Source organism: Neobacillus rhizosphaerae (assembly GCF_937468385.1).
Lineage (GTDB): Bacteria > Bacillota > Bacilli > Bacillales > Cytobacillaceae > Neobacillus > Neobacillus rhizosphaerae.
Window position 1 is genome coordinate 1 of sequence record NZ_CALBWS010000030.1, and the last position, 55730, is coordinate 55730.

At 40.7% G+C, this 55730-nt stretch carries 72 protein-coding genes, 1 rRNA gene and 2 other annotated features (1 of these 75 running past the window's edge); of the genes, 7 read left to right on the forward strand and 66 right to left on the reverse strand.

Translation table 11 applies throughout. From position 1 onward, the window contains the following. Both M5A78_RS18975 and M5A78_RS18980 read right to left on the reverse strand, forming a co-directional pair. Positions 1–318, reverse strand: a 16S ribosomal RNA gene (locus M5A78_RS18975); the annotation flags it as partial. Positions 319–593: 275 nt separating this feature from the next. Continuing rightward, on the reverse strand, positions 594–824 hold the full coding sequence (locus M5A78_RS18980) for a hypothetical protein (protein WP_248736857.1): 231 nt from the start codon (positions 822–824) through the stop codon (positions 594–596). A 140-nt stretch (positions 825–964) separates the two neighbouring features. Between M5A78_RS18980 and pdaB the strand changes: the two genes are divergently transcribed. Beyond that, complete coding sequence (gene pdaB, locus M5A78_RS18985; protein WP_248736858.1) at positions 965–1717, forward strand: polysaccharide deacetylase family sporulation protein PdaB; 753 nt, start codon at positions 965–967, stop codon at positions 1715–1717. A gap of 28 nt (positions 1718–1745) precedes the next feature. On the opposite strand, the gene M5A78_RS18990 is transcribed toward pdaB, so the two are convergent. After that, a complete protein-coding gene (locus M5A78_RS18990; RefSeq protein WP_248736859.1) occupies positions 1746–2426 on the reverse strand; it encodes a KinB-signaling pathway activation protein in 681 nt (226 codons plus the stop codon). Between the two features lie 148 nt (positions 2427–2574). Here M5A78_RS18990 and gerD point away from each other — a divergent pair, with 148 nt between their 5' ends. Further along, the gene (gene gerD, locus M5A78_RS18995) at positions 2575–3186 is read left to right on the forward strand and encodes a spore germination lipoprotein GerD (protein ID WP_248736860.1); all 612 of its coding nucleotides are present in this window, start codon (positions 2575–2577) and stop codon (positions 3184–3186) included. Between the two features lie 53 nt (positions 3187–3239). Here the strand turns inward: gerD and M5A78_RS19000 are convergent, their stop codons facing one another. From M5A78_RS19000 to M5A78_RS19010, 3 genes are all read right to left on the reverse strand, one after another. After that, positions 3240–4295 (reverse strand): Mrp/NBP35 family ATP-binding protein, encoded by a 1056-nt coding sequence (locus M5A78_RS19000; RefSeq protein WP_248736861.1) that lies wholly within the window; start codon positions 4293–4295, stop codon positions 3240–3242. Positions 4296–4444: 149 nt separating this feature from the next. Next, positions 4445–5167 (reverse strand): N-acetylmuramoyl-L-alanine amidase CwlD, encoded by a 723-nt coding sequence (gene cwlD / locus M5A78_RS19005; protein WP_248736862.1) that lies wholly within the window; start codon positions 5165–5167, stop codon positions 4445–4447. Between the two features lie 85 nt (positions 5168–5252). Further along, entirely contained in the window at positions 5253–5696 is a 444-nt protein-coding gene (locus tag M5A78_RS19010) for a YbaK family protein (protein ID WP_248736863.1), read from the reverse strand. A gap of 223 nt (positions 5697–5919) precedes the next feature. Between M5A78_RS19010 and M5A78_RS19015 the strand changes: the two genes are divergently transcribed. The 5 genes from M5A78_RS19015 (at position 5920) to M5A78_RS19035 (ending at position 9955) form a co-directional block, all read left to right on the forward strand. Beyond that, positions 5920–6633, forward strand: coding sequence for an SDR family NAD(P)-dependent oxidoreductase (locus M5A78_RS19015; RefSeq protein WP_248736864.1), 714 nt, complete (start codon positions 5920–5922; stop codon positions 6631–6633). Between the two features lie 2 nt (positions 6634–6635). Further along, positions 6636–7664 (forward strand): S-adenosylmethionine:tRNA ribosyltransferase-isomerase, encoded by a 1029-nt coding sequence (locus M5A78_RS19020; protein WP_248736865.1) that lies wholly within the window; start codon positions 6636–6638, stop codon positions 7662–7664. A gap of 14 nt (positions 7665–7678) precedes the next feature. Next, positions 7679–8032, forward strand: a complete 354-nt coding sequence (locus tag M5A78_RS19025; protein ID WP_248736866.1) for a VOC family protein — start codon at positions 7679–7681, stop codon at positions 8030–8032. Positions 8033–8182: 150 nt separating this feature from the next. After that, on the forward strand, positions 8183–9301 hold the full coding sequence (locus M5A78_RS19030; protein WP_248736867.1) for a GAF domain-containing sensor histidine kinase: 1119 nt from the start codon (positions 8183–8185) through the stop codon (positions 9299–9301). A gap of 12 nt (positions 9302–9313) precedes the next feature. Then, a complete protein-coding gene (locus tag M5A78_RS19035; RefSeq protein ID WP_248736868.1) occupies positions 9314–9955 on the forward strand; it encodes a response regulator in 642 nt (213 codons plus the stop codon). A 430-nt stretch (positions 9956–10385) separates the two neighbouring features. Here the strand turns inward: M5A78_RS19035 and rpsI are convergent, their stop codons facing one another. From rpsI to ispD, 60 genes are all read right to left on the reverse strand, one after another. Beyond that, positions 10386–10778: a 30S ribosomal protein S9 gene (gene rpsI, locus M5A78_RS19040; protein WP_248736869.1), complete on the reverse strand. Its 393-nt coding sequence runs from the start codon at positions 10776–10778 to the stop codon at positions 10386–10388. Positions 10779–10798: 20 nt separating this feature from the next. Next, the gene (gene rplM, locus M5A78_RS19045) at positions 10799–11236 is read right to left on the reverse strand and encodes a 50S ribosomal protein L13 (protein WP_248736870.1); all 438 of its coding nucleotides are present in this window, start codon (positions 11234–11236) and stop codon (positions 10799–10801) included. 423 nt (positions 11237–11659) lie between these two features. Beyond that, the gene (truA, locus tag M5A78_RS19050; protein ID WP_248736871.1) at positions 11660–12400 is read right to left on the reverse strand and encodes a tRNA pseudouridine(38-40) synthase TruA; all 741 of its coding nucleotides are present in this window, start codon (positions 12398–12400) and stop codon (positions 11660–11662) included. A gap of 12 nt (positions 12401–12412) precedes the next feature. Further along, a complete protein-coding gene (locus M5A78_RS19055; RefSeq protein ID WP_248736872.1) occupies positions 12413–13210 on the reverse strand; it encodes an energy-coupling factor transporter transmembrane component T family protein in 798 nt (265 codons plus the stop codon). After that, positions 13207–14076 (reverse strand): energy-coupling factor ABC transporter ATP-binding protein, encoded by an 870-nt coding sequence (locus M5A78_RS19060; protein ID WP_248736873.1) that lies wholly within the window; start codon positions 14074–14076, stop codon positions 13207–13209. Before M5A78_RS19060 ends, M5A78_RS19055 begins: the two co-directional genes overlap by 4 nt. Beyond that, positions 14052–14891: an energy-coupling factor ABC transporter ATP-binding protein gene (locus M5A78_RS19065; RefSeq protein ID WP_248736874.1), complete on the reverse strand. Its 840-nt coding sequence runs from the start codon at positions 14889–14891 to the stop codon at positions 14052–14054. The genes M5A78_RS19060 and M5A78_RS19065 overlap by 25 nt, the downstream gene beginning before the upstream one ends. Before the next feature lie 344 nt (positions 14892–15235). Next, positions 15236–15598: a 50S ribosomal protein L17 gene (gene rplQ, locus M5A78_RS19070; protein WP_248736875.1), complete on the reverse strand. Its 363-nt coding sequence runs from the start codon at positions 15596–15598 to the stop codon at positions 15236–15238. A 66-nt stretch (positions 15599–15664) separates the two neighbouring features. Next, positions 15665–16609, reverse strand: coding sequence for a DNA-directed RNA polymerase subunit alpha (locus M5A78_RS19075; protein ID WP_248736876.1), 945 nt, complete (start codon positions 16607–16609; stop codon positions 15665–15667). A gap of 177 nt (positions 16610–16786) precedes the next feature. Next, a complete protein-coding gene (gene rpsK / locus M5A78_RS19080) occupies positions 16787–17176 on the reverse strand; it encodes a 30S ribosomal protein S11 (RefSeq protein ID WP_026574109.1) in 390 nt (129 codons plus the stop codon). Positions 17177–17197: 21 nt separating this feature from the next. Continuing rightward, positions 17198–17563 (reverse strand): 30S ribosomal protein S13, encoded by a 366-nt coding sequence (gene rpsM / locus M5A78_RS19085; protein WP_248736877.1) that lies wholly within the window; start codon positions 17561–17563, stop codon positions 17198–17200. Positions 17564–17587: 24 nt separating this feature from the next. Further along, positions 17588–17701 carry a 50S ribosomal protein L36 gene (gene rpmJ, locus M5A78_RS19090; RefSeq protein WP_000868344.1) on the reverse strand — a complete coding sequence of 38 codons (114 nt, stop codon included), beginning with the start codon at positions 17699–17701 and terminating at the stop codon, positions 17588–17590. A 37-nt stretch (positions 17702–17738) separates the two neighbouring features. Then, positions 17739–17957, reverse strand: coding sequence for a translation initiation factor IF-1 (gene infA / locus M5A78_RS19095; protein WP_007085268.1), 219 nt, complete (start codon positions 17955–17957; stop codon positions 17739–17741). A 184-nt stretch (positions 17958–18141) separates the two neighbouring features. Next, complete coding sequence (map, locus tag M5A78_RS19100; protein WP_248736878.1) at positions 18142–18888, reverse strand: type I methionyl aminopeptidase; 747 nt, start codon at positions 18886–18888, stop codon at positions 18142–18144. After that, a complete protein-coding gene (locus M5A78_RS19105) occupies positions 18888–19538 on the reverse strand; it encodes an adenylate kinase (RefSeq protein ID WP_248736879.1) in 651 nt (216 codons plus the stop codon). The genes map and M5A78_RS19105 overlap by 1 nt, the downstream gene beginning before the upstream one ends. A 59-nt stretch (positions 19539–19597) precedes the next feature. Continuing rightward, the gene (secY, locus tag M5A78_RS19110; protein ID WP_248736880.1) at positions 19598–20893 is read right to left on the reverse strand and encodes a preprotein translocase subunit SecY; all 1296 of its coding nucleotides are present in this window, start codon (positions 20891–20893) and stop codon (positions 19598–19600) included. After that, a complete protein-coding gene (rplO, locus tag M5A78_RS19115) occupies positions 20893–21333 on the reverse strand; it encodes a 50S ribosomal protein L15 (protein WP_248736881.1) in 441 nt (146 codons plus the stop codon). Before rplO ends, secY begins: the two co-directional genes overlap by 1 nt. Before the next feature lie 32 nt (positions 21334–21365). Beyond that, positions 21366–21545: a 50S ribosomal protein L30 gene (gene rpmD, locus M5A78_RS19120; RefSeq protein WP_098533198.1), complete on the reverse strand. Its 180-nt coding sequence runs from the start codon at positions 21543–21545 to the stop codon at positions 21366–21368. A gap of 13 nt (positions 21546–21558) precedes the next feature. Then, complete coding sequence (gene rpsE, locus M5A78_RS19125; protein ID WP_248736922.1) at positions 21559–22059, reverse strand: 30S ribosomal protein S5; 501 nt, start codon at positions 22057–22059, stop codon at positions 21559–21561. 24 nt (positions 22060–22083) lie between these two features. Next, complete coding sequence (gene rplR, locus M5A78_RS19130) at positions 22084–22446, reverse strand: 50S ribosomal protein L18 (protein ID WP_248736882.1); 363 nt, start codon at positions 22444–22446, stop codon at positions 22084–22086. 32 nt (positions 22447–22478) lie between these two features. After that, positions 22479–23015 (reverse strand): 50S ribosomal protein L6, encoded by a 537-nt coding sequence (rplF, locus tag M5A78_RS19135; RefSeq protein ID WP_248736883.1) that lies wholly within the window; start codon positions 23013–23015, stop codon positions 22479–22481. Positions 23016–23047: 32 nt separating this feature from the next. Beyond that, complete coding sequence (gene rpsH / locus M5A78_RS19140) at positions 23048–23446, reverse strand: 30S ribosomal protein S8 (protein ID WP_248736884.1); 399 nt, start codon at positions 23444–23446, stop codon at positions 23048–23050. Between the two features lie 30 nt (positions 23447–23476). Then, positions 23477–23662 (reverse strand): 30S ribosomal protein S14, encoded by a 186-nt coding sequence (rpsN, locus tag M5A78_RS19145; protein WP_007085277.1) that lies wholly within the window; start codon positions 23660–23662, stop codon positions 23477–23479. A gap of 24 nt (positions 23663–23686) precedes the next feature. Continuing rightward, positions 23687–24226: a 50S ribosomal protein L5 gene (gene rplE, locus M5A78_RS19150; RefSeq protein WP_248736885.1), complete on the reverse strand. Its 540-nt coding sequence runs from the start codon at positions 24224–24226 to the stop codon at positions 23687–23689. 26 nt (positions 24227–24252) lie between these two features. Further along, positions 24253–24561 carry a 50S ribosomal protein L24 gene (rplX, locus tag M5A78_RS19155; RefSeq protein ID WP_248736923.1) on the reverse strand — a complete coding sequence of 103 codons (309 nt, stop codon included), beginning with the start codon at positions 24559–24561 and terminating at the stop codon, positions 24253–24255. Positions 24562–24596: 35 nt separating this feature from the next. Beyond that, complete coding sequence (rplN, locus tag M5A78_RS19160) at positions 24597–24965, reverse strand: 50S ribosomal protein L14 (RefSeq protein ID WP_034676100.1); 369 nt, start codon at positions 24963–24965, stop codon at positions 24597–24599. A gap of 40 nt (positions 24966–25005) precedes the next feature. Then, positions 25006–25269, reverse strand: a complete 264-nt coding sequence (gene rpsQ, locus M5A78_RS19165; protein ID WP_007085281.1) for a 30S ribosomal protein S17 — start codon at positions 25267–25269, stop codon at positions 25006–25008. Positions 25270–25292: 23 nt separating this feature from the next. Next, on the reverse strand, positions 25293–25493 hold the full coding sequence (gene rpmC / locus M5A78_RS19170) for a 50S ribosomal protein L29 (protein ID WP_248736924.1): 201 nt from the start codon (positions 25491–25493) through the stop codon (positions 25293–25295). Beyond that, a complete protein-coding gene (rplP, locus tag M5A78_RS19175; RefSeq protein WP_248736886.1) occupies positions 25483–25917 on the reverse strand; it encodes a 50S ribosomal protein L16 in 435 nt (144 codons plus the stop codon). Before rplP ends, rpmC begins: the two co-directional genes overlap by 11 nt. 2 nt (positions 25918–25919) lie before the next feature. After that, positions 25920–26576, reverse strand: coding sequence for a 30S ribosomal protein S3 (gene rpsC, locus M5A78_RS19180; protein ID WP_248736887.1), 657 nt, complete (start codon positions 26574–26576; stop codon positions 25920–25922). 3 nt (positions 26577–26579) lie between these two features. After that, entirely contained in the window at positions 26580–26921 is a 342-nt protein-coding gene (gene rplV, locus M5A78_RS19185) for a 50S ribosomal protein L22 (protein ID WP_024027902.1), read from the reverse strand. Positions 26922–26938: 17 nt separating this feature from the next. Further along, complete coding sequence (gene rpsS, locus M5A78_RS19190; protein ID WP_026574091.1) at positions 26939–27217, reverse strand: 30S ribosomal protein S19; 279 nt, start codon at positions 27215–27217, stop codon at positions 26939–26941. A 60-nt stretch (positions 27218–27277) separates the two neighbouring features. Beyond that, positions 27278–28108 carry a 50S ribosomal protein L2 gene (rplB, locus tag M5A78_RS19195; protein WP_248736888.1) on the reverse strand — a complete coding sequence of 277 codons (831 nt, stop codon included), beginning with the start codon at positions 28106–28108 and terminating at the stop codon, positions 27278–27280. A 29-nt stretch (positions 28109–28137) separates the two neighbouring features. Then, the gene (rplW, locus tag M5A78_RS19200; RefSeq protein ID WP_248736889.1) at positions 28138–28422 is read right to left on the reverse strand and encodes a 50S ribosomal protein L23; all 285 of its coding nucleotides are present in this window, start codon (positions 28420–28422) and stop codon (positions 28138–28140) included. Continuing rightward, on the reverse strand, positions 28422–29045 hold the full coding sequence (rplD, locus tag M5A78_RS19205; protein ID WP_248736890.1) for a 50S ribosomal protein L4: 624 nt from the start codon (positions 29043–29045) through the stop codon (positions 28422–28424). The genes rplW and rplD overlap by 1 nt, the downstream gene beginning before the upstream one ends. Before the next feature lie 28 nt (positions 29046–29073). Then, positions 29074–29700, reverse strand: coding sequence for a 50S ribosomal protein L3 (rplC, locus tag M5A78_RS19210; protein ID WP_248736891.1), 627 nt, complete (start codon positions 29698–29700; stop codon positions 29074–29076). Between the two features lie 39 nt (positions 29701–29739). Beyond that, on the reverse strand, positions 29740–30048 hold the full coding sequence (gene rpsJ, locus M5A78_RS19215) for a 30S ribosomal protein S10 (protein ID WP_007085291.1): 309 nt from the start codon (positions 30046–30048) through the stop codon (positions 29740–29742). Between the two features lie 850 nt (positions 30049–30898). Further along, positions 30899–32086, reverse strand: a complete 1188-nt coding sequence (tuf, locus tag M5A78_RS19220; RefSeq protein ID WP_248736892.1) for an elongation factor Tu — start codon at positions 32084–32086, stop codon at positions 30899–30901. A 129-nt stretch (positions 32087–32215) separates the two neighbouring features. Continuing rightward, complete coding sequence (gene fusA, locus M5A78_RS19225) at positions 32216–34297, reverse strand: elongation factor G (protein WP_248736893.1); 2082 nt, start codon at positions 34295–34297, stop codon at positions 32216–32218. 50 nt (positions 34298–34347) lie between these two features. Then, complete coding sequence (gene rpsG, locus M5A78_RS19230) at positions 34348–34818, reverse strand: 30S ribosomal protein S7 (RefSeq protein WP_248736894.1); 471 nt, start codon at positions 34816–34818, stop codon at positions 34348–34350. A 39-nt stretch (positions 34819–34857) separates the two neighbouring features. After that, on the reverse strand, positions 34858–35280 hold the full coding sequence (rpsL, locus tag M5A78_RS19235) for a 30S ribosomal protein S12 (protein ID WP_248736895.1): 423 nt from the start codon (positions 35278–35280) through the stop codon (positions 34858–34860). Positions 35281–35384: 104 nt separating this feature from the next. Further along, complete coding sequence (locus M5A78_RS19240) at positions 35385–35633, reverse strand: 50S ribosomal protein L7ae-like protein (protein ID WP_248736896.1); 249 nt, start codon at positions 35631–35633, stop codon at positions 35385–35387. A gap of 172 nt (positions 35634–35805) precedes the next feature. Further along, positions 35806–39405, reverse strand: a complete 3600-nt coding sequence (rpoC, locus tag M5A78_RS19245; protein WP_248736897.1) for a DNA-directed RNA polymerase subunit beta' — start codon at positions 39403–39405, stop codon at positions 35806–35808. Positions 39406–39677: 272 nt separating this feature from the next. Further along, a complete protein-coding gene (gene rpoB, locus M5A78_RS19250; protein WP_248736898.1) occupies positions 39678–43238 on the reverse strand; it encodes a DNA-directed RNA polymerase subunit beta in 3561 nt (1186 codons plus the stop codon). A gap of 258 nt (positions 43239–43496) precedes the next feature. Continuing rightward, the gene (locus M5A78_RS19255; protein ID WP_248736899.1) at positions 43497–44096 is read right to left on the reverse strand and encodes a class I SAM-dependent methyltransferase; all 600 of its coding nucleotides are present in this window, start codon (positions 44094–44096) and stop codon (positions 43497–43499) included. Between the two features lie 218 nt (positions 44097–44314). Then, positions 44315–44677, reverse strand: a complete 363-nt coding sequence (gene rplL, locus M5A78_RS19260; protein WP_248736900.1) for a 50S ribosomal protein L7/L12 — start codon at positions 44675–44677, stop codon at positions 44315–44317. Positions 44678–44741: 64 nt separating this feature from the next. After that, complete coding sequence (gene rplJ, locus M5A78_RS19265; protein WP_248736901.1) at positions 44742–45242, reverse strand: 50S ribosomal protein L10; 501 nt, start codon at positions 45240–45242, stop codon at positions 44742–44744. Between the two features lie 116 nt (positions 45243–45358). After that, positions 45359–45506, reverse strand: a sequence feature (ribosomal protein L10 leader region). Positions 45507–45560: 54 nt separating this feature from the next. Next, positions 45561–46259 (reverse strand): 50S ribosomal protein L1, encoded by a 699-nt coding sequence (rplA, locus tag M5A78_RS19270; protein ID WP_248736902.1) that lies wholly within the window; start codon positions 46257–46259, stop codon positions 45561–45563. A 118-nt stretch (positions 46260–46377) separates the two neighbouring features. Further along, positions 46378–46803 (reverse strand): 50S ribosomal protein L11, encoded by a 426-nt coding sequence (rplK, locus tag M5A78_RS19275; protein ID WP_007085303.1) that lies wholly within the window; start codon positions 46801–46803, stop codon positions 46378–46380. Positions 46804–46976: 173 nt separating this feature from the next. Continuing rightward, positions 46977–47513 carry a transcription termination/antitermination protein NusG gene (gene nusG, locus M5A78_RS19280; RefSeq protein WP_248736903.1) on the reverse strand — a complete coding sequence of 179 codons (537 nt, stop codon included), beginning with the start codon at positions 47511–47513 and terminating at the stop codon, positions 46977–46979. Between the two features lie 140 nt (positions 47514–47653). Next, positions 47654–47836, reverse strand: coding sequence for a preprotein translocase subunit SecE (gene secE, locus M5A78_RS19285; protein ID WP_248736904.1), 183 nt, complete (start codon positions 47834–47836; stop codon positions 47654–47656). A gap of 52 nt (positions 47837–47888) precedes the next feature. Then, positions 47889–48035 (reverse strand): 50S ribosomal protein L33, encoded by a 147-nt coding sequence (gene rpmG / locus M5A78_RS19290; RefSeq protein ID WP_248736905.1) that lies wholly within the window; start codon positions 48033–48035, stop codon positions 47889–47891. A 210-nt stretch (positions 48036–48245) separates the two neighbouring features. Next, positions 48246–48896, reverse strand: coding sequence for an RNA polymerase sporulation sigma factor SigH (gene sigH / locus M5A78_RS19295; RefSeq protein ID WP_248736906.1), 651 nt, complete (start codon positions 48894–48896; stop codon positions 48246–48248). Between the two features lie 70 nt (positions 48897–48966). Then, positions 48967–49476 carry an NYN domain-containing protein gene (locus tag M5A78_RS19300; RefSeq protein ID WP_248736907.1) on the reverse strand — a complete coding sequence of 170 codons (510 nt, stop codon included), beginning with the start codon at positions 49474–49476 and terminating at the stop codon, positions 48967–48969. 3 nt (positions 49477–49479) lie between these two features. Further along, positions 49480–50223, reverse strand: a complete 744-nt coding sequence (rlmB, locus tag M5A78_RS19305; protein WP_248736908.1) for a 23S rRNA (guanosine(2251)-2'-O)-methyltransferase RlmB — start codon at positions 50221–50223, stop codon at positions 49480–49482. Beyond that, the gene (locus M5A78_RS19310) at positions 50220–50645 is read right to left on the reverse strand and encodes a Mini-ribonuclease 3 (protein WP_248736909.1); all 426 of its coding nucleotides are present in this window, start codon (positions 50643–50645) and stop codon (positions 50220–50222) included. Before M5A78_RS19310 ends, rlmB begins: the two co-directional genes overlap by 4 nt. 3 nt (positions 50646–50648) lie before the next feature. Further along, positions 50649–52046 (reverse strand): cysteine--tRNA ligase, encoded by a 1398-nt coding sequence (cysS, locus tag M5A78_RS19315; protein ID WP_248736910.1) that lies wholly within the window; start codon positions 52044–52046, stop codon positions 50649–50651. Continuing rightward, complete coding sequence (gene cysE / locus M5A78_RS19320) at positions 52027–52695, reverse strand: serine O-acetyltransferase (protein ID WP_248736911.1); 669 nt, start codon at positions 52693–52695, stop codon at positions 52027–52029. The genes cysS and cysE overlap by 20 nt, the downstream gene beginning before the upstream one ends. A 49-nt stretch (positions 52696–52744) precedes the next feature. After that, positions 52745–53013: a binding site (T-box leader), on the reverse strand. A 128-nt stretch (positions 53014–53141) separates the two neighbouring features. Continuing rightward, positions 53142–54599: a glutamate--tRNA ligase gene (gene gltX, locus M5A78_RS19325; protein ID WP_248736912.1), complete on the reverse strand. Its 1458-nt coding sequence runs from the start codon at positions 54597–54599 to the stop codon at positions 53142–53144. A 74-nt stretch (positions 54600–54673) separates the two neighbouring features. Further along, positions 54674–55156 carry a 2-C-methyl-D-erythritol 2,4-cyclodiphosphate synthase gene (gene ispF / locus M5A78_RS19330; protein ID WP_248736913.1) on the reverse strand — a complete coding sequence of 161 codons (483 nt, stop codon included), beginning with the start codon at positions 55154–55156 and terminating at the stop codon, positions 54674–54676. 238 nt (positions 55157–55394) lie between these two features. Continuing rightward, positions 55395–55730: the final stretch of a 2-C-methyl-D-erythritol 4-phosphate cytidylyltransferase gene (ispD, locus tag M5A78_RS19335; RefSeq protein WP_248736914.1), read on the reverse strand. 354 nt of this gene lie beyond the right edge of the window; 336 of the gene's 690 nt are visible here — the last part of the coding sequence; its start codon lies beyond the right edge, outside the window — the gene reads right to left on this strand; its stop codon occupies positions 55395–55397.

The window sequence follows — 55730 nt, forward strand, 5'->3', positions numbered from 1 at the left end:
GGCCGATCACCCTCTCAGGTCGGCTACGCATCGTCGCCTTGGTGAGCCGTTACCTCACCAACTAGCTAATGCGCCGCGGGCCCATCTGTAAGTGACAGCCGAAACCGTCTTTCAGCTTCCCAACATGTGTTGGAAAGGATTATCCGGTATTAGCTCCGGTTTCCCGAAGTTATCCCAGTCTTACAGGCAGGTTGCCCACGTGTTACTCACCCGTCCGCCGCTAACCAACAGGAGCAAGCTCCTATTGATTCGCTCGACTTGCATGTATTAGGCACGCCGCCAGCGTTCGTCCTGAGCCAGGATCAAACTCTCCAAGAAAGTTGATTAGCTCATAAAAGTTACGTTGGCTTAGTTTCAATTGAAACTAATAATTTTTTGTTTGTTGACGTTTTTGTTTGTTTAGTTTTCAAAGATCAATCTTCTCTGTCGCTCAAAAGCAACTTTATTAATATATCATCTGCAGTTTATCATGTCAACAACTTTTTTAACAAGTGTTTTTAATGTCAGCAGCGACGTTTATTAATATAACAAGAAAATAAATATATGTCAACCGAAATTCCAAAAAATATCTGAACGAGGATTCTACCGTTTATTTATCCTTTTTTTCTGTCCTTTCTGCCTCTTCTCATATATTTTAAACATTCACTAGGAGAAGCAACCCTTCTAAATAATGTAAACAAAACTTTATATCTCTCCTCCATTGCTCTTTTTATAATATGATCAATCCGTTCATCCTTTAAATCAAATAATATTTCATCCATTTCTCTTTTAATAAGGTATTCCATTTCTTTTACTTCTTTTTCATTAATTAGAAGTCCAAACATTGAATAACCTCCATTGAAATATCTAGTTATAGTAGTCTTTTCCAATTATTGAAATTTTATAATACAATTTTTTCTTCATATTTCTAAAAATACAAGCATAGGTATGAGACAAGGATGGTATTGGACGAGGTGAAACCCAGATGAATTTCTTTTTTGTATTAAACGGAAAGGCTTTAAAAAACGTAATTCTTATTTTAATCGCCGCTTTTTTTACCGCTTGGTTTCTCTATATGGAGAACCTTGCACAAATACCCGTCTTTTCAACCAAAGATGGTCCAAAAGCAGTTTATCGCGGTGAAAAGGATCTTGCGCTTACTTTTAATATTGGCTGGGGGGATGTGAAAGCAGAACCGATTTTAGATACACTAAAAAAAGAGAATGTTAAGTCCGCCACCTTCTTCTTAGGAGGGTCATGGGCCGAACAACATCCTGACATCGTCAGTCGGATTGTGAAAGAGGGATATGAAATTGGTATGCTTGGGTACGACTATGTAGACTACATGGATATTGAGGATGGAAAAATTAGTAAGGATATATCAAAAGCACAGGAGGTCTTTAAAAAGTTAAATGTAAAGGATATAAAGCTTCTACGTGCACCAACTGGGCATTTCGATAAGCGCACCTTAAATATCGCTCACAGATATGGGTATACGGTTGTCCATTGGCGTATCGATTCAAAGGATTGGAAAAATCCCGGAATTAATAAAATCGTTGAAAATGTAAAAACGGCTCAAAAAGGTGATATTATTCTTCTCCATGCCTCAGATTCAGCCAAACAAACGGCTAAAGCACTCCCGCTGATTTTGGAGAATATTCGTCAAAAAGGACTAAAACTCGTATCAGTTTCTGAAATGATTGCAAACGGGGAAGCTCATTCCAAGGAAATTAAATAGAAATAGGCAAAAAAAACCGACCATTTGATTAAACGGACGGTTTTTTGTTTATTTTCTTATTATTTTTAACTTTGCTACCTGTTTGATTTTTACGCTGTTGCCTTTCCTGTTCAGATTTCATATTTAGTTTATGAAGGATTAATAATTGGTAAGCATTACAGGCCATTAAGGCAAACATCATCAAATAAAACCAATTTTGTGAATTTATCCTTAGAACTGGAACCCATTCCACTAACGTTACAACGATCATAAAGAAAAAAGCGGGAATAAACGCCTCTCGATTTGTTTGTTTACTTTTCACCCAAGCAACAATCAAACCAACAATAAGAAGAAGAAGTGCGGGAACAAAATAAAGCAGAATAGAATCTCCAGGCTTGGCGAAGTTTACATATCGTAAATAAACTAGATCAAATAATCCAAATAAAACGAGGACGACTTGGATAGAATTCCAAAGGGAAACAGATTTAAAAATCCCTAAACCGAACCGATGAATTGTTAAATAGGAAAAAAAGCCCATTTGACTGATAACACTAATGAGAAACCCCATACCAATTAGAAAAATGATCGCAGATAAAATATCCATTATTTTAAATTCAGTAAAATAGGACTGAAATTCATTCCAGCGCACTATAAATCCCACAATAGCCGCCGTGACCCCGCCAACTAATAATGTGGTCATAAACAGTCTTACCCAATTACGGCTTGTCACACTATAAACCCCCATAAAAAAAAATAAATTCCATACTGATTGTACCAAGCAATATTTGAAAAATCCATAATTTGCGTTACTTACGAATAATCTAGGCGGATTTTCTTCATTATAAAATTAAGGATTCTTATGTGAAAGGAGCTTGAAAATGAAAGTAAAAAGAATTTTGCTCCTCCTGCCCATCATGGTGTTTTTAACGAGCTGTTCATCCAGTGATACAAGCAGCGGAGGGCAAATAGATTACGATCAGACCAAGAAAATGGTTGTTGATATCCTAAAAACAGATGATGGGAAAAAAGCAATTCAAGATGTAATGTCCGATGATAAAATGAAGGAAAAGCTGGTTATGGACCAAAAGGTTGTCTCCGATACCATACAACAAACTTTAACATCAGATAAAGCAACCGAATTTTGGAAAAAAACCTTTAATGACCCAAAATTTACTCAAAACGTAGCTAAAAATATGAGATCTGAAAACGAAAAATTATTAAAGGAACTAATGAATGACCCAGAATATAGAGGAATGATGATTGAGGTTTTTAAAGAACCTGAAATTCAAAAAGAGCTGGCAGATGCCCTAAAAAGCAAAGAATACCGCGAGCATCTTCAGAAAGTTATTACAGAAACGGTTGATAGCCCGCTATTTAAGGTTAAGATTCAAGAGCTGCTTTTAAAGGCAGCGGAGGATATGAAAACGAAGGAAAGCAGTAAAAGCAACCAAGGAAAAAGTTCCAGCGATCAAAGTAGCAGCGGTTCATAGGTCACATTAACTAAAATTAAACCTCTTCCAGGGGTATGGAAGAGGTTTTTGAGTTATTTTTTTAGCAAGCCTACCATTTTTTCAGCTATTTCTAAATATATTTTTCCAATTTGATGATCTTCTTGGTACACAGATGGAGCAAAATCATCGTCGTTCCAGTCTGGCTGGTTAAGCGGCAGGCGGCCAAGTACCTCTGAATTTAATTCTTCAGCCAATTTATCTCCGCCGCCTTGGCCAAATACATATTCTTTCTCGCCTGTTATTTTGCTTTCAAAATAAGCCATATTTTCAATAACACCAAGCACCTCATGATCTGTACGAATTGCCATTGCACCAGCACGGGCCGCAACAAACGCTGCCGTTGGATGTGGGGTGGTGACGATAATTTCCTTACATGCAGGTAGCATGGTGTGAACATCTAAAGCAACATCCCCGGTTCCTGGCGGTAGATCTAATAGTAAATAATCAATTTCTCCCCACTCTACTTCATTGAAGAAGCTGTTTAACATTTTACCAAGCATCGGTCCGCGCCAAATAATCGGGGCATTATCTTCAACAAAGAAGCCCATCGAAATAACTTGAACGCCAAATCGTTCCACAGGGATAATCTTTTCTCCGCGAACAACTGGCCGTTTCGTAATTCCCATCATATCTGGAACACTGAAACCATAGATATCGGCATCAATGAGACCGACTTTTTTTCCAAGGCGCGCAAGGGCAACGGCAAGGTTAACAGATACCGTTGATTTTCCAACTCCACCTTTTCCGCTCGCAATCGCAATGAAGGTTGTATTATCGGAATTGAGCAGGTTTTTATCTTTATTTTCTGGCTCAGCATGTCGGTGGGCAGCTAAGATTTCTTCAGGCAGCTCGCTGAAACGGATGCCCACTGTGGCCGCTCCTTCTTCTTTTAATAGGTTAACAATTTGCGTTTGCAGCTGTAATTGTTCGCTCGTTCCCGTTCTTGCGATTCCTATCTTTACACTGACATGATTCTTTTCCTCTTTAATCTTAACTTCCTCGATTGCATTTAATTCAGCTAATGTTTTATGTAAAAATGGTTCTTTAAGGCCGCCAACAACTTCACGGACTCTCACTTCTGTTAACATAAAAAACACCTCACCTTTTGAATTCGTTACCATACCTCAGTATACCATAAACAAGCAAAGAAGCAGTTAAATCAATCACACTGTTATTCCTATTAATATATATTAAACCTTCATGAACAACAAAAATGGAAGACGGGGGTCCCACCTTCCTAATCTGTTTCTTTTAATTCCTTTTCATTTGTAAAATAACGCATAATTCCATTATTTATCGATGCGGCTACTTTTTTCTGGTAGGGCTCTGTTTTTAACAATTCCTTTTCCGTAGGATTAGAAAGGAAGCCAACCTCTACCAATATTCCTGGCTTTTTAGCATGCGTTAATATAAAAACATTATTTATCGGCTTCGCTTTTCGCGTTGTATTCTCCAAGTTCTTGCGCAGCTCTTCCTGAATAAATTTCGCTGCTCGGGCATTTTCCTTATGATGTGGAGCATAGAAGGTTTGTGCGCCGCTCCATCTTGCTGACGGAATCGCATTTAAATGGATACTGACAAATAAATCATTATCCGAGCTATTAATCATTTTTAATCTCTTTTTCAGGTCCTCAACTTTTCTTCTGCTATAGCCCCTTGTATCAGGATCAGCAAGATCTTTATCTGTTTCCCGCGTCATTATAACAAGGGCCCCTTGCTCTTGGAGATAATCCCTGACTTTAAGGCTAATTTCTAAGGCAATATCCTTTTCCAGCGTTTTTCCGGTTCCAGCTCCGCCATCAGGGCCGCCATGTCCGGCATCAAGCAAAATAATTTTGCCCGATAGCGGAAGATTCCATGACTTCCATGAATTATTCTCGGAAAAATCATGCTGTAAAATCAGAAATAAAACCAGTAACCCCGCAATAAAGCTGATAATTTTGATTCTGCGCTTTAACAACCCCAATCATTCCTTCCCGCTCGTACCTGTTCAATAAAATATATGGGACAAGGAGAGGATTTAGAACAGGAAGAAATGATGGGTATTAATGGAGACGGAGTTTGTGGCGCCTTTGGCCTTTTTCATAGCCCTCTCTCCACCAAACATGAATATATTGCTCACACAAATAATAAAGCGATTCACTCATAGTACCTTCTTCACCGTTCCCCCAATAGAGCAAAAAGTTGTAAAGTGTATCAATCAGGTGTTTTTCTTCTTTAAAGCAGCGCAAGCGCACCTCTTCAAGGTCTTCTCCATAATAGCCAAACTTGCTGAATTTTGCCCCTAATAAGAAGGCTTCCAAGGCAACATCATAGCACGCTTCCTCTATCCCCGTATTCATCACAAAGCTTGAGGCAATTTTTGTGGAGCCAAAGTAGTGGCGTACTCTTTCCTTCAATGTATTTAGTGATAAGTCCCGTAGTACGGAACGCTCATATTTAATTTGTTTTTCGCGACGTTTTTCTTTAAAGGTTGTAATAACAGTCACTTCAATTTCACCTCTTAGAACTATTCTTTATCCCTCGTTCATAAGAAATGCAAAGAGGGAGCAGTTTTCAATTGCCAATTTTTTATCGAAAACTCAAGATTGTTTACTCAGTTCCCTTTTTTCAGTCAAAAGTTGTAGATAAAGTTCAAGCTTTTTTCTGAGGGAAGATTTGTCAGAAATCGGTATGCTTATGACATCAAGTAATCAAAGGGAGATAACTGATATGAATAACAAAGTAGTGATGATCACAGGGGCGTCTAAAGGTTTGGGTAAAGCATTAACATTGGCATTTGCAAAGGAAGGTGCCCGGTTGGCGATATGCGCTAGGTCTGCGGAAAACCTGCTAAGGGTAAAGGAAGAAGCGGAGAGCTTAGGTGCTGAAGTGCTCGCGGTTACCGCTGATATTTCCAAGTCAAGAGATGTTGAACGGTTCGTTGCGATGACAGAGAACGCATTTGGCCATATTGATGTCCTGATTAATAATGCATCTATCTTAGGTCCAAGTCCAATGCCCTTACTTCTCGATTACCCTGAAGAAGAATTTGCTGAGGTACTCCGGGTGAATGTGATTTCGCCATTTTTCGTAACGAGAAGAGTGATTCCGGGGATGCTTGAGCGTAATGAAGGCTCTATTATCAATGTAACATCTGAAGCCGGTCATACAGGCTATGCAGGATGGGGGGCATACGGGATTTCAAAATTTGCCGTTGAGGGCCTCACCCAAACGTGGGCAGATGAATTAAGCCAAACCAATGTCCGGGTAAACATGGTCGATCCGGGAGAAATGGACACAGAAATGCATCAATTAGCCGTTCCCAATTGCGATTACCCATTGGCAAAGCCGGAGGATGTTGTTGACGTATTTTTGTACCTAGCATCGCAGAAGTCTGCTGGAATTAATGGCCAGCGGTTTGAAGCCCAGCCAGAGGGGGTCTAAAGATGGCGACAAAAGCCTTGGATTTTTATCTTCCTAATGAATTGAATGCTTCCCACCCTCCTGAAAAACGAGGCTTAAGAAGAGATCATGTCAGGATGATGGTTCTGGACCGAACTACAGGCGAAATTAGGCATGACCGCTTCTTCTACTTAACAAATTATCTCCAACCTGGGGATTTGGTTATTTTAAATAATAGTCGAACCATACCTGCGGTTTTACCTGCTACATGGTTAAGAAACAACGTTCGAATCGCACCAAAAGTGGAAGTCCGGTTAGCAAGGCTCCGTCACGATGATACTTGGGATGCCTTGGTTGTTGCAAACCCTATAAAAACAGGCGATACTTTGCAATTTTCACCTGAATTGTCTGCAACGGTAATCGGCGAAAAGGAAAATTCCCCACTAAAGATCATTCAATTTACTAAAAAAGGATCGGATCTATTCAATATCATCTATTCTCTCGGTGAGCCGATACGCTATGAGTATATAGGATATCCATGGGACTTGGATTACTATCAAACCGTTTTTGCCAGCCATCCTGGTTCAGTGGAGATGCCCTCGGCTGGCAGAGCCTTTAGCTGGGAGCTGCTATTTAAATTGAAACACAAAGACATCCAGGTTGATTTTCTCCAATTGCATACAGGATTAAGCTATTTGCTTGATGATCAATGGGAACAGTCACCCGAAGAGAATGAAGAGGAGTATCAAATCTCTGACCGTACAATGGAAAAGATTCTCCAAACAAAAGCATCCGGCAATAGGGTCATTGCGGTTGGTACAACGGTGGTCAGGGCTCTTGAGAGTGCAGCCAGAAACGGGGCACTTTCAGGAGTGACGAATCTATATATCGATCAACAATATCCTTTAAAAATAGCTGATGGAATCATTACCGGTTTTCATGAACCGAAGGCTAGCCACCTCGATATGCTGTCGGCCTTTGTTTCCGAACACCATTTACTTCAAGCATATGATCAAGCAATCGAAGCCTGCTATTTATGGCATGAGTTTGGGGATATGAATTTAATTATATGATTGGAGGCACTGATATGCGGTTTCATCATTATGCCATAGAAGTAAATAATTTAGAGGAGTCGATCGCTTTCTACAAATACTTGGGTTTTCAGACAGAAAGTCGATTTTTCTTCATGGGTGAAGAGATTGTGTTTCTCGCTTCAAACGATTTTAGGCTTGAGTTGATATCCAATCAACAGGAAAAAAGTATCGCTAAAACGGTACATTTCTGTTTTGAGGTAAGCGATCTCCTTGAAGTGATGAACCGGTTTGATGACATTAGAAAAATAGAAGGTCCTTACAAGCTTCAGAATGGCTGGGAGACCGTATTTTTTGAAGGACCCGATCAAGAAATTATCGAGTTTTTGCAGGTTAGACCTGTTTCGTGAAACTAAAAAAACAAAGCTGTCTGCTCTATTTTTAAGAGAGACAGCTTTTTAACATCTTATCTAAGACATATTTACAACCTAAATTTAGCGTCTGAAAATTAAAAATAAGCTATAATGACAGTAGATACGGGACGGTGGAGGGAGAATGGAATGTCTGAAGGGGCTAGATATGAAGAAATCAGCATTTTAAAGGAAATTGCTGAGCTTTTAAATGAAGGGACAGACACAAAGGACGTGTTGTCTGGAGTTTTGAAAAGACTTCTCCATGTAACTGGATTACAAACAGGTTGGATTTTTTTACTCGAAGAAAATGGTGTCCATCAGCTTGCAGCCCATGAAGCCCTGCCGCCTGCTTTGGCAAATGACGATAATCGGAGGATGTGCCAGGGTGAGTGCTGGTGCGTGAATAAATACAATAATCGAAAACTGAATAAAGCATCTAATATTATGGAATGCAAACGGATTGAAGATGCTCTTGAAGAGAAGGCTGGGGAAACTTGTGGCCTGACCCATCATGCGACCGTCCCGCTCCGAGCTGGAGAGGAACGGTTCGGAATATTAAATGTTGGTTCGCCAAACAAAACGCATTTCCAGAAAAATGAACTGGCTTTACTTGAAGCGGTTGCCTATCAAATAGGAACAGCATTAAAACGAATCAAATTGACTCAGCTGGAACAAGAGACAGCGCTTGTAGCTGAGCGGAACCGGCTTGCGAGGGATCTTCACGATTCCGTTAATCAGCTTTTATTTTCCCTCAGCCTTACAGCACGGGCAGGAGTGGAAATGACACAAAATAATGAAGTAAAACAAACGTTTAGCTATATTCAGGATTTAGCGCAGGAAGCTCTTGGGGAAATGCGAGCATTAATTTGGCAGTTGAAACCGCATGGACTGGAAAATGGAATGGTAAGTGCCTTAAGAAGTTATGCTGATATGCTTGGCCTGTCCATTGAAACAAATGTGACAGGAGTGGCCAGCATTCCGGGAAAGGTGGAGGAATCTTTGTGGCGTATCGGACAAGAGGCTCTAGCCAATTGTAAAAAGCATTCCCAGACCATAGAGGTGCTTTTATTGTTTCATGCTGCCAGTGATGGAGTGGAGATGACAATCAAGGATGTCGGCTGTGGCTTCCATTATGAAGAAAATCTTGAAATCCCCTCATTTGGATTAAAAAATATGAAAACTCGGACAGAAGCGTTAAATGGTACCTTTCAATTAAATAGCAAACCGGGAAGCGGGACAGAAATAAAGATCCATATTCCGTTCTAGGGGGAGAATTCGGTGAATATACGCGTATTAATAGCAGACGACCACCATGTCGTCAGAAGAGGTCTAGTCTTTTTTCTTCGTACCCAAAAGGGTCTTGATATTATCGGGGAAGCCGCAAATGGGAAGGAAGCCGTTGAACTGGCAAAATTGCTAAAGCCGGATATTATTCTAATGGATTTGGTTATGCCTGAAATGGACGGAATCCAGGCAACAAGGATTATTAAAAGTGAACAACCTGAAATTAAAATTATGATGTTGACCAGCTTCTCAGAACAAGATCATGTTATCCCCGCGCTTGAAGCAGGTGCATCCGGATTCCAGCTAAAAGATATCCAGCCTGATGAACTTGTCACATCGATAAAAAAAATCATGAGCGGAGAAAACCACCTTCATCCGAGAGCTACTTCGCATTTACTGGCCAATTTGTCTAATAAAAGCAAAGTGGAAAAAAATTTAATCGAGGAATTAACCAAAAGAGAGTTGGATGTTTTAAAGGAAATTGCCAAGGGAAAAAGTAATAAAGAAATCGCCTCCTCTTTATTCATCACCGAAAAAACCGTTAAAACCCATGTATCAAACCTTTTGGCAAAGCTTGAACTAGCAGACCGGACACAGGCTGCACTTTATGCGGTGAAGAATCAATTAGGAGACTAAACAGATTATTATGGCTGTTTTGTTAGAGAAGAACGATTTTTATTTATTAAGGATCGTTTATCTTTCAGACGCCAAAAACAAAGAATCCAAGTGATTAATCACTTGGATTCTACATTTATATAAAAGTACAAAAGCAAAAAACTGCCAGGTTCCAAAGGCCGTGAGCTGTAAGTTGTGTCAAAAGGATTTTTAAGCATAAAAAACTATCATGAGCCTCAACTCCCAACCTTACCATGGAAAATAATTTAGAGAACAAACCGTAGTCACCTAATAAAGGCGGTGAGAGCAGAGCTAGACTTCACATCTTTCGTCTAGTGAAATGGGTATTTCACTTTAACTGGTTAAAGTGATTCATTTTTGCGGCGCTCCGCCCCTTTTCCACAGAAAAAGACCCCCAACCAAATGGTTGAGGGTCTTTGAACGCCAAAAATTAACGTTTTGAGAACTGAGGTGCACGACGAGCGCCTTTAAGACCGTATTTTTTACGTTCTTTCATACGTGCATCACGAGTTAATAATCCTGCGCGTTTTAATGTTGGACGGAATTCTGGATCAGCTTGAAGTAATGCGCGAGCAATACCGTGGCGAATTGCGCCAGCTTGACCAGTGTATCCACCACCGCTTACGTTTACAAGAACATCATAGCTGCCAACAGTTTCAGTAGCTACTAATGGTTGTCTTACAACAACACGTAAAGCTTCAAATGGGATATACTCTTCGATTTCACGACCATTAACTATAATTTTTCCTGTGCCTGGAACTAAGCGCACGCGTGCGACAGAGCTCTTACGACGACCAGTACCGATATATTGAACTTGTGCCAAGTTATTTCCCTCCCTCTTAATTAACCGCGAAGTTCGTAAACTTCAGGTTTTTGTGCTTGGTGCGGATGTTCGCTGCCAGCATATACGTGTAATTTTTTGAACATTTGACGGCCAAGAGAATTCTTTGGAAGCATGCCTTTAACAGCAAGCTCGATCATTTTCTCAGCATAGTTAGTACGCATTTCCAAAGCAGTTCTTGTTTTTAAACCACCTGGGTGCATAGTGTGACGGTAGTAAATCTTGTCAGTTAATTTCTTACCAGTTAGTTCTACTTTAGAAGCGTTAAGAATGATTACATTATCACCAGTATCAACATGTGGTGTAAAAGTAGGTTTGTTTTTACCACGTAAGATTGATGCTACTTCAGAAGCAAGACGACCAAGAGTTTTGCCCTCAGCATCAATCACGTACCATTTACGCTCGATATTGTTGGCATTTGCCATAAACGTTGTACGCATGAGTTTCCCTCCTAATTAAATCCATTAAAGATTATTTTTTCGCACTATTATTAAGCAATCAGCGATTCGATTCTGTTCCGGGAATGAACGTTAAATGCCCTTGTGCGCTTAAGTTTTCTATTCATATATTTTCAATCACGATGAAGACTTTCCGGGGCTTTATCGTGGGATTAAAAACACACACATATAATATAATAAATTCTTCAAGTCCATATGTCAAGGGAATGTTACACCAGGTCGGGTTGTTTTAAGAAATAATCACTAATTATTAACTAAATCAATTGAAAAAGCTTTCTTATTGACCGTGAAGGGTTCTTTTTCCTCTCTTCAGGCTTTATGAACCCCTCTTATCGACCATGAAGAGCATTTTTTCCTCTTTTCGGGCTTTATGAACCAATTAAGGTTCTGTTCACTTAATAGAGCCTAATTATAAAACACTTCCCAGAGGTATAATCCTTGAGCTGGAGCAGTTTTCCCAGCAAGACGGCGGTCTCTATTAGCTAAGACATCCTGCATTTCTGAAGGCGAACGTTGCCCTGATCCGACCTCTAACAATGTTCCTACTAGAATGCGAACCATATTATACAAAAAACCATTTCCAACAAAACGAAAAGTAAGTAAGTTACCTTCCATGAAAAAATCAATCGCCTCAATCGTTCGGACCTTATCCACAACCTCCGTTTTTGCCGAGCAAAAACTTGTAAAATCATGGGTCCCGAGAAAATATTTACTTGCCGTTCGCATTGCCTCTACATTTAATCTAAAAGGATACTGATAAGCAAATTTTCGCTGAAATGGATCCCTCTTTGATGATAATTGAAGCACATAGCGATATTCCTTCCCTACAGCATCAAAGCGAGCGTGAAAGGACTCACTGACCTTTTTTACCTCAAGGACAGAAATATCTTCTGGTAGCAGCGAATTCAAGGCAACTTCCCATCTATTTTCCAGAATAAGTAACGACGAATCAAAGTGGATTACCTGTCCTTTTGCATGGACACCTGCATCCGTCCTTCCAGAACCGACTACTTTAATCGTATCGCCCTTATGCATTTTTGCTAGCGCAGCTTCTAGTTCTAATTGTATGGTTCGCTTATTCGGTTGGACCTGATAACCGGAAAATCCCGAGCCATCATAGGAAATGATGCATCTGTACCTTTGCATGGTTTCGCTCCATTATGAACGTAATAAAAATAAAAGTATGGTTAAAACAACAAGAACAACTAACTGCAGAGAATCGGCCATTCGCCAGCTTAATTGCCGGTATTTCGTTCTCCCCTCACCACCGCGGTATCCTCTTGCCTCCATGGCAATCGCCAGCTCCTCAGCCCGTTTAAAGGAACTAACGAACAAGGGGATGAGTAAAGGGATTACCGCCTTAATCCGTTCCTTGAAAGGCCCGCTGGCAAATTCGACTCCACGGGCAATTTGCGCTTTCATGATTTTATCCGTTTCCTGCATCAGCGTTGGAATAAATCGTAATGAAATCGACATCATCAGTGCCATTTCATGGACAGGGAAACGAATCTTTTTTAAAGGATGCAACAGCGTTTCAAGACCATCTGTAATCTCGATGGGAGTCGTCGTTAACGTCAGCAGGGAGGTCATTAAGATTAAGAAGAAGAATCTTAACGAAATAAAAATCCCCATCCTAACGCCTCCTTCATATATTTTCACTGGACCCCATTCGAACAAAATAGCCCCTTCCTTTGTAAAAAACAACTGAAGAACTAATGTAAATAGAACAAGCCAGAGAACCGGTTTAAGGCCTCCATACAGAAACCGAACCGGAATTCTCGACATTCCGAGCATTAAAAAAGTATATATTCCAATAAGTGCATAGGTAACCCAGTTATTCGCTAGAAAAATAATACAGACAAAAAGGAAGATGATCATTAATTTTGAACGAGGGTCCATCTTATGAATAATGGAATCTGCCGGCACATAGCGGCCGAAAATCATTTTTTCCATCATGAGCGAACACCTCGATTTAAAACGCCTGTGACAGCAGAAGATAACTCCTCAATTGATAAATAGATTTTATCTAATTTCACGCCCGTTTTTTCCTCAAGCTTAAGCTGGAAGCGGACCACTTCCGGGACATCCAGCCCCATTTGCACCAATTCCACAGGTGAAGAGAAAATTTCTTCCGGTGTCCCCTGATTGACCACTTTCCCATGTTGCATAATCACAATTTGGTCAGCGTAACTAGCCGCATCCTCCATGCTGTGGGTAACTAATATCGTCGATAGCTTTCTATCCTTATGGAGTGTGTAAAACATATCCATAATTTCTTTGCGGCCGCGCGGATCTAAACCCGCGGTTGGCTCGTCCAGGACAATTACATCAGGCTCCATCGCCAATACTCCGGCAATTGCAACACGTCTCATTTGCCCTCCAGAGAGATCAAACGGTGATTTTTCTAAAATATCTTCAGCAAGCCCTACCTGTTTCAAAGCTATGCGAGCCCTTTTCTTTGCTTCAGCTTCCGATATTCCAAAATTCATAGGACCAAAGATAATATCTTTTTCAACGGTTTCTTCAAATAACTGATGTTCAGGGAATTGAAACACAATTCCTACCTTTTGCCTTACTTGTTTTAAGTTCTTATTTTTCTGCTGAGCCTTAATTTCATGGTCACCAATTTTCACAGTCCCTTTTGTAGGCTGCAAAAGCGCGTTTAAATGCTGTAAAACCGTCGACTTTCCGGAACCGGTATGGCCAATGATCGCCATGTAAGTCCCAGAAGGGATTTCAATCGATACATCCTCTATCGCTAATTGTTCAAAAGGAGTATTTGCTTGATACCGATATTCTATATGCTGAAGCGAGATGTCCATAACTCTGTCACCAACTCTTCTTCCGATAAATAATGCTTGGAAAAGTCAATCCCTTTTTGACGGAATGCTTTACTCATTTTCACCGAGAAAGGAATATCCAACCCTAGTTGAATCAATTGCTCATCCATTGAAAAAATCTCTTCCGGGGTTCCTTCACGAAAAACTTCACCTTTGTTCATCACAATGATTCGGTCCGCTTTTGCTGCCTCTTCCAGATCGTGGGTGATTGAGATTACGGTTAAAGATTTTTCTTCTTTTAAAAGTCTAACCGTCTCTAATACCTCCTCACGTCCTCTTGGATCGAGCATCGATGTTGCTTCATCTAAAATAATGATAGATGGTCTTAACGCTAACACACCAGCAATCGCGACCCGCTGCTTCTGTCCACCCGATAGATGGTGGGGCTCTTGATATAGAAACTTATCCATTTTCACTTTTCTTAATGAATCTTCGACTCTTTGGACCATTTCATCCCGGGGTATCCCATTATTTTCTAGACCAAAAGCCACATCATCCTGTACCGTTGTACCAACAAATTGATTGTCAGGGTTTTGAAATACCATCCCTAGTTTTGTGCGAATGTCCCAAATTGACTCTTCATTTAGCGGCATCCCACAAACTGTAATCTCTCCTGCTTGAGGAAATTGCAAGCCAATTAGCAGCTTTGCCATGGTAGATTTACCGGACCCATTGTGGCCAACGATTGCTAGCCATTCACCATCATAAATGTCAAACGTAACATTGTTTAAGGCGTAGCGTTCTTGTGTATCGTATTGAAAAGAAACTCCCTTGAGGGATACAATTGATTCTTTCATAGTCATATTCCTCCTCTCAGCTAACCTGTCCTCAGCTCATTTTCTTTTACATACAAAAAAAGCCTGCACCTCGTCCCCGGGCAGTAACGTTTTCAACTGCAATAAAAAGGGATTTCTATAATAGAAATGGGAGGAGGTGCATGAGCTAGACGAGACGTGAAAACGAATACTAGTATTCATTCCGGGAATGCTTAAAAAATCTTCGCTCCATTGAAGGAGTCACGCTCATCATAACACTCTTTTTGGCTTGGTTGGTACACTATTAAAATTTCTCTTACAGAAAAAGGGCAAAGAACAAGTTTGTTTGTAAACTGTCCAGCGCCCTTGTTGTCTGTTAAAAGGTATTAAACTAACTCGATAATAACCATTGGTGCACCGTCACCGCGGCGTGGTCCAAGTTTCATAATACGAGTATATCCACCTTGACGCTCTGTGTAACGTGGAGCGATATCAGCGAAAAGTTTTTGTACAGCATCTTGACCAGATTCAGCATTAGCAATTTCATTACGAACATATGAAGAAGCTTGACGGCGAGCATGTAAATCCCCGCGTTTGCCTAAAGTGATCATTTTTTCAACAGTCACACGAAGTTCTTTTGCGCGAGTTTCTGTTGTTTCAATGCGCTCGTTGATAATTAAATCTGTAGTTAAATCACGTAGCATAGCTTTACGCTGTGCACTAGTGCGTCCTAACTTTCTGTATGCCATGAAGGGTTCCCTCCTTTGTTGAAGTCATTAAACGGATTATTAGCATTGGTAGCGACGAATAGCAGATCAGTCGTCTTTACGCAAGCCCAATCCAAGCTCTTCTAGTTTCGCCTTCACTTCTTCAAGTGATTTGCGACCTAAATTACGAACCTTCATCATATCTTCTTCAGTCTTATTGGCTAATTCCTGAACAGTGTTGATTCCAGCACGCTTTAAGCAGTTATAAGAACGAACAGAAAGGTCTAGTTCTTCAATTGTCATTTCAAGAACTTTTTCTTTTTGATCTTCTTCTTTTTCAATCATAATTTCAGCATTTTGAGCTTCATCGGTTAATCCGACAAAAATATTCAAATGCTCGGTCAAAATTTTCGAACCAAGAGCAATCGCTTCTTTTGGCCCAGTGCTTCCATCTGTCCAAACATCAAGCGTCAGCTTGTCAAAATTTGACATTTGACCAACACGAGTATTTTCTACCTGAAAGGACACACGGGAAACAGGTGTATAAATGGAGTCAATTGGAATTACACCAATTGGCTGATCTTCTCTTTTGTTCTGTTCAGCCGGTGTATAACCACGTCCACGTCTAGCCGTTAAACGCATGCGAAGATGTCCATTTGTTGCTAATGTGGCAATATGAAGGTCAGGATTTAAAATCTCGACATCACTGTCATGGGTAATATTGCTTGCCTTGACAGGCCCTTCACCCTGCACATCAATTTCAAGTGTTTTCTCTTCGTCAGAATAGATTTTTAAAGCTATTTTTTTAATGTTTAAAATGATGGATGTTACATCCTCTACGACGCCTTCAATTGTTGAGAACTCATGAAGTACCCCATCGACCTGAATCGATGTAACAGCGGCACCTGGGAGTGAAGATAATAGGATACGACGTAAGGAGTTACCCAAAGTGGTACCATATCCACGCTCAAGTGGCTCTACGACGAACTTCCCGTACTTGGCATCATCGTTGATCTCAACCGTTTCGATTTTTGGTTTTTCTATTTCGATCATCAAATAACCCTCCTTCAAAACGTCGAAACTCGATTAGTAATAGTTTAGCTAACCGAAATTCCCCCATGTATACGTTCCCGTTTTGTGCACAACAACTGGAATAAATTTTCTGTATAACTCTCGAAAATTAGTATCATATCCATTATAGACGCTTGATACAACTTCTATACAGAAAAATTAAACACGACGGCGTTTTGGTGGACGGCATCCATTATGAGGAACAGGTGTAACGTCTTTAATTGCTGTTACTTCAAGACCAGCAGCTTGAAGAGCACGAATAGCAGCTTCACGGCCTGCACCAGGACCTTTTACAGTAACTTCTAAAGTTTTCATACCATGTTCGATGGATGTCTTTGCAGCAGTTTCAGCAGCCATTTGTGCTGCGAATGGAGTAGATTTACGAGAACCTTTAAATCCAAGCGCACCAGCACTTGACCATGAAATTGCATTACCATGAACATCAGTGATTGTTACAATCGTATTGTTAAATGTTGAACGGATATGTGCAATACCTGATTCAATATTCTTTTTAACACGACGTTTACGTGTATTAGTTTTACGTGCCATTAAAATAACCTCCTTTGCCGATTACTTCTTCTTGTTCGCAACAGTCTTACGAGGACCTTTGCGTGTACGAGCGTTGTTTTTCGTATTTTGTCCACGAACCGGTAGACCACGACGATGACGTAATCCGCGGTAGCAGCCGATTTCCATTAAACGCTTAATGTTAAGAGAAATTTCACGGCGAAGATCACCTTCAACTTTTAGTTTGTCGATGATGTCACGGATTTTGTTTAATTCGTCTTCTGTTAAATCACGCACACGAGTATCTTCAGAAACACCAGCTTCTGCTAAGACTTTTCGTGCAGTATTTTTACCAATACCATAAATGTAAGTTAAAGAGATAACTACACGTTTTTCACGTGGAATATCTACACCAGCAATACGTGCCATATTAAAGCAGCACCTCCTTCAAGATTAACCTTGTTTTTGTTTATGTTTAGGGTTTTCACAGATAACCATAACTTTTCCGCGTCTACGGATAACTTTGCACTTTTCGCAGATCGGTTTAACAGATGGTCTTACTTTCATTATCCTAACCTCCTTAATGGTACGGAGTGCAAGCTGATTATTTAAAGCGGTAAGTAATTCTTCCGCGTGTTAAGTCATATGGAGAAAGCTCAACAGTCACCTTGTCACCCGGAAGTATTCGAATGAAGTGCATTCGAATTTTACCAGAAACATGAGCTAGCACAGTATGACCATTTTCTAATTCTACCTTAAACATTGCATTTGGCAAAGTTTCAATCACTTTACCTTCGATTTCAATAACATCATCTTTGGCCATCGTTCTCGTCTCCCTTCTCATTTCAGAATAGCGTTCGTTAGTGTGCAACTAAGTCTTTTCTTTGTACGTCATCCTGCAACCTTACAATTTTAACATATTGAGCAGCATTCTGTCCGCTAGTAACTATTACAAATTACTATTATTTGCGGATTAGAATCGGTCTAACAATGAAATCAGCCAAAAATTATATTTTGGTTAAGATTTCAAATCCGGTTTCAGTGATTGCAATCGTATGCTCGAAATGAGCACTGCGCTTGCCATCAACTGTTACAACCGTCCAATCGTCAGCCAATGTTTTTACATACCGGCTTCCGGCATTTACCATCGGTTCAATTGCAAGTACCATTCCAGGCTTCAATTGCGGACCTTTGTTTGGCGGACCAAAATGAGGAATATTAGGGTCCTCATGTAAGTCTTGCCCGACTCCGTGTCCTACATACTCGCGTACAACAGAAAAGCCATTTGCTTCCACATACTTTTGAATCGCATGGGAGATGTTCGAGAGTCGCTCGCCCGGTTTAGCTTCGTTTAACCCTTGATAAAGGGATTCCTCTGTAACGTCAAGTAGACGCTGGGAATGCTCATCAATCTTTCCAATCGCATATGTCCAAGCTGAATCGCCATGGTAGCCGTTAAATTGAGCTCCGATATCAATACTGATTACATCGCCCTCATTTAATACGCGACTTCCCGGAATCCCGTGAACAAGTACTTCGTTCACACTTGTGCAGATGCTGCCACGGAAACCATTATACCCTTTAAACGAAGGAATCGCATTCTGAGCGAGAATAAATTCCTCTGCTAGCAAATCCAATTCTTTTGTGGTTATGCCAGGAGTTAAATGTTTTTTTAACTCTTGGTGGGTAAGGGCAACAATGCGCCCAGCTTCTCGCATGATCTCAAGTTGTTCAGGGGTTTTGCAAATGATCATTAATGTAAGCCCCCGAGTAATTGCTTGATATCAGCGAATACTATGGTAATATCCTGCTGGCCATCAATCGTGCGGAGATAACCTTTGGTTTCATAAAAAGTTAGTAATGGTTCTTGTTGTTTGATATTAACATCTAATCTATTTTGAACGGTTTCTGCATTATCATCTGCTCTTTGGTAGAGCTCTCCGCCACAGCGGTCGCACACACCCTCTTTTGCAGGAGGATTAAAGACTAAATGATACGTAGATCCACATTCTTTACAAATGCGACGTCCAGTCAAACGATCCATTAAGATACTTTTATCAACGTTAATATTAACTACATAATCGATTTTTTTATTTAAATCAACTAATAGGTTTTCTAACGCCTCTGCTTGAGGGACAGTTCTAGGAAAGCCATCTAGCAGAAAACCCTTTTGGCAGTCTTCCTTACTTAATCGCTCACGGACAATACCGATTGTTACTTTATCAGGAACAAGTTCGCCCTTATCCATGAATGATTTCGCTTGTAAACCTAGCTCAGTTCCTTCTTTCATCGCTGTACGGAACATATCTCCAGTTGAGATATGAGGGATGCCGTATTGTTCGACGATTCTTTCAGCTTGGGTACCTTTACCGGCACCTGGAAGCCCCATTAATACTAAATTCACACGTGTTCCCCCCTCGTGCTATTAATAGGTTTTTGGGAACCAAGGGCCCCAAAAACCTTTTACTTAATAAATCCTTTATAATGACGTTTAACTAATTGTGCTTCAAGCTGCTTGTACGTATCAAGCGCAACACCGACAACGATGAGCAAGCTTGTTCCACCTATTTGAGCTGATTTCGGCAGGTTCGCTATATTAATAAATATAGTAGGAAGCACAGCGATAACAGTTAGGAAGATTGCACCAACGAAAGTTAAACGGTATAAGACGCGTGTTAAGTATTCTTGCGTGCTCTTTCCAGGACGAATACCAGGAATATAGCCGCTTTGCTTTTGTAAGTTTTCCGCTGCTTGTTCAGGGTTAACTTGGATAAAAGCATAGAAATAAGTGAACGCGATAATTAGTGCTGCATATAACGTCATCCCAATAGGATGTGAATAGTCAAGATTGTTATTAATCCAATTTGTTACATCATTTGGTTGAAAAAATGATGCAATTGTTCTTGGAGTTACAATAAATGAAACCGCAAAGATGACAGGAATAACACCTGCAGCGTTAACTTTTAACGGCATGTGAGTGGACTGTCCACCTACTGGATTACGTCCTGCCACAACACGTTTTGCATATTGAATTGGAATTTTACGATTTGCTTGTTGGATAAAAATGACGCCAACTACGATTGCAATCACAGCAAGTATGATTAAAACAAACGTAACAATTCGTATAAATATCGCATCTCCTGCGTTTTCAAATTGCTGAACATAGATTTGATTCATCGTTGAAGGCATACCAGCAACGATCCCGGCAAAGATGATAATGGAAATTCCATTTCCCACACCTTTTTCAGTGATTTGCTCACCTAACCACATCAAAAATGATGTACCAGCAGTTAAAGTAACAGCAATTAAGAGATACGTACCAATACCAGGGTTTACAATCAATTGTCCGCTGGCTAAATTATTAAAGCCATAGGACATACCTAATGCTTGGATAAATCCAAGAATTATAGTGAAATAACGGGTGATTTGAGCAATCTTACGACGCCCAGACTCCCCTTGTTTGGACCATTCCGTAAATTTCGGAACAACATCCATTTGTAGTAACTGAATAATAATCGACGCAGTGATATACGGCATGATACCCATTGCGAAGATGGAGAATTGTTTTAATGCCCCACCGCCAAAGGTATTTAAGATACCAAATACACTGAGCTTATCTTGGCTAGCAAGAACATCAGCATTTACATTCGGTACAGGAATGAATGTACCTAGTCGAAAAACGACTAACATTAAAAGGGTGAATATGATCTTTCGTCTTATATCACCCACGCGCATAAAATTGGAGATTGTTTGGAACATTAGATCACCTCAGTAGTTCCACCAGCAGCTTCGATCGCTTCCTTAGCAGCAGAGGAGAATTTGTTAGCTTTTACAGTCAACTTTTTCTCTAGCGTTCCTTTAGCAAGAACCTTGATTCCTGCTTTTTCGTTACTAATAACGCCTGTTTCGATAAGAAGTTCTGGAGTAACTTCTGTACCGTCTTCAAAGCGATTTAAAGTATCAAGATTAAGAATAGCATATTCTTTACGGCTAATGTTGGTAAAACCACGTTTTGGTAAACGACGATATAAAGGTGTTTGACCACCCTCGAAGCCAGGACGTACACCGCCACCGGAACGAGCATTTTGACCTTTATGACCTTTACCCGCTGTTTTTCCTTGACCAGATCCGATACCACGTCCTAGACGTTTTCGTTCTTTACGAGAACCTTCGGCAGGTTTTAATTCATGAAGTTTCATATTGGCACCTCCTTATGAAAGAAAAGAATCAATTATTGTTCTTTAACTGTTACAAGGTGAGCAACTTTGTTAATCATACCGCGAATCGCAGCGTTATCTTGATGCTCAACTGTTTGATTTAATTTACGTAATCCTAGCGCTTTAACTGTTTCACGTTGGTCCTCAGGGCGACCAATTACGCTGCGGTTGAGGGTAATTAAAAGTTTCGCCATTTGAATTCCCCCCTTATCCTAACAGTTCTTCTACTGATTTACCACGTAATTTTGCTACGTCTTCAGCACGTTTTAATTGTTTTAAACCTTCAACTGTAGCACGTACCATGTTAATTGGAGTGTTCGTTCCTAGTGATTTAGAAAGGATATCAGCTACCCCTGCTAATTCAAGAACGGCACGAACTGGACCCCCAGCGATAACTCCTGTACCTTCAGAAGCAGGTTTTAGAAGAATTTCGCCAGCACCAAAACGTCCAATTACTTGGTGAGGAACAGTTGTTCCAACCATTGGTACTTCAACTAAGTTTTTCTTTGCATCTTCGATGGCTTTGCGAATGGCATCTGGTACTTCCTGTGCTTTACCAGTACCGAATCCGACATGACCGTTTTTGTCTCCAACTACTACAAGAGCAGAGAAACGGAAACGACGTCCACCTTTAACAACTTTCGCAACACGGTTAACCGTAACTACGCGTTCTTCAAGTTCAAGTTTGTTTGGATCAATACGACGCATCATTTTGTGTCCCTCCTTTGACTATTAGAATTGTAAGCCGTTTTCGCGGGCTGCATCAGCTAATGCTTGCACGCGGCCGTGGTATAGGTATCCTCCACGGTCAAAGACAATAGAAGTGATACCTTTTTCTACCGCACGTTTAGCGACTAATTCTCCGACCTTTTGTGCAGCCTCAACGTTACAAGTAGATTCAAGACCAAAATCTTTTTCTATTGTAGAAGCACTTGCTAAAGTTACTCCATTCATGTCATCGATAATCTGCGCATAAATATGTTTGTTTGAACGAAACACATTTAAACGTGGACGAGTTGAAGTACCGCTAAGTTTCGCACGAACACGAGCATGTCTTTTCTTGCGAGTAGCGTTTTTATCAAGCTTCGTAATCATTTACGTCACTCCTTTCGTTTACCTATGCGGCATTACTTACCAGTTTTACCTTCTTTACGACGAACAAATTCACCTTCGTAACGAATTCCTTTGCCTTTGTATGGCTCAGGAGGACGTACTCCGCGAATATTGGCAGCTAATTCACCAACACGTTCTTTATCAGTACCTTTGATAGTGATTTTTGTATTGGCAGGTACTTCGATTTCAAGGCCAACTTCAGGTTCAATTTCAACTGGGTGTGAGTAACCTACGTTTAATACAAGCTTGTTACCTTGCTTTTGTGCACGGTAACCAACCCCGATTAACTCTAGGTTTCTTGTAAAGCCAGTGGAAACACCTTCAACCATGTTCGCGATCACCGCACGAGTCGTTCCGTGCAATGCGCGGTGTTCTTTCACGTCAGATGGACGAGTGATTGTTACAACGTTTTCTTCAACAGTAATTAAGATATCAGGATTAAAAGAACGAGTTAGTTCGCCTTTAGGCCCTTTAACAGTAACAGTATTGTTGTTTAAAGTAACCGTAACTCCTGCTGGAATCTCAATTGGTTTTTTTCCTACGCGAGACATTTAGTGCACCTCCATTCATTCAAAAACTCATGTTACCAAACGTAAGCTAATACTTCTCCGCCGATTTGTTTAGCACGAGCTTCTTTATCTGTAATAACACCGTTTGATGTTGATACTAATGCGATACCAAGACCGTTAAGAACGCGTGGTACCTCCGTAGATTTTGCGTAAACTCGAAGTCCAGGCTTGCTTATGCGCTTTAGGCCAGTAATAACGCGTTCGTTATTTGCACCGTATTTTAAGAAGATACGGATGATGCCTTGTTTGTTGTCTTCAATAAATTCAACGTCACGTACGAAACCTTCGCGCTTTAAGATTTCAGCAATTTCTTTTTTCACATTAGAAGCAGGCACTTCTAACTTTTCGTGACGCACCATGTTCGCATTACGAATGCGAGTAAGCATATCAGCAATTGGATCTGTCATGACCATTATTTTTACCTCCTTCCCAAACTTCTAGTTTTACCAGCTAGCTTTTTTAACACCAGGAATTTGTCCTTTGTATGCTAATTCACGGAAACAAATACGGCAAAGCTTAAATTTACGATATACAGAGTGAGGACGTCCGCAACGTTCGCAGCGTGTGTACTCTTGTACTTTGAATTTAGGCGTGCGCTGTTGTTTCGCAATCATTGACTTTTTAGCCACGTTTTCGCCTCCCTTATTTATCGATTACTTTTGGAATGGCATTCCAAATTGAGTTAAAAGTTCACGAGATTCTTCATCAGTGTTAGCAGTCGTTACGATAACGATATCCATACCACGAACTTTGCTTACTTTATCGTAATCAATTTCAGGGAAGATTAATTGTTCTTTAATACCCAATGTATAGTTACCGCGACCATCGAAAGCTTTCTTAGAAACACCACGGAAGTCACGCACACGAGGTAAAGAAACGGAAACTAATTTATCCAAGAATTCGTACATGCGCTCACCGCGAAGTGTTACCTTTGCACCGATTGGCATACCTTCACGTAGACGGAAGCCAGCGATAGACTTTTTCGCACGAGTTACGATAGGTTTTTGACCTGTAACCGTTGCAAGCTCCTCAACAGCAATGTCAAGTGCTTTTGCATTAGCAACAGCATCACCAACACCCATATTGATAACGATTTTGTCAAGCTTAGGAACTTCCATAACTGATTTATAGTTGAACTTGCTCATTAGAGCAGGTGTTACTTCTTTAACAAATTTTTCTTTTAGGCGGTTCATTCATAGTACCTCCCTTCTTTTTTAAACTATTTATCTAATACTTCACCGGATTTTGCTACGCGTACTTTTTTGTCATCAATCGTTTTGTAACCTACACGAGTTGGGTTACCTGATTTAGGATCGATAGGCATTACGTTCGATACATGAATTGGAGCCTCAAAGCTGATGATACCGCCTTGTGGATTCACTTGAGAAGGTTTTGAATGTTTTTTCACGATGTTTACGCCTTCTACTAGTACACGGCTATCTTTAGGATAAGCTGCCAGGATAACACCTGTTTTGCCTTTATCCTTACCAGAGATGACTCTTACTTTGTCACCTTTTTTCACATGCATCATTAAGCACCTCCTTAAAGGCATTTGAATTTAAATTATAGTACTTCTGGAGCTAAAGATACAATTTTCATAAAGTTGTTATCGCGAAGTTCGCGAGCAACTGGTCCGAAGATACGCGTTCCGCGCGGGCTCTTATCATCTTTGATAATGACACATGCGTTTTCATCAAAACGAATGTAAGAACCATCAGGACGGCGAGCACCGCTTTTTGTACGAACAATAACAGCCTTAACAACGTCACCTTTTTTAACAACGCCACCTGGTGTTGCTTGTTTTACTGTACAAACGATGACATCACCAATACCAGCAGTTTTGCGACCGGAACCACCAAGAACTTTAATCGTAAGTACTTCACGAGCACCAGAGTTGTCAGCAACTTTTAAACGTGATTCTTGTTGAATCATGTGTGTAACCTCCCTTCGGAATGAAGCTTAATCCGAACAATTAAATAATAACTGCTTTTTCTACTACCTCAACTAAACGGAAGCGTTTAGTTGCTGAAAGCGGACGAGTTTCCATGATACGTACAACATCGCCGATTTTTGCTTCGTTTTGCTCATCATGAGCTTTAAACTTTTTAGAGTACTTAACGCGTTTACCATAAAGTGGATGCTTTTTGTGTGTTTCAACAAGAACAGTAACGGTTTTATCCATTTTGTCAGAAACAACGCGCCCTGTGTAAACTTTGCGTTGGTTGCGTTCACTCATTTTCGTGAACCTCCTCTCAATAATCACTTGTTAACGCTGATTTCTCTTTCGCGAACAACTGTTTTCATACGGGCAATTGCTTTACGTACTTCACGAATGCGAGCCGTGTTTTCAAGTTGTCCTGTCGCCAATTGAAAGCGAAGGTTGAAAAGCTCTTCTTTTAGAGATTTTACTTTTTGTTCAATTTCAGCAGTGGTAAGTTCACGTAGTTCATTAGCTTTCACTTGATTCACCACCAATTTCTTCTCGTTTTACAAACTTACATTTAACAGGAAGTTTGTGCATTGCAAGTCGAAGTGCTTCACGTGCGATTTCTTCTGAAACACCCGCAATTTCAAACATAATTTTTCCAGGCTTAACAACTGCAACCCAGCCTTCAGGTGCCCCTTTACCGGAACCCATCCGCACTTCTAATGGTTTAGCTGTATAAGGCTTGTGAGGGAAAATTTTAATCCAAACTTTACCGCCACGTTTCATGTAACGTGTCATCGCAATACGGGCAGCTTCGATTTGGCGGTTAGTGATCCAAGAAGCTTCCATTGCTTGTAGGCCGTATTCACCGAAGCTTACTTCAGTACCGCCCTTAGCGTTACCACGCATTTTACCACGGTGTTGACGGCGATATTTTACGCGTTTTGGCAATAACATAATTATTTGCCTCCTTCCGCATTTTTCTTCTTAGTAGGAAGGACTTCGCCTTTATAGATCCATACTTTAACGCCAAGCTTACCATAAGTTGTATCTGCTTCAGCAGTAGCATAGTCTATATCCGCACGAAGTGTATGAAGTGGAACAGTTCCTTCGCTATAGTGTTCAGAACGAGCGATATCTGCTCCACCAAGACGACCAGATACCATTGTTTTAATACCTTTCGCTCCAGCACGCATTGCACGTTGAATAACTTGCTTTTGTGCACGACGGAAAGATACACGGTTTTCTAATTGACGAGCAACATTTTCAGCCACTAGTTTAGCATCAATGTCAGCTCTCTTGATTTCAAGAATGTTGATATGAACACGTTTGCCAGTTAGTTGATTTAATGCTTTACGAAGTGCTTCAACTTCAGTACCGCCTTTACCGATAACCATACCAGGCTTAGCTGTATGGACTGTTACGTTTACACGGTTAGCAGCACGTTCAATTTCTACTTTAGAAACAGAAGCATCTTTTAAACGTTTCGTGATGTACTCACGAATTTTAAGGTCTTCGTGTAAAAGAGTAGCGAAGTCTTTGCCTGCGTACCATTTGGATTCCCAATCACGGATGATTCCGATACGCAAACCGACTGGATTTACTTTTTGACCCACAGCTTATCCCTCCTTCTTTTCTGATAAAACGATTGTAATGTGGCTCGTGCGTTTGTTAATTTGGCTTGCACGGCCCATAGCGCGAGGACGGAAACGTTTTAACGTTGGTCCTTCATCAACGAATGCTTGCTCAACAACTAGATTGTTAACGTCCATTTCATAGTTGTGCTCGGCATTTGCCATAGCTGATTTTAATACTTTTTCAACGATTGGAGAAGCAGCCTTAGGAGTGAGATTTAAAATCGCCACCGCTTCACCAACTTGCTTACCTCGGATTAAATCAACGACTAAACGTGCTTTACGAGGAGCAATACGAACTGTTCTTGCAACAGCTTTAGCTTGCATTTGGATGCCCTCCTCTCTTAACGTCTTGTTTTCTTGTCATCATTACCATGGCCTTTGTAAGCACGAGTTGGAGCGAATTCTCCAAGCTTGTGTCCTACCATGTCTTCAGTTACATAAACAGGCACATGTTTACGACCATCATAAACTGCGATTGTGTGGCCGATAAATTGTGGGAAGATCGTTGAACGGCGTGACCAAGTTTTAACAACTTGTTTGCCTTCAGTTTCATTTAACTTTTCGATCTTAACCATTAAATGATCATCAACAAATGGTCCTTTTTTTAAGCTGCGACCCATGAAGGAACCTCCCTTCGTGACTGTTCTACGGTTCTTTCTGTGAACCGTAGTAAAGTCCCGTTATTTTTTACGACGACGTACAATAAACTTATCTGATTTATTGGTTTTCTTACGAGTTTTGTATCCAAGAGTTGGTTTACCCCATGGAGACATTGGTGATTTACGTCCGATAGGTGAACGTCCTTCACCACCACCGTGTGGGTGATCGTTAGGGTTCATTACAGATCCACGTACAGTTGGGCGTTTGCCTAACCAGCGAGAACGACCTGCTTTACCAATATTAATAAGTTCGTGTTGTTCGTTTCCTACTTGACCGATTGAAGCGCGACATTCAGCGAGAATCATGCGTACTTCACCAGAAGTTAAACGTACTAATACGTATTTACCTTCTTTACCAAGCACTTGTGCAGATGTACCAGCTGAACGAACTAATTGTCCGCCTTTACCAGGTTTTAATTCAATGTTGTGTACTACAGTACCAACTGGAATGTTTACTAATGGAAGTGCGTTACCCACTTTAATATCAGCCTCAGGGCCTGACATTACTTCCATTCCAACTACTAGGTTTTTAGGAGCTAAGATATAACGCTTTTCTCCATCCACATAATTGATTAATGCAATATTTGCAGAACGGTTTGGATCGTACTCGATAGTGGCAACGCGTCCTGGAATGCCATCTTTGTTACGTTTAAAATCAATTAAACGATATTGACGCTTATGGCCGCCACCTTGATGACGAACAGTTAACTTACCTTGGTTATTACGGCCGCCTTTTCTCGTTAGCGGTGCTAATAGAGATTTTTCTGGAGTGCTAGTTGTGATTTCAGCGAAATCAGAAGTAGTCATTCCGCGACGACCATTAGAGGTAGGTTTGTACTTTTTAATCGCCATGTTATTTCCCTCCTCTTCTTGTTAGGTTCTTATGCCTCAAAGAATTCAATTTCTTTGCTGTCAGCAGTTAATTTTACAATTGCTTTACGGCGTTTGTTTGTATATCCGCCAAATTTACCCATACGCTTGAATTTACCTTTGTAATTCATGATGTTTACTTTCTCAACATCAACGCCAAAGATTTCTTCAACAGCTACTTTAACTTGTGTTTTGTTAGCTTTTACATCAACTTCAAACGTATATTTCTTTTCAGCCATTAAGTCAGTAGAACGCTCAGTAATAACGGGGCGCTTAATGATATCGCGTGCATCCATTATGCAAGCACCTCCTCTACTTTTTCAACCGCTGCTTTAGTCATGATTAATTTATCATGATTTACAACGTCTAATACATTGATTCCATCAGCTGTTACAACTGTTACTCCAGGAATGTTACGAGCAGATAAAGCTACGTTTTCATCCAGATCAGCAGTAACGATAAGTGCCTTTTTCTCAACAGAGAGGCCACCTAATACTGTTTTGAAATCTTTTGTTTTTGGAGCATCGAAAGCTAAGCTTTCTAATACCAAGATATTTTCTTCTAACACTTTAGATGAAAGTGCAGATTTAATCGCTAAACGGCGAACTTTTTTCGGTAATTTATAGCTGTAACTGCGTGGTGTTGGACCGAAAACAGTACCACCTCCGCGCCATTGTGGGGAACGAATTGACCCTTGACGTGCACGGCCAGTTCCTTTTTGACGCCATGGCTTACGACCACCGCCACGTACTTCAGAACGAATTTTAGTTTTATGAGTCCCTTGACGTAAAGAAGCTCTTTGCATAACAATCGCTTCAAATAATACGTGTTGGTTAGGCTCAATACCAAAAACTGCTTCGTTAAGTTCGATATCACCAACTTGTGAGCCGTTTTGGTTTAATAATGCTACTTTAGGCATTCCTTTTTCCTCCTTTCTGATAAATTAACTATGCTTTAACTGCACCTTTAATTTTTAGTAATGCTTTTTTAGCTCCTGGAACGTTACCTTTGATTAAAAGTAAGTTGCGTTCTGTATCAACCTTAACGATTTCAAGGTTTTGGACAGTGATTTGATCTCCACCCATGCGGCCAGGTAATAATTTACCCTTGAATACACGGTTTGGAGCAACAGGTCCCATTGAACCAGGACGACGATGATAACGTGAACCGTGAGCCATTGGGCCGCGAGATTGTCCGTGGCGCTTGATTACACCTTGGAAACCTTTACCCTTTGAGATTCCTGTTACATCTACTAAATCGCCTACAGCGAAAATATCAACTTTGACTTCTTGACCAACTTCATAGCCTGCTAAGTCATCTCCGCGGAATTCGCGAATGAAGCGCTTAGGAGCAGTATTTGCTTTTGCAACATGCCCTTTTTCAGGTTTGTTAGCTAACTTTTCACGTTTATCTTCAAAACCTACTTGAACCGCAACATATCCGTCGCTTTCAGCAGATTTCTTTTGAAGTACTACGTTTGGAGCTACCTCAACTACAGTTACAGGGATTAAGTTGCCGTTTTCTGCAAATACTTGAGTCATACCAATCTTTCTTCCTAAGATTCCTTTGGTCATTTAAGTCACACCTCCTGAATAATTTATCATTTATTTTGTTTAAAGTTTGATTTCGATATCAACACCAGATGGTAAATCTAAACGCATTAACGCATCAACTGTTTGTGGAGTTGGGTTAACGATGTCGATTAGACGCTTATGTGTCCGCATTTCGAATTGCTCACGAGAATCTTTGTACTTATGAACCGCACGAAGAATCGTGTAAACAGACTTTTCAGTTGGAAGCGGAATCGGACCTGAAACGGCCGCACCTGAACGTTTTGCTGTTTCAACAATTTTTTCTGCAGATTGATCAAGGATTCTGTGATCATACGCTTTTAAACGGATACGAATTTTTTGTTTTGCCATTATTTTCCCTCCTTTATTCGCCTATTTTCTAAATAGACATTCTCAGTGAAAATTTCCCACACACTCGCCATGGCAAAGCGGCCGGGTGTGTCAGCAACCTTCCACATCATCGCAGTCAAAGACCAACATTGTCTATTATACATAAAATATAAAGCTAACGCAACATCTTTCTCGTTTTTCTTTGAAGTTTTTATCTTTCACACTTTTTCTATTATAGCGGCTGGAAATACAGTTTTCAATAGCTTTTAACCTTCTCCAATAATATCCTAGAAATCCTAAGCTTCCAAAACTAAAACGCAATCTGTTATATATAGAAGAAACTCGGATTTTTTTAAATGCGGTGTGTTTAGAGCTTAGCTTCGTGTCATTAAAAGAAGTAAAGGTATATTTTCTCTCAAACTAGATACAGTGGTACCTTTTGCGGCACTCTGCCCCTTTTCCAAGAACAAAAGGCGCAAGCGCCCGTTTAGCGGCGTATGGACTCCTCGAAAAAGCTAACGCTTTTTCTTCGTGCGATGCTTATGCTGCCGAAGCGTTCCTTGTGGAGCGCTTTGACTGAGATAAATGAAAACTCGCCGACTGGCAAGCCGATAGGCGACGACAGAGGCGTAGTTGAATTTATGCGTTCAGAATTTAAGGAGTAAATTCTGATTAGCTAAAGGAAACACGGAGAGCATAGCGATTCGATGTTGACTTATCGTAGGGAAAAGAGCGAAGTCCACTAGCCGCTGGGCGCTGGAGCTGGATTCAGATAACTATTCCAAGTTATCAACACTAAAATATTTTATAATTTCCTATACAATAAAAAAAGCAGATGAGTCGTCACCCATCTGCTTTTGCTATTTATTAATTATTCTTGGATAGTTGTGATTGAACCTGAACCTACAGTACGTCCGCCTTCACGAATAGAGAACTTAGTTCCTTCTTCGATCGCAACTGGAGCGATAAGTTCAACAGTCATTTCGATGTGGTCGCCAGGCATAACCATTTCAGTACCTTCTGGTAGCATACAAATGCCAGTGATATCAGAAGTACGGAAATAGAATTGTGGACGGTAGTTTGAGAAGAATGGAGTGTGACGTCCACCTTCTTCTTTTGATAATACATAAACTTGTGCTTTGAACTTAGTGTGTGGTGTGATTGACTTTGGTTTAGCCAATACTTGTCCACGTTCGATATCTTCACGTGCTACACCACGAAGAAGGGCACCGATGTTGTCACCAGCTTCAGCGAAATCAAGAAGCTTACGGAACATTTCTACACCTGTTACAGTAGTAGATTTTGGCTCTTCAGTGAAACCTACGATTTCAACTACGTCCCCAACTTTAACTACTCCACGCTCTACACGTCCAGTAGCAACAGTTCCACGACCAGTGATTGAGAATACATCCTCAACCGGCATCATGAATGGTTTATCAGTGTCACGAGTTGGTGTTGGAATCCACTCATCAACTGCATTCATAAGTTCAAAGATTTTTTCTTCCCAAGCAGCATCGCCTTCTAATGCTTTAAGAGCAGAACCTTTGATAACTGGAGTGTCATCGCCAGGGAAGTCGTATTCTGATAATAGATCACGAATTTCCATTTCTACTAATTCTAGTAATTCTTCGTCGTCTACCATATCACATTTGTTCATGAAAACAACTAGATAAGGTACACCTACTTGACGAGAAAGAAGGATGTGCTCACGAGTTTGTGGCATTGGACCATCAGTTGCAGATACAACTAGGATACCTCCGTCCATTTGCGCAGCACCAGTGATCATGTTTTTAACATAGTCAGCGTGTCCTGGGCAGTCAACGTGTGCGTAGTGACGAGCATCAGTTTCATACTCAACGTGTGCAGTAGAGATTGTGATACCACGTTCTTTTTCTTCTGGTGCACCATCGATTTGATCATATGCACGAGCTTCTGCTTTACCAGATTTCGCAAGAACAGAAGTGATTGCAGCTGTTAAAGTTGTTTTACCATGGTCAACGTGTCCAATTGTACCAATGTTAACGTGTGGCTTAGAACGGTCGAATTTAGCTTTACCCATTAGGAAATCCTCCTCTAAATTATAAAAGTTAAGTATATTTATTTTTTGGAAGCTTTGGACAGGTTGTCCTAATTCCTCAGCTTCCATGCTTACAATAGTAGTTATACTTTATACCAAGGTGAAAATCAATTATTCACCTTTATTTTTTTTGATGATTTCTTCAGAAATGGACTTTGGTACTTCTTCATAGTGATCAAAGTGCATAGAGAAAACTCCACGGCCTTGAGTACTTGAACGAAGTGAAGTTGCATAACCAAACATTTCTGAAAGTGGAACCATTGAACGAACTACTTGTGCGTTACCGCGTGCATCCATACCTTCAACACGGCCACGACGAGAAGTAATTTGTCCCATGATGTCTCCTAAATATTCTTCAGGAATCGTAACCTCAACTCTCATCATCGGTTCTAAGATAACCGGGCTACACTTGGATGCAGCATTTTTAAGTGCCATCGATGCAGCAATCTTAAACGCCATTTCCGAGGAGTCGACATCATGGTAAGAACCATCAAACAATCTTGCTTTAATATCAACTAGTGGATAACCAGCAAGAACACCACGATCTAATGAATCTTCAAGACCAGCTTGAACGGCAGGGATGTATTCACGAGGAACAACACCACCAACAATACCATTAACAAACTCGAAGCCTTTTCCTTCGTCATTAGGTGAGAATTCAATCCAAACGTGTCCGTATTGTCCACGACCACCTGATTGACGGGCGAATTTACCTTCCACTTGTGCAGAAGAACGGAAAGTTTCACGGTAGGCAACCTGTGGCGCACCTACGTTAGCTTCTACCTTAAACTCACGACGCATACGGTCAACGAGGATATCAAGGTGAAGCTCACCCATACCGGCAATGATAACCTGTCCAGTTTCCTGGTCAGTATGTGCACGGAATGTCGGATCTTCTTCTTGAAGTTTTTGCAGAGCCGTAGTCATTTTGTCTTGGTCTGCTTTTGATTTTGGTTCAACTGAAAGTTGGATTACTGGCTCAGGGAATTGCATTGATTCAAGAATAACAAGATTCTTGTCATCACAAAGGGTATCACCAGTAGTTGTATCTTTCAAACCTACAGCTGCAGCAATATCACCAGCAAAAACCTTTGAGATTTCTTTACGGCTGTTTGCATGCATTTGCAGGATACGTCCAACACGTTCGCGCTTTCCTTTAGTTGAGTTCTGTACATATGATCCAGACTCTAAAGTACCAGAATAAACGCGGAAGAACGTTAATTTACCAACATAAGGGTCAGTCATAACTTTAAATGCTAGAGCAGCGAATGGCTCTTCATCACTTGAGTGTTTTTCAACAATCTCATCTTCTGAATCCGGCACATGTCCTTTAATTGCAGGTACATCTAATGGAGATGGAAGATAGTCGATGACAGCATCTAACATTAACTGAACACCTTTGTTTTTGAATGCTGATCCACAGATTACTGGGTAGAATTCAACATTAACGGTACCTTTACGAATCGCAGATTTAAGCTCTTCTTTAGTGATTTCTTCCCCACCAAGGTATTTCTCCATTAATTCTTCATCAAGTTCTGCTACCGCTTCAACTAATTTTTCACGGTATTCTTCAGCTTGTGCTTTATACTCTTCAGGAATCTCACGAACCTCAATATCAGTACCTAAGTCATTGCTGTAGAATACAGCATTCATTTCCACAAGATCAATGATGGCTGAGAACTGATCTTCAGCACCGATTGGTAACTGAATTGGATGTGCGTTTGCTTGAAGACGGTCATGGAGTGTTCCTACAGAATATAAGAAGTCAGCTCCGATTTTGTCCATCTTGTTTACGAATACTACACGTGGTACACCGTATGTTGTTGCTTGACGCCAAACTGTTTCAGTTTGCGGTTCAACACCAGACTGTGCATCAAGTACAGCTACCGCACCATCAAGGACACGTAGGGAACGTTCAACTTCAACTGTGAAGTCTACGTGTCCTGGTGTGTCAATAATGTTTACACGATGGCCATGCCATTCTGCTGTTGTTGCTGCGGAAGTGATGGTAATTCCGCGTTCTTGTTCCTGCTCCATCCAGTCCATCTGAGAAGCGCCTTCATGTGTTTCACCGATTTTATGAATTTTACCAGTGTAGTAAAGGACACGCTCAGTGGTCGTCGTTTTACCGGCATCGATGTGTGCCATGATGCCGATATTACGAGTGTTTTTTAAGGAGAACTCTCTTGCCATTGGGTCTTTCTCCTTCCTAGTATGAAAGTGTTTTTATATTGAAGGTTAGATTACCAACGATAGTGAGCAAACGCTTTGTTTGCTTCTGCCATTTTGTGTGTATCTTCACGTTTCTTAACTGCTGCACCAGTGTTGTTAGCTGCATCCATGATTTCGTTAGCTAAACGCTCTTCCATCGTCTTTTCTCCACGGTTACGTGAATAATTCACTAACCAACGAAGACCAAGAGTTGTACGACGATCAGGGCGCACCTCAACTGGAACTTGGTAGTTAGCACCACCTACACGACGAGCTCTAACTTCAAGTACAGGCATAATGTTTTTAAGCGCTGCATCGAAAACTTCCATTGGCTCTTTACCAGAACGTTCGCGAATCGTATCAAACGCTGAATAAAGAATTGCCTGTGATTTACCTCTTTTACCGTCAACCATCATTTTGTTGATTAGACGAGTAACTAGTTTTGAATTATATAGTGGATCTGGTAATACGTCTCTTTTTGCTACAGGACCTTTACGTGGCATGTATTTTCCTCCTTTCAAAGAAGCTTCTATTTAATGTGATTATTTTTTTGCTGCTTTCGGTCTCTTCGTACCGTATTTAGAACGACTTTGCATACGGTTGTTTACACCAGCAGTATCAAGCGCTCCACGTACGATATGATAACGTACTCCTGGTAAGTCTTTTACACGTCCTCCACGAATAAGAACAACACTGTGCTCTTGAAGGTTGTGGCCAATACCAGGAATGTATGCAGTCACCTCAATACCGTTTGTCAAACGTACACGAGCATATTTACGTAACGCTGAGTTCGGTTTCTTCGGAGTCATTGTACCAACACGAGTACATACTCCGCGTTTTTGTGGTGAAGATACATTTGTTTGTGATTTCTTAAAGCTGTTGTAACCTTTATTTAGCGCAGGAGATTTTGACTTCTCTGCCACTGATTGACGAGGTTTGCGCACTAATTGGTTTATAGTAGGCATTATTTGTTTCCTCCCTTCATTATTTGTAAGTCCACACATCCAGGTGGTTCATTTTTTTGCAAAAACAAAGTTTTTGCAGACTACTCTATCTACAAAAACAGTTTTTAACGGATAATTGCAACAGTAGCGGCACCAACTTCAATCCCACATGCTTTCCCAAGTTTTTTCATCGAGTCAACATATCGGATCGGAACATCTGATTCAGAAGCCACGTTAACAAGCTTTGCTGTCACCTTCGGTTCAGCATCGGTTGCAACGATCAACTCTTTCACTTGCCCTTCATTAAGTGCTTTTACTGTTTGTTTTGTTCCTATAACGATTCGTTGTGCCTGCAATACTTTTTCATAAGACATAAATCATATCCTCCAAAGTATCAGGTGAATAGGAGCACCTTTGATATAATATCATTTTCACAAATAGATGTCAACAAATGATTTACTTTTTTATACAAGCGAATCACCTTGATTATTATTTCTTTAAAATGCGGTACCTGCTTTAAAAGCACGTACCGCACATTTTTTCTAATTAATCAACTGCTACTGTTTCTTCAGAAGTTGTATCGCGAAGGACCGGTTCTGCCTTACGGTAGCGCGGCATACCAGTTCCAGCAGGAACAAGTTTTCCGATGATAACATTTTCTTTCAAGCCAAGCAATTCATCAGTTTTACCTTTAATAGCGGCATCAGTAAGAACTCTTGTGGTTTCTTGGAATGATGCGGCTGACAAGAATGAGTCGGTTTCAAGTGATGCTTTAGTGATTCCAAGTAAGACTGGTCGTCCAGTAGCTGGAAGTTTGTCGCTAAGTAACGCTTTTTCATTCGCATCCCTAAACTGATGGATATCAAGAAGGGTTCCAGGAAGAACATCCGTTTCACCAGCATCGCTTACACGAACCTTGCGCAGCATTTGACGAACCATTACTTCGACGTGCTTATCGCCAATTTCAACCCCTTGCATGCGGTAAACTTTTTGCACTTCACGCAATAGGTACTCTTGAACAGAAGTAACGTCTTTCACTTTGATTAACTCTTTCGGATCAATCGAACCTTCAGTTAATTCTTGACCACGTTCAATCGGGTCATTAATTGCTACTTTCAAACGTGCTGTGTATGGGGCATTATAAGTACGTGATTCAACTTCGCCTTGAACTACGATTTCATGCTGACGATCACGACCTTCATTTATCCCAACGACAACACCGTCAATTTCTGAAATAACCGCTTGACCTTTCGGATTACGAGCCTCAAAAATCTCTTGAATACGAGGTAAACCCTGGGTAATATCGTCTCCGGCAACACCGCCTGTATGGAACGTACGCATCGTTAACTGTGTTCCTGGCTCACCGATGGATTGTGCAGCGATAATACCAACTGCTTCCCCAACTTCAACTTCTTGGCCAGTTGCCAAGTTGCGGCCATAACACTTCTTACATACTCCATGACGGGTATTACATGTAAACGCTGAACGGATTTTTACTTCTTCCACACCTGCACCGACAATGATTTCTGCTAAGTCCTCGGTGATTAAACCATTTTCAGGAACAAGTACTTCCTTAGTTTCAGGATGCTTGATTGCATTTCGAGCGTAACGTCCGATTAGTCGTTCGTCCAATCCTTCGATGATCTCAGTACCGTCTTTTAATGCACGGATTAAGAAACCACGGTCCGTTCCGCAATCATCTTCGCGAACAATAACATCCTGGGCAACGTCGACAAGACGACGTGTTAAATAACCAGAGTCAGCCGTTTTAAGGGCTGTATCAGCAAGACCTTTACGAGCGCCGTGAGTGGAGATAAAGTATTCTAATACCGTTAATCCTTCACGGAAACTTGATTTGATTGGCAACTCAATGATACGTCCAGCTGGGTTGGCCATCAGACCACGCATACCAGCAAGCTGGGTAAAGTTAGATGCGTTACCACGGGCACCGGAATCACTCATCATGAAGATTGGATTCGTTTTATTCAAGGACTTCATCAACTTCCCTTGAATGACATCCTTGGCCGCACTCCAGATGGCGATGACGCGATCGTAACGTTCATCTTCTGTAATCAAACCACGTCTGAATTGTTTCATCACATTATCAACTTTTCCCTGTGCATCATGGAGAATTTGCTGTTTCTCAGCAAGTACAACAATATCTGCAACACCAACGGTAATTCCCGCTTTTGTCGAATGCTTAAATCCTAAGTCCTTCATACGGTCAAGCATTTTTGACGTTTCGGTAATTTTGAAACGTTTAAATACTTCCGAAATGATATTTCCAAGAATTTTCTTTTTAAAGGGTTCAACTATTGGCATATTGCTAATTTTCGCCTTGATGTCTTCACCTTTTTCAACAAAATACTTTTCAGGTGTTTTGACTTCTAAATTGTTCCTAGTTGGTTCATTGATATACGGGAATGACTTCGGCAGAATCTCATTAAAAATAAGTTTTCCAACAGTTGTAATTAATAACTTACTGTTTTGTTCTTCTGTAAAAGTTTCATTTCCCAATGAGCCAGCATGGACTGCAACACGAGTATGGTAGTGAGCAAAGCCGTTTTGATAAGCAAGAATCGCTTCGCTTGTATCTTTAAATACCATACCTTCCCCGATTGCACCTTCTCTTTCCAATGTTAGGTAATAGTTCCCTAATACCATATCCTGAGAAGGAGTAACAACTGGTTTTCCATCTTTAGGGTTCAAGATATTTTGTGCTGCTAGCATTAATAATCGTGCTTCTGCTTGTGCTTCTGATGAAAGCGGCACGTGCACAGCCATTTGGTCACCATCAAAGTCCGCGTTGTATGCTGTACACACAAGCGGGTGCAGACGGATTGCCCGTCCTTCAACAAGTGTTGGTTCAAAGGCTTGAATCCCTAGTCTATGCAATGTAGGGGCACGGTTTAGTAAGACTGGATGTTCTCTGATAACGTCTTCAAGTACATCCCATACATCAGGAGATACTCTTTCGATTTTACGTTTTGCTGATTTAATATTATGGGCTAAACCTTTTTCAACAAGTTCCTTCATTACAAATGGCTTGAATAGTTCAAGTGCCATTTCTTTTGGAAGACCACATTGATACATTTTTAAGTTAGGACCTACAACAATAACGGAACGTCCTGAATAGTCAACACGTTTTCCTAGTAGGTTTTGACGGAAACGTCCTTGCTTTCCTTTTAACATATGGGAAAGTGATTTTAATGGACGATTACCAGGTCCTGTGACTGGACGGCCACGGCGGCCGTTATCAATTAAAGCATCCACAGCTTCTTGAAGCATCCGCTTTTCGTTTTGAACGATAATACTCGGTGCACCAAGATCTAATAAACGCTTTAAGCGATTATTTCGGTTAATGACACGACGATAAAGATCATTTAAGTCAGAGGTAGCAAATCTTCCCCCATCCAATTGAACCATTGGACGAAGCTCTGGTGGAATGACCGGAAGAACATCAAGAATCATCCAAGAAGGTTCATTTCCAGAACCACGGAAGGCTTCTAACACTTCAAGGCGTTTAATGGCACGTGTACGCCTTTGACCTTGAGCCGTTTTTAGCTCTTCTTTTAAGATCTCTACTTCTTTGTTTAAATCAATATCAGAAAGAAGCTTTTTGATTGCTTCAGCGCCCATTGCAGCTTGGAATTTGTTTCCGTACTTGTCACGATATGCGCGATATTCTTTTTCAGATAAAAGCTGTTTCTTATCAAGGGCGGTATCACCGGATTCTGTCACTACATATGAAGCAAAGTAGATGACTTCCTCCAAAGCCCGGGGTGACATATCTAAAACAAGTCCCATTCGGCTAGGAATTCCTTTGAAATACCAAATATGTGATACAGGTGCAGCAAGTTCAATATGACCCATTCGTTCACGACGAACCTTTGCACGGGTTACTTCTACTCCACATCGGTCACAAACGACGCCTTTATAGCGGACACGTTTGTATTTTCCACAGTGGCATTCCCAGTCCTTTGTTGGTCCGAATATTCTTTCACAGAATAAACCGTCCTTTTCAGGCTTTAAAGTACGATAGTTAATGGTTTCTGGCTTTTTCACTTCTCCGAAGGACCATGAACGGATTTTATCCGGTGAAGCAAGACCAATTTTCATATACTCAAAATTATTAACGTCTAGCAAGGGGCCTACCTCCCTTTTTATCTCAGGTTTTACCCTTAATGCGTAAAAAACGTAAACGGCTTAAACGCCGCCAACAATTATTAGAAACTCAACTATATTCAAAGTGCTAATCTAACTTAATAAAGGCGGTGTGAGCAAAGCTGAACTTTACTTAATTCATCGTATAAAATGTATTTTTTCACTCAGATTAGGTAAACAGAGTCATTTTTGCGGAGCTCCGCCCCTTTACCACTAAAACCTAAGCGCACATTCGTGCGCTTAAGCATGATTCATTACTCTTTGGAACCTACTTTTTCTGATTCTAAACTTTGTGCCTCAGGAACGATGTTTAATGTATCTACTTGTTGCAAGTCATCGTCATCTTCCATATCACGCATTTCAATTTCTTGTTCGTCACCGGAAAGAATTTTTACATCCATACCAAGACTTTGAAGCTCTTTTATTAATACCTTGAATGACTCAGGAACTCCTGGCTCTGGTACATTTTCACCTTTGACAATCGCTTCGTATGTTTTCACACGACCAACAACGTCATCTGATTTAACTGTAAGGATTTCTTGAAGCGTATATGCTGCACCGTATGCTTCAAGTGCCCAAACTTCCATCTCACCGAAGCGCTGACCACCAAATTGGGCTTTACCACCAAGTGGTTGCTGCGTAACAAGTGAGTAAGGTCCAGTTGAACGGGCATGTAATTTATCATCAACCATGTGCGCCAGTTTAATCATATACATAACACCGACAGAAACACGGTTATCAAATGGTTCCCCTGAGCGACCATCATAGAGGACGGTTTTCGCATCACGAGCCATACCTGCCTCTTCAATAGTTCCCCACACATCGTCCTCAGTGGCACCGTCAAATACCGGTGATGCCACGTGAATGCCGAGAGCTCTGGCAGCCATTCCAAGATGGAGTTCAAGTACCTGTCCGATGTTCATACGAGATGGTACCCCTAAAGGATTTAACATGATATCAACCGGTGTGCCATCTGGTAAATAAGGCATATCTTCTTCTGGTAAAATTCTCGAGATAACCCCTTTATTACCGTGTCGACCCGCCATTTTATCCCCTTGATGGATTTTCCGCTTCTGAACGATATAAACACGGACAAGCTGGTTTACACCTGGAGGAAGTTCATCACCATCTTCACGGTTAAACACTTTAACGTCATGAACAATTCCGCCGCCGCCGTGTGGAACACGAAGTGATGTGTCACGGACTTCGCGGGCTTTTTCACCAAATATCGCATGTAAGAGACGTTCTTCTGCCGTTAATTCAGTTACACCTTTAGGCGTTACTTTACCAACTAGAAGGTCACCGTCTTTCACTTCTGCTCCAGTTCGGATAATTCCACGCTCATCCAAATTACGAAGCGCATCTTCGCCAACATTTGGAATGTCACGAGTGATTTCCTCTGGTCCAAGTTTCGTATCACGAGACTCAGATTCGTATTCTTCAATATGAATAGAAGTGTAGACATCATCTTTTACTAGACGTTCACTCATAATGATGGCATCTTCATAGTTATAGCCATCCCATGTCATAAAGGCAACGAGGACATTTCGTCCCAGTGCTAACTCACCTAGCTCCATTGACGGGCCATCAGCAAGAATTTCACCTTTTGTAACACGGTTACCAACAGCAACAATTGGGCGTTGGTTATAGCAAGTTCCTTGGTTGGAACGAATAAATTTTAATAGACGATATTTATCGAGATTACCTTTTACCTCTTGACCGTCCACTTCTTTAATTTGGCGGACCCATACCTCACGGGCTTCAACATGTTCAACAATACCTTCATGCTTACATATAACAGCTGCTCCGGAGTCTTTACCAGAAACATATTCCATACCTGTACCAACTCGTGGTGCTTCCGGTTGCATAAGTGGTACAGCTTGACGCTGCATGTTTGCCCCCATCAATGCACGGTTCGAGTCATCATTTTCAAGGAATGGGATACAGGCTGTTGCAGCTGAAACTACCTGTTTCGGTGATACATCCATATAATCAACACGTTCACGTTTTACAGTTGTGTTTTCACCACGGAAACGAGCCACTACTTCTTCATCTAGGAATGAACCATCATCACCAAGACGAGAATTCGCTTGTGCCACCACATAATTATCTTCTTCATCCGCTGTTAAGTAATCGATACGGCTTGTTACCTTTCCAGTATCCGGATTAACACGTCGGTACGGTGTTTCAATAAAACCGAAACGATTTACCTTCGCGTAAGATGATAAGGAGTTGATAAGACCAATGTTCGGACCCTCAGGTGTTTCAATCGGGCACATACGGCCATAGTGGGAGTAATGGACGTCACGAACTTCCATCCCTGCTCGCTCACGTGTTAATCCACCTGGTCCTAATGCAGACAGACGACGTTTGTGTGTTAATTCTGCAAGTGGGTTGGTTTGATCCATGAATTGCGATAACTGTGAGCTTCCAAAAAACTCTTTGATTGACGCAATGACTGGTCGAATATTAATCAACTGCTGCGGTGTAATCGTTGCTGTATCTTGAATCGACATTCTTTCACGAACAACACGTTCCATCCGAGATAATCCGATGCGGAACTGATTTTGTAAAAGTTCACCAACAGAACGAAGACGTCTGTTTCCTAAATGGTCGATGTCATCTGTATCGCCTACTCCATGTAATAAATTGAAGAAGTAGCTAATTGATGCAATGATATCAGCCGGGGTGATATTTTTAATTGGTTCCGCCACATAAGCGTTACCCAATACATTAATTACTTTTTCATTTTCATCACCAGGAGCATAAATCTTAATACCCTGAAGAATAATTTCATCTGCCACTACGCCACCAAAAGGATTAAAGCCTTTGAAATTAACATTCTTTTCAAGAGCTGGTATAATTCTGTCAAGATTTCTTCTATCGAGAACAGTTCCTTTTTCAGCAATAATTTCACCTGTTTCAGGATCAGCAAGCGACTCTGCTAAACGTTGATTGAATAAGCGATTTTTAATATGAAGCTTTTTATTAATTTTATAACGGCCTACATTAGCAAGATCATATCGCTTAGGATCAAAGAAACGAGAAACTAATAAACTTTTTGCATTATCAACGGTTGGCGGTTCACCTGGGCGAAGACGCTCATATATTTCTAGAAGCGCTTTGTCAACACCTTCCGTATTGTCCTTCTCAAGAGTATTACGAATATACTCGTTATCCCCAATCAATTCAATGATTTCTTGATCAGAGCCGAAGCCAAGTGCACGCAAAAGAACCGTAACGGGCAGTTTCCGAGTACGATCTATTCTCACATATACGACATCTTTGGCGTCTGTTTCATATTCCAGCCAAGCGCCGCGGTTCGGAATTACTGTAGCCGTAAAACCTTTTTTACCATTTTTATCAAGTTTTCCACTAAAGTAGACGCTCGGTGAACGCACTAATTGTGAAACAATAACACGTTCTGCCCCGTTAATAACAAACGTACCAGTTTCCGTCATAAGTGGAAAATCACCCATGAACACATCCTGATCTTTTACTTCACCTGTTTCTTTGTTTACAAGACGTACTTTTACACGTAATGGAGCAGAATATGTAACGTCCCGTTCTTTTGATTCTTCAACAGAATACTTTGGATCGCCAAGGCTGTAATCAATAAATTCTAGTGATAGGTTACCAGTAAAGTCTTCAATCGGCGAAATGTCCTGGAACATTTCACGTAATCCCTCATCAAGAAACCATTGATAGGAAGAGGTTTGGATTTCGATTAGATTTGGTAATTCTAAAACTTCACTGATTCGCGCGTAACTTCTTCGTTGGCGGTGTCGTCCATACTGAACTAGTTGACCTGTCAACTGATTCACCCCTCAAATCAAGCGTTATTTAATAAAATCTATTTTACGTCTATCAGAAGGAACAGAAGCCCCTTCTATTAGACAAAAAGAAAAAGGGTTTTTTAACCAAAAAACCACATTTTCACATTTTGGCTATTATTTTGTCATCATTTCCTTCTTATCCCGTTTTTATACTAATAATTAAGTATTTTAAGGAATAATTCGGAAATTATTATGATGGCATTTTATAATGCTATCACAACAGTCTTTTCAAGTCAACTATTTAATTGCCTTAATGATAAAATAGCCTTTGGATTTGTCAAAAGTCTCTACTTCGGAAAATAGCGTATTTAATTTTTCAAGTGCTGATGGTGCTCCTTGTTTCTTTTGAATCACTACCCAAAGTTCACCATGCGGGACAAGATGTTCAAAACTTTGTTCAAAAATCTCATGAACAGTCTTTTTCCCTGCTCTAATCGGAGGATTTGTTAATATTGCAGCAAAGTTACTTTCCTTTACATTTAACAAGCGGTCACTCTCATAAATAACAATATTTTCAATCCGATTAAATTGGGCATTTTCTTTTGCCAACTCGATTGCCCGGTCATTTACATCTACCATGTGAACCGTTCGTTCGCGATTGTCTTTCGCAATCGATAAACCAATCGGACCATAGCCGCAACCAACATCAAGAACAAACCCTTGCACCTCTGGCATGATAAAAGACTCAATAAGTAACCGCGAGCCAAAGTCTACTTCTCTTTTTGAAAAAACTCCATTATCGGTTTTAAAACGAAATAGATGATTCTTTAGGGTGTAATCCCAATATTTCGGATCACTTTCAACCTTTTGGGTTCGAGAATAATAGTGTTCGGACATTAGACTCACCTCCCGGGGAGTATTAAAAATAGAGGTAATTGAGGATAGATTTCTTTAAGCTAAAGAAAACTTGCCGACTTGCGAGCCCCTAAGGACGAAGACAGAGGCGTAGTTGCTCTTATGCGAAGTAAGAAAGTATAAATGTTCGCACCAAAAGTTTATACTTTCTTACTAGCCAAAAAAAGCCCGCTTATACAGCGAGCTTTTCTATTAGGTTATTACTTAACTTCAACGTTTGCTCCAACTTCATCAAGCTTAGCTTTGATTGCTTCAGCATCTTCTTTAGATACGCCTTCTTTAATAGCTTTTGGAGTGTTGTCAACAAGATCTTTTGCTTCTTTAAGTCCAAGGCCAGTGATTTCACGTACAACCTTGATAACTTTGATTTTTTGATCTCCAGCGCCAGCAAGGATTACATCAAATTCAGTTTGCTCTTCAACAGCAGCAGCACCAGCTCCGCCAACCATTGCTACAGGAGCAGCAGCAGTTACGCCGAATTCTTCTTCGATTGCTTTTACAAGATCGTTAAGTTCTAAAACAGTCATATTTTTAACTGCTTCAATGATTTGTTCTTTAGTCATGATTAATTTTCCTCCTTAGTTTTCGTTACGTTTATTTGTTTAACGCTTCAGCTCTTCTATTAACTTACGCGCCTTGTTCTTCTTTTTGATCTGCCACAGCTTTTGTAGCAAGAGCAAGATTGCGAATTGGAGCTTGTAGTACGCTGAGTAGCATAGAAAGCAAGCCTTCGCGTGATGGTAGGTCAGCAAGAGCTTTAATCTCTTCAGCCGTTGCGACATTTCCTTCGATTACACCTGCTTTAAGTTCAAGTGCTTCGTGTTTTTTCGCAAAGTCATTCAAGATTTTAGCTGGTGCTACAACATCTTCAGTACTGAACGCGATTGCGTTCGGACCTGTTAATGCCTCATTTAAGCCAGAAAGCTCAGCTATATCAGCCGCACGGCGAGTCATCGTGTTTTTGTAAACCTTGAACTCAACGCCAGCTTCACGAAGTTGTTTACGTAGTTCAGTTACTTCAGCAACTGAAAGACCACGATAATCAACAACAACAGTTGATACGCTCTTCTTTAATTTATCAGTGATTTCGTCAACGATGTGTTTTTTTGCTTCGATTGCAATGCTCATCTTTACACCTCCTGTAGATTGTCTACATTTATACCAGGTAAAGCAAACTTGCCGTTAGGCGAAGTCAGAGGCTTAGTTGTACTTATCCGTTCAGAATTTATAGGAATAAATTCTGATTAGCCAAGTAAAAGCCTCCATATCAAATTTCAGACATGGAGGCAGCATACAACAGCTGAACGGTTCAGCTGAATCTATTCTCTAACCTCGGCAGGAAAAATTAAGCCAATTGGCACCTGCTGTCTACAGTACAAATGTTTATTATTTTAAACAACAAAATTCATTATATAAAATGTAGTTTTGTTTGTCAATTGGTAAAAATTATTTAGCTGAAGCAGTTGAAGGATCTACCTTCACTCCAGGTCCCATAGTTGAAGCAACAGTAACGTTCTTCATGTAAGTACCCTTTGCTGCTGAAGGCTTAGCTTTAAGCATTGTTTCAAACACAGTGTTAAAGTTTTCAACAAGCTTTTCGTTTTCGAAAGATGCTTTACCGATTGGTACGTGGATGTTTCCAGCTTTATCAACACGGTATTCAACTTTACCTGCTTTAATCTCATTAATTGCTCTTGTTACATCAAATGTAACAGTGCCTGTTTTAGGGTTTGGCATTAAGCCTTTAGGTCCTAACACACGGCCAAGTTTACCAACTTCACCCATCATATCAGGAGTTGCAACGATAACATCAAAATCAAACCAACCTTGTTGGATTTTGTTGATGTACTCAGAATCTCCTACATAATCAGCGCCAGCTGCTTCTGCTTCTTTCAACTTTTCACCCTTCGCAAATACTAAAACGCGTTGAGTTTTACCAGTACCGTTTGGAAGTACTACAGCACCACGGATTTGTTGGTCCGCTTTTTTAGGGTCAACGCCTAAGCGGAATGCAACCTCTAGAGTTGCGTCAAACTTTGTGAAATTGGTTTTCTTTGCAAGATCAATTGCTTCTGCAATTGGGTATGCCTTTAGGCGATCTACAAGCTTTGCAGCTTCTAAATACTTTTTACCTTTTTTAGCCATTTTATTTTCCTCCTAGATTGTGGTTTTAGCGGAATGAATAACCTCCCACGAATAAAGGTTGCGAGTGAATTTTTCAACATCGCAACCCCCCTTCATTACACAAAACAGTTAGCACAGATTAATCTTCGATAACGATACCCATGCTGCGTGCAGTACCTTCGACCATGCGCATTGCTGCTTCAACGCTTGCTGCGTTAAGGTCAGGCATTTTTTGTTCCGCAATCTCGCGTACTGTATCACGCTTTACTGTTGCTACTTTATTACGGTTTGGTTCACCAGAACCAGACTGAATTCCAGCTGCTACTTTCAAAAGAACGGCAGCGGGAGGAGTTTTCGTAATAAATGTAAATGAACGGTCTTCAAATACCGTGATTTCAACAGGAATGATCAATCCAGCTTGATCTGCTGTACGAGCGTTAAATTCTTTACAGAATCCCATGATGTTTACACCGGCTTGACCTAGTGCAGGACCAACTGGTGGTGCAGGATTTGCTTTACCAGCAGGAATTTGTAATTTAACGACTTTAATTACTTTTTTAGCCACGAGACACACCTCCTTAAAGTCCGTGATGTGGTAATAGGGTACCTTTGGAACCCTCCCACTCAACAATAGTCTTTATATAATAATCATAAAGAACTTGATAAAAGTCATGTCTCTGGTGGAGACATACTGACCTATGAAATATTACCACTTTTTAAAAATGTTTTCAAGTTTTTTTACATTAATTTCTCAATCTGAGTAAAATCCAGTTCAACCGGGGTATCCCGCCCGAACATATTAACAAGAACTTTAAGCTTCGACCTATCTTTATCCATCTCTTCAATGTTTCCAGTAAAGTTGGCAAACGGACCTTCTTTGACACGAACGGTTTCGCCAATTTCATAATTAACATCAACGCGTTTTTCTTCTACTCCCATCCGCTTCAAAATGACAACTACTTCCTCAGGAAGGAGTGGGGTTGGTTTAGAACCAGATCCAGCCGATCCAACAAACCCAGTGACACCAGGGGTATTTCGGACCACATACCAAGAGTCATCCGTCATTACTAATTCCACCAAGACGTACCCCGGGAAAACCTTACGTTTTACTACTTTTTTCTTACCATTTTTGAAATCTGTTTCTTCTTCCTCAGGAACAACAACGCGGAATATTTTATCCGACATTCCCATTGATTCGACCCGCTTTTCCAAATTGGTCTTTACCTTATTTTCATAACCTGAGTAAGTATGGACAACATACCAATTCTTTTCCATTTTAAGAGGACTAGATCGTCCGTCCCTCCCTGTTTTTTAATGGGAAATTCTATATTTCTACAAATTAAAAAACCCGTTTATACGGGCTTTTAGATAAAATTTCCTTTATTAACCACCATTATACCATGAATGAATACTTATTATTCAAGAATTAAGCGAATCAATTTTGAAATTCCTAAATCTAGAACAGCAAAGAACGCTGCGAAAAAAACAACGGTCGATAACACCGTAACCGTAGAACGGATAAGTTCACCGCGTTTTGGCCAACTTACTTTTCTCATTTCACGGGCAATATCACTGAAGAACTTCATTAAGCGTTGCATTTTTAGTAACCCCCAACTATCATAAGTAGCACTGCAAGAATCTATCTAAAAATTATTTTGTTTCGCGATGAATTGTATGGGTTGCGCAAATCTTGCAGAATTTTTTCAATTCCAACCTATCTGTTTGTGTCTCTTTGCTGACAGTCGAATAATTTCGTGAGCCGCAGTCAACACAAGCAAGAATTACTTTTTTGCTCATATTCGACACCTTCAACTTTTTTTCTTGGCGATAGGAAAGTAACATTCCTATCAAGTATAAGTGCAACTACGCTTCATGAACGACCCTAAAAGGCTCGCCAATTGACGAATTTTCTTTATATATCCCTAAAAATGTAACATGACGCCTAATTAATGTCAATAACCATTGAGAACAGATTTATCATATTGACATTGAATCATTTTGGAAAAATCACAGTGAAAATTCACGAATTTCTAAGTAGCGCTCAAGCTTCCTTTTCACACGCTGTAAAGCATTATCAATCGATTTAACATGGCGATTCAGTTCCTCAGAAATCTCTTGATAGGATTGTCCATCTAAGTAAAGAGCTAAAACTTTTCTTTCTAAGTCGCTCAATAATTCAGACATTTTGACCTCTATAAGGTCAAATTCTTCTTGGTTAATAATGAGCTCTTCAGGGTCAAGTACCTTGGCACCTGACAGAACATCCATCAATGTCCGATCTGATTCTTCATCATAAATTGGCTTGTCCAAAGAGACATAAGAATTTAACGGGATATGCTTCTGCCGTGTCGCTGTTTTAATCGCGGTAATGATTTGCCGCGTAATACATAACTCAGCAAATGCCTTAAAGGACGTGAGCTTGTCCTCGCGAAAGTCGCGAATCGCCTTATAAAGGCCAATCATTCCTTCTTGGACAATATCTTCCTTATCGGCTCCAATTAAAAAATAGGATCTTGCTTTTGCACGAACAAAATTACGATACTTATGGATTAAATAATCCAATGCTTCACTATCACCTTGGTGCACCAAATCGACGATTTCTTCGTCTTCCATCCCAAAGAAATGGTCATTGGTTTTTGTCCCGAAATCCGTACTCAACGTAGATCCCCTCCACCGAACAAGCATAGATAGTAATAGTATACATTAGAAATATTTTGAAGTCGAGCAGTCATTTTTGTCCTCGGCGCCATTTTTCGAAAATTTCTGCAATTTCATCACTAATTGGTATTTTGGAGACCGGTTTTTTTTCTTGGATTTTCTTCACTTTTTTTTCAATGCCCTTTTCAATGGAGGACATTTCAACTAGTAGCTCACGGGCGGACTTCCTGAGAGCTCCTTGTCCAAAAATAGCCCATTGTTCTGTGTAATCAGAAGTAGCGACATGGATTTGTGTTCTTCGATTGTTTAGACTGATCGCCATTTTTTCAATTCGCTCATCCGCTGTTTCATTTTCCTTTGTAAAAATAACCTCTACTTTATGGTTTTTATATTTTTTTTCTGTACCTTGCACATAATAGGCATCAAATACAACAATCACACGGTAGCCAGAAAATGCCTGGTACTCAGCCATTCGTTCGACTAAGCGATCTCTTGCAGCGGGCAGGTCTCGGTCCTTTAACACCCTTAGCTCTGGCCAGGCCCCGATAATGTTATATCCATCGACCAGCAGGATATCCATAGTTTACCCCTTTAGCGGATGCCGTTTTCGATAGACCTCATACATAAGCAAAGCCGCTGCAACAGAGGCATTTAAGGATGTCACCTTCCCCGCCATTGGCAGGTGAATGAGAAAATCACATTTATCTCTAATCAGTCGTCCCATTCCTTTTCCTTCACTGCCAATCACAAGTCCAAGAGGAAGATTTCCATCAAACTGGCGATAATCTTCTTTTCCTTTAGCATCTGTTCCAGCAATCCAAACGCCCCGCTCTTTTAATTCATCAATCGTCCGTGCCATGTTGGTCACACGGACTACCGGTATATATTCAATCGCTCCCGTTGAGGCCTTGGCGACTGTCGCAGTTAAGCCCACAGCCCTGCGCTTTGGAATAATAATACCGTGTGCCCCGACTGCATCTGCTGTTCTCATGATCGACCCGAGATTATGAGGATCTTCAATTTCATCCAGCAATAAAAAGAAAGGAGGTTCGTTTCTCTTTTCTGCCGCACGAAACAAATCATCGATTTCCGCATATTGATAGGCAGCAACGTAGGCAAGGACTCCTTGATGATTTTGATCGGTAATTTGATCAATTTTTTTCTTTGGGACAAATTGGACAATCACATGCGCTTCTTTAGCTAATTGAGTAATTTGCTGCATTTGACCACGCTGTGAACCTTCTGCAATTAATATTTTATTTATGTCCCGCTCCGATTTTAGTGCTTCAATAACTGGATTTTTTCCAATAATGTAATCTTGATTCATCCTACTGTTCCTCCTTTCTTTTCGTTCACATAGATAAATGCCTTTTCAATTAACTCCTCTAACCGCTCCTTATACCCGATTAAAAATAAGTATCCCATCAATGCTTCAAACGCTGTGCTATAGCGATACGTTTGCACATCCGTATTTTTTGGAACTGTTCCAGACTTCGCGTTCCTGCCACGCATAACAACGGCTAGTTCTTCCTCATTAAGAAGCTTATCATCCATCATTTGAAAAAGAATTTGGCACTGGGCTTTGGCTGAAACATACTTTGTTCCTGCACGATGCAATTGATGCGGCCGAACTTGCCCGCTAAATAAAAGGTGCCGTCTTACATACGTTTCAAATACAGCATCCCCCATGTAAGCAAGTGCAAGGCTATTCAATTGTTTAGCATCGATTGTATTTTCGTAATCAATCATAACTTAGCCTCTTTTCCACCTAGTGCCCTGCGCTGTGTCTTCTAAAATAATATTCATTTCCTTAAGCTGATCGCGAATTTCGTCAGATAATTGGAAGTTCCGGTCTTTCCGAGCCTGATATCGCTTAGCAATAAGCGCATCAATTTCTTCGTCGAGCATTTCTTCATTTTCCATCTTTAACCCTAATACCTGGAATAATTCTTCAAATTGTTTAGTGAAAGCTTCAATAACTTCCACAGACGTATTTTTCTCAAGCATGTAGTAGTTAGCCAATTTAGCGAGTTCAAATAAAACGGAAATCGCTAAGGCCGTGTTAAAATCATCGTCCATCGCGGCAATGAATTCGCCATGTAATCCCGCAATTTTATCAAGCCATTCTTGATTATCATCCGGTAAATTCGTGCTTGCTAATGCCCGATGCTTTAAGTTTTGATAGGAGGTTGTCAGCCTTTCAAAAGCGGCCTTTGTGCTCTCCAATAATTCTTCACTGTAATTAATCGGATTGCGGTAATGCACAGACAGCATAAAGAATCGTAACATCTGCGGATTATGCTTTTTAATAATGTCATGCACTAAGACAAAATTGCCAAGTGATTTCGACATTTTTTCATTATCAATATTGATATAGCCGTTATGCATCCAGTACCGTGAAAATAGCTTTCCTGACAGGGCTTCCGATTGGGCAATTTCATTTTCATGGTGTGGGAAGGTTAGATCCTGTCCGCCAGCGTGGATATCAATGGTATCACCAAGATATTTTTTCGCCATTGCCGAGCATTCAATATGCCATCCAGGTCTACCAAGTCCCCAAGGGCTTTCCCAGAAGATTTCCCCTTCCTTGGTTGCTTTCCATAAAGCAAAGTCTAAATCATCTTGTTTCTTATCACCGACTTCAATCCTCGCTCCTACCCGGAGGTCATCAACTGATTGATGGGAAAGCTTGCCGTATTCATCGAAGCTTCTTGTCCGGAAATAAACGTCACCTTCTGACTCATAAGCATAGCCCTTTTCGATTAATTGGCTAATGAAATCAATGATAATATCCATGTTTTCCATTACACGCGGATGAACATCGGCTTTTTTGCAGCCTAATGCCGAAACATCCTCAAAGTAGGCGTTGATAAAACGGTCAGCAATCGTGGGAACATCTTCCCCAAGCTGATTAGCAGCTCGAATCAATTTATCATCTACATCGGTAAAATTGGAAACATATTGGACATCATAACCTCGATATTCCAAATAGCGCCGTACAGTATCAAAGACAATTGGTGGACGTGCATTTCCTATATGAATAAAATTATAAACCGTCGGACCGCAAACATACATTTTGACCTTTCCGGCTTCAAGTGGTACGAATGTTTCCTTTTTGCGTGAAAGTGTATTATAAATTTGAATGGCCATCGTCTTTTATCCTTTCTCTTTTTAATTGTTCCAGTTGTTGCTTTACCTGAATTAATTCGTCTTGCATTTCTCTTAAGCGATCAGCAACAGGATCTGGCAGGTCACAATGATTTAAGTTATTATTAATTCGTTTTCCATCTTGAATGACAACTTTTCCTGGAATCCCAACTACCGTTGAGTTAGGGGGAACCTCCTTTAAAACAACAGAGCCGCCGCCAATTTTGGAATTCTCCCCAATCGTAATCGACCCAAGCACTTTTGCTCCCGTGGCAATGAGAACATTATCCATTATCGTAGGATGCCTTTTTCCTTTTTCCTTACCCGTTCCACCAAGAGTTACCCCTTGATATATAGTTACATTATCCCCAATTTCACAAGTTTCCCCAATCACCACACCCATGCCGTGGTCAATAAAAAATTTTCGGCCTATTTTTGCCCCTGGATGAATTTCAATTCCGGTAAAGAAGCGGCTAACTTGTGAAATGACCCTGGCAAGGAAAAATAATTTACGGGTAAATAACACATGGGCGAGTCGATGTGACCAAATGGCATGTAGGCCTGAGTAAGTTAAAATGACTTCCAAATAGCTTCGTGCTGCAGGATCTTGTTCAAAAACAACCTCGACGTCCTCCTTTAACTTTTTGAACATCGCCCTTCCCCTCCTCTGTTTAACATAAAAAAGCGCCTCTGTCGTATTCGACAGAGACGCATGACACGTGGTTCCACTCTGATTAGGCTTTTATCAGCTCACTCATACTTAGATCCTTAATGGACAGGTACTCGAGCTAAATTGCCTCACTCTTCTTGTTAACGGATGGCTCCGCCCATATCTACTCGAGAAATCTCTGTTTCGAAATGGGGCTCAGAGGTGCATTTCAAAAAATGAGGGGCCTAAACCACTTTCAGCCGATGGTGGTTCTCTCTTTTAAAGCATCATTTTTTTACTTTTCCTCTTCTACGCTTTTTCTATATATTAGAATTTATTATATTTGACTTCGATCCAACTCCACAAGGAAGGTCTCAGCACCATTAGCATCGTACAAAGGAAGCGTGCATTTCTTGTTTCTTTTACTATATTACATTTTCCCTTTAATGTTAACCAATAATTTTATGAATTCTCATTTGAACCTTATGTTTACCTAAAAGCTCTATCGCTTGCGGAAGGTCTGGTCCGTGTGTCTGTCCTGTCACCGCTGCCCGGATTGGCATAAACAGATTTTTCCCCTTATGGCCGGTAGACTTTTGCACTGCCTTCATCGCCGCCTTGATTCCATCAGCTTGGAAGCTTTCAAGTTGATCAAGCTCGTGGGAAAATGCTTTTAACACTTCTGGAACTTGTTCTCCTGCTAAAATTTCCTTCGCATCCGCTTCGTATTCTGCTTCGTCCTTAAAGAACATATCCGATAATCCGATAATTTCAGCACCAAAACTCATTTTTTCCTGGAGGAGAGCCACTAGACTTCGTGCCCACTGATGCTGTTCATCTGTCATCGTTTTACTTAAACGGCCTGCTTTAATTAAGTGTGGCAAGGATAGGTCAACAACGCGGTCAAGCTCAATCTTTTTCATGTATTGGTTGTTCATCCAGGTTAGCTTTTGCTTATCAAATAATGCCGGTGATTTGGATAGGCGACTCGCATCAAATATCTCAATGAACTCTTCTTTGGAGTAAATCTCCTCCTCACCAGCCGGCGACCAGCCAAGCAAGGTAATAAAGTTAAATAAAGCTTCCGGAAGATAGCCCAAATCCTCATATTGCTCAATGAACTGGATAATCGATTCATCACGCTTACTTAATTTCTTACGGCTTTCATTGACAATCAACGTCATATGGCCGAAAATTGGCGGTTCCCAACCTAATGCTTCATAGACCATCAACTGCTTTGGTGTATTAGAGATATGATCATCCCCGCGAAGCACATGGGAAATCTTCATTAAGTAATCATCAATCGTTACGGCAAAATTATAGGTTGGCGTCCCATCCTTTTTGATAATAACCCAGTCGCCCATCCCTTCCGATTCAAAAGAAACAGTACCTTTTACCATATCATCAAACGTATAGGTTTTTCCTTCCGGTACGGCAATTCGAATACTTGGTTTGCGACCTTCGCTCTCAAATTGGTGGCGTTCTTCTTCGGTTAAATGGCGGCATTTACCAGAATAATGAGGTGTTTCACCTCGTTCTGATTGGGCCTCACGCTCTGCTTCAATTTCTGCCTCTGTGCAATAGCATTGATAAGCATGACCCTTTGCTAGTAATTGATTGTAGTAGATTTCATATAGATCATTTCTTTCCGATTGACGGTAAGGTCCGTATTCCCCGCCGACATCGACACCCTCGTCCCAATCCATGCCAAGCCATTTTAAGTATTTTAACTGGCTTTCCTCTCCGCCAGCAATATTTCGCTTTTTATCTGTATCTTCAATTCGAATAATAAATTTTCCGCCTTGATTACGTGCAAATAAGTAATTGAAAAGCGCTGTACGGGCGTTTCCAATATGTAAATGTCCAGTTGGACTTGGAGCATACCTTACACGAACTTCGTTTGACATAACAATAATGCCTCCATCTTTACCATATGTTTTTTATCTGCTTATTGTACCATTGTGCTTTTCTCTGATAAAGCTTAAATGTTTTTCTTTTTTAACAATACAACCACCTGAGAAGCAATCCCCTCTCCCCTGCCGGTAAAGCCCAGTTTCTCTGTCGTTGTTGCCTTTACATTAATTTGTTCCGGTGATGCATCTAACAACTCGGCAATCCGAACGCGCATTTGCTCGATATAAGGAGCCATTTTCGGCTTTTGGGCGATAATGGTGCAATCGGCATTAACAAGCTCGTATCCCTTATCTTTCACCATCTGCCAAACATGCTCCATCAGCTTTGCGGAATCAGCATCCTTGAATTTTGCATCCGTATCAGGGAAATGTTTACCGATATCACCTTCCCCAATCGCACCGAGGCAGGCATCGGAAACCGTATGTAATAAAACATCTGCATCCGAATGACCCAATAGTCCCTTTTCGTATGGAATCGTGATTCCGCCAATGATCAGCGGGCGCCCTTCTGTTAATTGGTGAACATCAAAGCCCTGTCCAATTCGAAACATGATTAAAAACCCCTCTTTTTCTCTAATAAATATCAAATCTTTGAACTTCGATTACTGTCTAGCTACAGCGCCTAGGGGCTCGAGGTCATAAGCGAATCGCTTCGGAAGGCAAAAGACGCCTTCTGTCAGCGCTTATCTTATGCTTGGCTACAGAAAGCTATCGCTTTCTGTACGCATTAAGGGAGACTAAGAAACTGGCTGGCTTCGCTTGCCAATTTCAAATCTCCCTATATCGCCCCTAACCAAGGCGCTTTCGCTTTTCTAGTATCGCTTCTGCAAAAAATAAATCTTCTGGTGTGGTTAGTTTAATATTATCGTAATTGCCTTCTACAATGGCTACAGGATGCTTAAGACGCTCCACTAAACTGGAATCATCTGTGCCAAGAAAGTGATCTTTGTCTGCCTTTTCATAGGCCTCCTGTAAAAGAGAAATACGAAAAGCTTGTGGGGTTTGAACAGCCCACAAGCTTGAACGCTCGACAGTTTCCACTACCACACCATCTTGTACTTTTTTCATCGTGTCTTTTGCCGGAACCGCAATAATGGCAGCACCCGTTTTCTCGGCAGCTTCAGT

What these genes read in the sequence shown, in the direction of transcription:
- M5A78_RS19060 (WP_248736873.1), bottom strand. Translation starts at nt 14,076, where the DNA reads ATGGACATCTCGCTTCAGCATATAGAATATCGGTATCAAGCAAATACT.
- M5A78_RS19310 (WP_248736909.1), bottom strand. Translation starts at nt 50,645, where the DNA reads ATGATTGATTACGAAAATACAATCGATGCTAAACAATTGAATAGCCTT.
- rplA (WP_248736902.1), bottom strand. Translation starts at nt 46,259, where the DNA reads ATGGCTAAAAAAGGTAAAAAGTATTTAGAAGCTGCAAAGCTTGTAGAT.
- M5A78_RS19030 (WP_248736867.1), top strand. Translation starts at nt 8,183, where the DNA reads ATGTCTGAAGGGGCTAGATATGAAGAAATCAGCATTTTAAAGGAAATT.
- pdaB (WP_248736858.1), top strand. Translation starts at nt 965, where the DNA reads ATGAATTTCTTTTTTGTATTAAACGGAAAGGCTTTAAAAAACGTAATT.
- M5A78_RS19240 (WP_248736896.1), bottom strand. Translation starts at nt 35,633, where the DNA reads ATGTCTTATGAAAAAGTATTGCAGGCACAACGAATCGTTATAGGAACA.
- rplJ (WP_248736901.1), bottom strand. Translation starts at nt 45,242, where the DNA reads ATGAGCATTGCAATCGAAGCAAAAAAACACATCGTTGACGAAATCACT.
- rplV (WP_024027902.1), bottom strand. Translation starts at nt 26,921, where the DNA reads ATGCAAGCTAAAGCTGTTGCAAGAACAGTTCGTATTGCTCCTCGTAAA.
- rplL (WP_248736900.1), bottom strand. Translation starts at nt 44,677, where the DNA reads ATGACTAAAGAACAAATCATTGAAGCAGTTAAAAATATGACTGTTTTA.
- rplO (WP_248736881.1), bottom strand. Translation starts at nt 21,333, where the DNA reads ATGAAACTTCATGAATTAAAACCTGCCGAAGGTTCTCGTAAAGAACGA.
- fusA (WP_248736893.1), bottom strand. Translation starts at nt 34,297, where the DNA reads ATGGCAAGAGAGTTCTCCTTAAAAAACACTCGTAATATCGGCATCATG.
- M5A78_RS19065 (WP_248736874.1), bottom strand. Translation starts at nt 14,891, where the DNA reads ATGAAAGAATCAATTGTATCCCTCAAGGGAGTTTCTTTTCAATACGAT.
- gerD (WP_248736860.1), top strand. Translation starts at nt 2,575, where the DNA reads ATGAAAGTAAAAAGAATTTTGCTCCTCCTGCCCATCATGGTGTTTTTA.
- rplN (WP_034676100.1), bottom strand. Translation starts at nt 24,965, where the DNA reads ATGATTCAACAAGAATCACGTTTAAAAGTTGCTGACAACTCTGGTGCT.
- rplC (WP_248736891.1), bottom strand. Translation starts at nt 29,700, where the DNA reads ATGACCAAAGGAATCTTAGGAAGAAAGATTGGTATGACTCAAGTATTT.
- rpsQ (WP_007085281.1), bottom strand. Translation starts at nt 25,269, where the DNA reads ATGAGTGAACGCAACCAACGCAAAGTTTACACAGGGCGCGTTGTTTCT.
- rplD (WP_248736890.1), bottom strand. Translation starts at nt 29,045, where the DNA reads ATGCCTAAAGTAGCATTATTAAACCAAAACGGCTCACAAGTTGGTGAT.
- nusG (WP_248736903.1), bottom strand. Translation starts at nt 47,513, where the DNA reads ATGGAAAAGAATTGGTATGTTGTCCATACTTACTCAGGTTATGAAAAT.
- M5A78_RS19075 (WP_248736876.1), bottom strand. Translation starts at nt 16,609, where the DNA reads ATGATCGAAATAGAAAAACCAAAAATCGAAACGGTTGAGATCAACGAT.
- rplM (WP_248736870.1), bottom strand. Translation starts at nt 11,236, where the DNA reads ATGCGTACAACGTTTATGGCAAATGCCAACAATATCGAGCGTAAATGG.
- truA (WP_248736871.1), bottom strand. Translation starts at nt 12,400, where the DNA reads ATGCAAAGGTACAGATGCATCATTTCCTATGATGGCTCGGGATTTTCC.
- rplR (WP_248736882.1), bottom strand. Translation starts at nt 22,446, where the DNA reads ATGATTACGAAGCTTGATAAAAACGCTACTCGCAAGAAAAGACATGCT.
- tuf (WP_248736892.1), bottom strand. Translation starts at nt 32,086, where the DNA reads ATGGGTAAAGCTAAATTCGACCGTTCTAAGCCACACGTTAACATTGGT.
- rpmD (WP_098533198.1), bottom strand. Translation starts at nt 21,545, where the DNA reads ATGGCGAAACTTTTAATTACCCTCAACCGCAGCGTAATTGGTCGCCCT.
- rpsS (WP_026574091.1), bottom strand. Translation starts at nt 27,217, where the DNA reads ATGGGTCGCAGCTTAAAAAAAGGACCATTTGTTGATGATCATTTAATG.
- rplP (WP_248736886.1), bottom strand. Translation starts at nt 25,917, where the DNA reads ATGTTATTGCCAAAACGCGTAAAATATCGCCGTCAACACCGTGGTAAA.
- M5A78_RS19000 (WP_248736861.1), bottom strand. Translation starts at nt 4,295, where the DNA reads ATGTTAACAGAAGTGAGAGTCCGTGAAGTTGTTGGCGGCCTTAAAGAA.
- rpsH (WP_248736884.1), bottom strand. Translation starts at nt 23,446, where the DNA reads ATGGTCATGACAGATCCAATTGCTGATATGCTTACTCGCATTCGTAAT.
- M5A78_RS19025 (WP_248736866.1), top strand. Translation starts at nt 7,679, where the DNA reads ATGCGGTTTCATCATTATGCCATAGAAGTAAATAATTTAGAGGAGTCG.
- M5A78_RS18980 (WP_248736857.1), bottom strand. Translation starts at nt 824, where the DNA reads ATGTTTGGACTTCTAATTAATGAAAAAGAAGTAAAAGAAATGGAATAC.
- secE (WP_248736904.1), bottom strand. Translation starts at nt 47,836, where the DNA reads ATGCAACGCTTAATGAAGTTCTTCAGTGATATTGCCCGTGAAATGAGA.
- gltX (WP_248736912.1), bottom strand. Translation starts at nt 54,599, where the DNA reads ATGTCAAACGAAGTTCGTGTAAGGTATGCTCCAAGTCCAACTGGACAT.
- rplW (WP_248736889.1), bottom strand. Translation starts at nt 28,422, where the DNA reads ATGGATGCACGCGATATCATTAAGCGCCCCGTTATTACTGAGCGTTCT.
- cysS (WP_248736910.1), bottom strand. Translation starts at nt 52,046, where the DNA reads ATGGCCATTCAAATTTATAATACACTTTCACGCAAAAAGGAAACATTC.
- rpsK (WP_026574109.1), bottom strand. Translation starts at nt 17,176, where the DNA reads ATGGCACGTAAAACTAATACACGTAAACGTCGTGTTAAAAAGAATATT.
- M5A78_RS19300 (WP_248736907.1), bottom strand. Translation starts at nt 49,476, where the DNA reads ATGGATATCCTGCTGGTCGATGGATATAACATTATCGGGGCCTGGCCA.
- rlmB (WP_248736908.1), bottom strand. Translation starts at nt 50,223, where the DNA reads ATGAATCAAGATTACATTATTGGAAAAAATCCAGTTATTGAAGCACTA.
- cysE (WP_248736911.1), bottom strand. Translation starts at nt 52,695, where the DNA reads ATGTTCAAAAAGTTAAAGGAGGACGTCGAGGTTGTTTTTGAACAAGAT.
- M5A78_RS19015 (WP_248736864.1), top strand. Translation starts at nt 5,920, where the DNA reads ATGAATAACAAAGTAGTGATGATCACAGGGGCGTCTAAAGGTTTGGGT.
- rpsG (WP_248736894.1), bottom strand. Translation starts at nt 34,818, where the DNA reads ATGCCACGTAAAGGTCCTGTAGCAAAAAGAGACGTATTACCAGATCCA.
- rpmJ (WP_000868344.1), bottom strand. Translation starts at nt 17,701, where the DNA reads ATGAAAGTAAGACCATCTGTTAAACCGATCTGCGAAAAGTGCAAAGTT.
- infA (WP_007085268.1), bottom strand. Translation starts at nt 17,957, where the DNA reads ATGGCCAAAGATGATGTTATTGAAATCGAAGGTAAAGTGATTGAAACT.
- M5A78_RS19020 (WP_248736865.1), top strand. Translation starts at nt 6,636, where the DNA reads ATGGCGACAAAAGCCTTGGATTTTTATCTTCCTAATGAATTGAATGCT.
- rplX (WP_248736923.1), bottom strand. Translation starts at nt 24,561, where the DNA reads ATGCATGTGAAAAAAGGTGACAAAGTAAGAGTCATCTCTGGTAAGGAT.
- map (WP_248736878.1), bottom strand. Translation starts at nt 18,888, where the DNA reads ATGATCATTTGCAAAACCCCTGAACAACTTGAGATCATGCGAGAAGCT.
- ispF (WP_248736913.1), bottom strand. Translation starts at nt 55,156, where the DNA reads ATGTTTCGAATTGGACAGGGCTTTGATGTTCACCAATTAACAGAAGGG.
- rpmG (WP_248736905.1), bottom strand. Translation starts at nt 48,035, where the DNA reads ATGAGCAAAAAAGTAATTCTTGCTTGTGTTGACTGCGGCTCACGAAAT.
- rplB (WP_248736888.1), bottom strand. Translation starts at nt 28,108, where the DNA reads ATGGCGATTAAAAAGTACAAACCTACCTCTAATGGTCGTCGCGGAATG.
- M5A78_RS19255 (WP_248736899.1), bottom strand. Translation starts at nt 44,096, where the DNA reads ATGTCCGAACACTATTATTCTCGAACCCAAAAGGTTGAAAGTGATCCG.
- rpsM (WP_248736877.1), bottom strand. Translation starts at nt 17,563, where the DNA reads ATGGCACGTATTGCTGGTGTAGATATTCCACGTGAAAAACGTGTAGTT.
- secY (WP_248736880.1), bottom strand. Translation starts at nt 20,893, where the DNA reads ATGTTCCAAACAATCTCCAATTTTATGCGCGTGGGTGATATAAGACGA.
- rplF (WP_248736883.1), bottom strand. Translation starts at nt 23,015, where the DNA reads ATGTCTCGCGTAGGAAAAAAACCAATTGAGATTCCAGCAGGAGTTACG.
- M5A78_RS19055 (WP_248736872.1), bottom strand. Translation starts at nt 13,210, where the DNA reads ATGATGGAAAAAATGATTTTCGGCCGCTATGTGCCGGCAGATTCCATT.
- rpsJ (WP_007085291.1), bottom strand. Translation starts at nt 30,048, where the DNA reads ATGGCAAAACAAAAAATTCGTATCCGTTTAAAAGCGTATGATCACAGA.
- rplE (WP_248736885.1), bottom strand. Translation starts at nt 24,226, where the DNA reads ATGAACCGCCTAAAAGAAAAATTTGTTAAAGAAGTAACACCTGCTCTA.
- rpsL (WP_248736895.1), bottom strand. Translation starts at nt 35,280, where the DNA reads ATGCCTACTATAAACCAATTAGTGCGCAAACCTCGTCAATCAGTGGCA.
- rplQ (WP_248736875.1), bottom strand. Translation starts at nt 15,598, where the DNA reads ATGGCATACAGAAAGTTAGGACGCACTAGTGCACAGCGTAAAGCTATG.
- rpsE (WP_248736922.1), bottom strand. Translation starts at nt 22,059, where the DNA reads ATGCGTCGTATTGATCCAAACAAACTTGAACTTGAAGAACGCGTAGTT.